The organism is Kitasatospora sp. NPDC101183 (assembly GCF_044767945.1).
Taxonomy (GTDB): Bacteria; Actinomycetota; Actinomycetes; order Streptomycetales; family Streptomycetaceae; genus Kitasatospora.
This window is the reverse complement of sequence record NZ_JBIWOW010000027.1, coordinates 1-55,051: the sequence shown is the minus strand read 5'-3', so window position 1 is coordinate 55,051 and position 55,051 is coordinate 1. Positions and strand designations below refer to the sequence as shown.

Genomic DNA, 55,051 nt, shown 5'->3' with positions numbered 1-55,051 from the left:
AGGCCGCCACCGCCGGGGACCGGGACGCGCTGGAGCGGCTGGTGGCGGACTCGGGCTACGCGGCCGAGGACTGGACGAGCTCGGTGCGGCTGCTGTGCCGGGCCTGCTCGGAGAGCCGGATGGCCGCCGACGACGGCCTGGCCGCCCACCACGACCCGCACGACGACGGGGACGCCTCCCACCCCGGGCACCTGAGCCACCTCAGCCAGGGCGGGGCGGCCGGGATGTCCTGGCTGGTCGAGCGCGAGTGCGGCCTCGCCGCGCCCGCCCACCTGGTGCGCTCCCTGCTGGAGCGCTGGGTCTCCGCGGCCCCCGACAGCCGGGCCTTCCGGGATCTCGAAGAGGTCTGCTGAACGCGCTGAGTACCCTGGTGAGGTACGCGTGAGACCGACGGAAGCGGAAGACATGGCGGAGCAGGCCGAGCAGCACGGGCACGACCACGAGCACGACGTGGAGGGGGCGGCGCCCGAGGCCCCCGCGAAGGTGATGGGGGAGCTGCCCGACCTCACCAAGGGCAGCGCCCGTCCGATCACCGTGGTCGGCAACCCGGTCCTGCACCGCGAGGTGAGGACCGTCACCGCCTTCGACGGCGAGCTGTCCGGGCTGATCGACGACATGTTCCAGTCGATGTACGCGGCCGAGGGCGTGGGCCTGGCCGCGAACCAGATCGGCGTGGACCTCAAGGTCTTCGTCTACGACTGCCCGGACGACGAGGGCGTGCGCCACATCGGCCACGTGATCAACCCGGTGCTGGAGGAGTACCCGGCCGACCGCCGCCGTGAGCTGGACGACAGCAACGAGGGCTGCCTGTCCGTGCCGACCGCGTACGCCGAGCTGCCGCGCCCCGACTACGCGTCGGTGACCGGCGTCGACAAGGACGGCAAGCCGATCCGCGTCGAGGGCACCGGCTTCTTCGCGCGCTGCCTCCAGCACGAGACGGACCACCTGTACGGGACGCTGTACATCGACAAGCTGTCCAAGCGGGACCGCAAGGACGCGCTGCGGCAGATGGCGGAGGGCACGGCGCGCTACGCGACCGTTCCCAACGAGTAGGCGGCGCCTGGTTGTCGGGCCGGTACGGGGTTCCCGTACCGGCCCTCACCGTTTTCGGCGGACGTTTTCCGCGGGCGTTCAGCGAACGTTCTCAGTGGGCGTTCTCAGTCGGCGTTCCCGGCGGGCAGGGTGAGCGTCGCGCGCAGGCCGCCGGAGGGCTCGGGGGCCAGCCGCAGCCGCCCGTGGTGGGCCTCGGTGACGGCGGCGACGATGGCCAGCCCCAGGCCGTGGCCCCGGCGGGAAGGGTCGGCCCCGGCGGTGCGGCCCCGGCCGCGCAGGAACGGCTCGGTGAAGGTGGCGACGGCCTCCGGGGCCAGCGGCGCACCGGAGTTGGCGACCGTCAGCCGTACGAGGGCCGGGTCGTCCGGATCGGGACCGGTGGTGACGGCGACGCGGCCGTCGGCGGGCAGGTTGTGGCGCAGCGCGTTGTGCAGCAGGTTGAGGGCCGCCTGGCGCAGCAGGACGGCGTTGCCGGTGGAGGGGGCGGGCCGCAGGTCGGCGGTGACGGTGACGCCGAGGGCGGCGGCCTCCTCCCGGACGGCGGCCAGGGCGTGGCCGGTGGTGTCGGCGAGGTCGACGGGGCCGGTCTCGGGCGGGGCGTGGCCGAGGTCGGCGAGCTGGAGGAGGGCCTCGCTGATCTCGATGCCGCGCTGGTTGGTGTCCTGGAGGCGGCCGACGAGCTTGGGCCAGTCCTGGCCGGCGGGGTCGGCGGCGGCGACCTGGAGCATGGTGCGGGTGATCGCCAGCGGGGTGCGCAGCTCGTGGGAGGCGTTGGCGGCGAAGCGCTGCTGGGCGTCGAAGGAGCGCTGGAGGCGTTCGAGCATCTCGTCGAAGGCGTCGGACAGGTCGGTGAACTCGTCCCGGGGGCCGGTGAGGGCGATGCGGTGCTCCAGGGCCCCGTCGGCGGCGGCGTGGGCGGCGCGGGTGATGTCCTGCAGCGGGCGCAGGACGCGGCCGGCGACGAACCAGCCGCCGAGCATGCCGACGGCGGTGATCAGGGCGAGGGCGTAGCCGCAGGCCTGGAGGAGGGAGGTGAGGATCTCCTGGCGGGAGGGGGCGTCGGAGCGGTAGCGGGGGCTGGAGGAGGTGAGCGGGTAGTTGGGGATGTACTTCATGCCGACGTAGACCACGGCGAGGCAGAGGGTGCCGACGGTGACGGCGAAGAGGGTGTAGCTGAGGGTCAGGCGCATCCGGGCGGTGAGGCGGCGCTTGCGGGGGCTCATGGGGTGGCCTCGTCGGATTCGGGGGCCAGGCGGTAGCCGACGCCGGGGACGGTGTGGATCAGCCAGGGGTCGCCGAGGCGTTTGCGCAGGCCGGAGATGGTGATGCGCACCGCATTGGTGAACGGGTCGGCGTTCTCGTCCCAGGCGCGCTCCAGCAGCTGCTCGGCGCTGATGACGCCTCCGCGCGCCGTCATCAGGACCTCCAGGACGGCGAACTGCTTGCGGGAGAGGGCGACGTAGCGGCCGTCGCGGTAGACCTCGCGGCGGAACGGGTCCAGCCGCAGGCCCGCGTACTCCAGGACGGGCGGGGCGGACTCGGCCGGGCGGCGGGCCAACGAGCGCAGCCGGACGACGAGTTCGGGCAGGTCGAAGGGTTTGGTGAGGTAGTCGTCGGCGCCGAGTTCGAAACCGGAGACCTTCTCGGTGAGGCGGGCGGCGGCGGTGAGCATCAGCACCCGGCAGCCGAGGCGCCGGCGGACGATCTCGCGGCAGACGTCGTCGCCGTGGACGCCGGGCAGGTCGCGGTCGAGGACGACGACGTCGTAGCCGTGGACGGCGAGGCGCTCCAGGGCCGCGTCGCCGTCGGTGACGATGTCGCAGGCGATCGCCTCCAGCCGCAGGCCGGCCTGGACCGCCTCGGCGAGGTAGATCTCGTCCTCCACCACCAGGACCCGCACGTGCCGTTCTCCCTGCTCGATCCGCGTCTGTCGGTGTCCATTGGACACGAGCCGGTGTATCGGGAACGTATCGTCCGGCGCAGACATCCTGGCAACATCCGCTCCCCTTGCATGGTCACCGCCGTCGCGGCAGCGCGTCGCGGCGCTGTGACCACGGGAGGCAGGAATGGGTGCCATGGGACGGCGGAGGGTGGCCGCGGGCCTCGGGGCGGTGGTGGTGCTGGGGCTGGCGGCGGCCTGCGCGGGCGATCCGGCGGCGGCGCGGCGGGTGGTGGGGGCGCTGTCGGCGTCGCCCTTTTCGGCGTCGCCCTCCTCGACGGAGGACGGGCAGATCCCGGAGGGCGTGACGCTCAGCCCGTTCGACACGAAGGCGGCGGCGGTGCGCAACCTGGACCCGGCCCTGCTCGCGGCCGTACGGAAGGCGGCCGGGGACGCGAAGGCGCAGGGGGTGGAGGTCACCGTCTCCTCGGGCTGGCGCAGCAAGGCGTACCAGCAGCGGCTGCTGGACAAGGCGGTGGCGAAGTACGGGAGCCTGGAGCAGGCGCGGCGGTTCGTGAACACCCCGGAGAAGTCGGTGCACGTGTCGGGCAAGGCGGTGGACCTGGGGCCGACGAACGCGGACTACTGGATGATCCAGCACGGGGCCGCGTACGGGCTGTGCCAGGTGTACGCGAACGAGGTGTGGCACTTCGAGCTGCTGACGACACCGGGCGGGGTGTGCCCGGCGCCGCTGCCGGACGCGGCCGGATGAGGGGCGTGCGGGCCGCGCCCTGGCGGCGGGGGCGGGTGGCGGGCGGGTGCGCGCTGGTGACGGCGGCGGCGCTGGCCGGACACCGGCGGGTGCCGGACCTGGGGGTGCGGCTGGGGAGCCTGTGGGAGAGCGCGCTGCCGTGGGGCGGGGTGGTGGCCCTGGTGGTGGGGGTGGTCGCGGCGGTGCGGCGGGCTCCGGCGGCGGCCTGCGCGGCGGGGGTGCTCGCGGTGGTGTGGGCGGTGCTGTTCGGGCCGGTGCTGCTGGCGGGCTCGGGCGGGGGCTCCGGTGGGGGCTCGGGCGGCGGGAACCTGGTGGTGGTGACGCACAACGTGAGCGCGGAGAACCGGGATCCGGCCGGGACGGCGCGGGCGCTGCTGGCGGCGCGCCCGGACCTCGTCGCGCTGGAGGAGGTGACGGCGGCCGCGCTTCCGGCCTACCAGGGCGTGCTGGACGGTGCGTTGGCGTACCACGTGGAGATCGGGACGGTCGCGCTGTGGAGCCGGTACCCGATCGCGGACTCCCGGCGGCTGACCATCGACCCCGGGTGGAGCCGCTCGCTGCGGGCCGAAGTCCGGGCGCCGGGCGGGCCGGTGGCCGTGTACGTGGCGCACCTGGCGTCGGTGCGGCTGACGTTCTCCGGCTTCGCGGCCGGGCACCGGGACCGCAACATCGCGGCACTGGCGGCCGCGCTGGACGAGGAGCCGCTCGGCCGGGTGCTGCTGCTCGGCGACCTCAACGCGGCGGCCGACGACCGGGCCCTGGGCCCGCTCACCGCGCGGCTGAGGCCGGTCGGGGCGGGGTTCGGGTTCAGCTGGCCGGCGGCGTTCCCGCTGGCGAGGATCGACCACATCCTCACCCGGGGGCTGCCGGCCGCCGCCTCCTGGACGCTGCCCGCCACCGGCAGTGACCACCGGCCGGTGGCGGCGCGGCTGAGGAGTTAGGAAGCGGTGGCCAGGTCGAGGAAGCGGCGACCGACCTCCGTCACGTCCTCGGCCGTCCAGTCCAGGGCCGGTCCGGTGAGGCTGACCTCCGCTGTCGACAGGCCGGGGGCGGCGTCCCGCCAGCCGGAGACGAACCAGACGCGCTCCTGCTCGGCGAGGGCCAGGTGGGCGCGGTTGAGGTCCTCGGCCGGGTGGGGGAGCCAGAGCTGGAACTCGTGGGTGGGCGGGACCTCCGGGAGGAGGCGGGCGCCGGGCAGGGCGGCCAGGGCCGGGGCGAGGTCGGCGGCGTGGCGGGCGAACTCGGGGATCCGGGGCAGGACGGTGTCCAGGCCGTCGAGCGCGGCCAGGGCGGCGGGCCACTGCTGGTAGAGGGTGCCGCCGTAGCGGTGGCGCCAGGTGCGGGCGTAGGCGGTGAGGGCCGCGTCACCGGCGAGGGCGGCGCCGCTCATGCCGCCGAGGTCCTTGTAGAAGGAGACGTAGACGCTGTCGGCGAGGGCCGCGATCTCGTGGAGGGGGCGGCCGAAGTGGGTGGTGGTGTTCCACAGGCGCGCGCCGTCGACGTGCACCCGGGCGCCGGCCGTCCGGGCGGTGGCGACGAGGTCGGTCAGCTCCTCCCAGGTGGGCAGGAGGTAGCCGGGGTCGCGCAGCGGGAGTTCGACGGTCATGGTGCCGTACGGCTGGCCGAGGGCGGCGAGGTCGGCGGCGGTGAAGTGGTGCGGCCCGTCGGTGGGCCACAGCGCGCGCAGGCCGGTGAGCTGGGTGTAGGCGTGGCGCTCGTGCCGTTCCAGGTGGCTGTGCGGGTGCAGGGCGACGGCGTCGCGGCCGGTGGTCTCGGCGCCGTAGCGCAGGGCGACCTGCTGGGCCATGGTGCCGGTGGGGAAGAACACCGCGTCCTCGGTGCCGAGGAGGGCGGCGGTGCGCTGCTCCAACTCCCGTACGGGGCCGTCGGTCCCGTAGAAGTCGGGCTCGGCGTCGAGGCCGTCCAGGGCGGCGAGGCGGGTGAGGCGGCCCCGGAGGGTGAGGGGGCGGGGGCCGGAGAGCATGCGCTCGCAGAGGTGGCGGGCGGCGCGGCGGCGTTGCAGGAGGTCGTCGGTCACCCGGTGATTGTCGGGTGGTCGGTTCGTGGGGCCAACTGCTTTTCCACGGAGCTCTTTTACGGGGCTTCTCCAGGGAGCCTTTCTGCGGAGCCTTTCCACGGAGCTCTTCTACGGGGCCCCGGTGGCGTCCAGGGCGGGGGCGAGGGCGGCGAAGGCGCGGGCGGTGAGCCCGGCCGGGTCCTGCCCGGTGGTGCTCCACTGCTGGAGGATCACGTCGAAGGCGGCCAGGGCGGTGCCGGCGGCGAGGCGCGGGTGGAGGCCGTCCGCGCTGCCCGTACGGGTGGCCAGTTCGGCGGCGAGCTCCTCGCGCCACTGGGCCTGGCGCTCCAGGAAGCGGGCGTACAGGGCCGGGGTGTCGAGGATCAGGCGCACCACCCGCCGCGCCTGGTCGGGGTGGTCGGTGCAGGAGGTGACGGAGACCGCGACGGCGTGCCGCAGCGCGACGGACGGGGGCTCCTCGGGCGGCCGTGAGGCGAGTTCGGCGCGCATGTCCGCGCCCAGCTCCGCCAGGACGTGGACGATCACGTCCTCCTTGGAGGCGAAGTAGCGGAAGAACGTCCGCTTGGAGACGCCGGCGTCGGCCGCGATCTCGTCGACGGTGACCGCGTCGAACCCCTTCCGGGTGAACAGTTCCAGCGCGGCCTGGGCGAGTTCGTCGGCGACGAGCCGGCGCTTGCGTTCGGCCAGGCTCACTGCGGGGGTGGTGGTCACCCGGCCATGCTACACACGGCGCCGTGCATGGCGCTTGGAGCCGTTCTTGACACTTGGTGACATGAGAGGCAGTGTATGACACATGACGAAGCATCAGTCGTGGGGCGCCGACCGCATACCGGACCAGCGGGGGCGGGTGTGCGTGGTCACCGGGGCCAACAGCGGCCTCGGGCTGGAGACCACCCGGGCGCTCGTCCGCGCGGGCGGGCACGTGGTCCTCGCCGTACGGGACGAGGCCAAGGGGTGCGAGGCCGCCGAACGGGTCGGCGGCTCCACGGAGGTGCGGCGCCTCGACCTCGCCGACCTCGACTCCGTCCGCGCCTTCGCCGGGCGGCTGCGGGAGGAGCACACCCGGGTGGACGTCCTGGTGAACAACGCCGGGGTGTTCGCGCCGCCGCGCACGCTGAGCGCCCAGGGGTACGAACTCCAGCTCGCCGCCAACCACCTCGGCCACTTCGCCCTCACCGGGCTGCTGCTCGACCTGCTGGCCGAGGGGCGGGACCCCCGGGTGGTCACCGTCAGCTCCCTGAACCACCGGCAGGGGCGGCTCGACTTCGAGGACCTGCACGGCGAGCGCCGGTACTCGCCGATGGGGCACTACAACCGGTCGAAGCTGGCCAACGCCGTCTTCGGATGGCAGCTGCACCGCCGCCTCGCCGCCGCGGGCAGCCCCGTGCGCAGCCTGCTCGCGCACCCGGGGTACGCGGCCACCAACATCCAGACCAGCGCGCCGACCGGCCTGCTGAAGTTCCTCTTCGGACGGCTGCTGATCCCGCTCGCGCAGGGCGCGGAGCGCGGAGCGCTGCCGCAGCTCTACGCGGCGACGGCGGAGGAGGCCAGGAGCGGGCAGTTCATCGGGCCGGGCGGGATCGGGGAGCTGCGGGGCGCCCCCGGGGCGGTGGAGTTCGCCCCGAGGGCGCTGGACGAGGAGGCGGGGCGGCGGCTGTGGACGGAGTCGGAGCGGCTGACGGGGGTGCGGTACGGGCTGCCGGCGGCGGCGGTCTGAGGCGGGCTTACGCGAGCAGGGCGCGGAGTTCGGGGGTGGTGACGACCTCGGCGCGGGTGGGGAGGACGCGGCTGAGGAGGAGGTCGTGGGCCTGCCGGTCCGGGTCGGCGACGGCGTCGGCGAGGACGAGGAGGCGGTAGTCGCGGTCGGCCGCGTCGAGGACGGTGGACAGGACGGCGCCGCCGGTGGTGAGGCCGCAGACGACCAGGGTGGTGATGCCGCGCTCGCGCAGCTGGTGGTCGAGGTCGGTGGTGGACAGGGCGCCGGTGCGGATCTTGCGGACGACCAGGTCGCCCGCCCGGGGCGCGACGCGCTCGTGGACGGCGGTGGACGGGTCCTCGTGGTGCAGGGCGCGGTGCTCGGCGATCGCGGCGAAGAGGCGGTTGGCGGCCGGGACCGCCGCCCAGCCGGCCTCGGTGAAGCCGACGCGCGCGTAGGCGATCAGCCCGCCCGCGTCGCGGACCTCGGTGACGGCCCGGGCGATCCGGTCGAGGAGGGCCACGGCCTCGGGCACGGCGGCCAGGACGGCCGGCTGGACGTCCAGGACGAGCAGGGCGGTGTGGGCGGGGACGAGCGTCATGCGGGGTTCTCCTTGGCTCAGGCGCGGATCAGGCGCGGATCAGGTGCGGACGGGCTGCGCCGCCGCCGGCGTCGCCGAGCGGCGCGGGAGCAGCAGCGGGGTGAGGAGGGCGAGCAGCCCGGCGGCGGCGAGCGCGGTGCGCGGGCTGGTGGCGCCGGCGAGCAGGCCGCCGAGCGCGGTGCAGAGGGCGATGGACCCCTGTTGGCCGATGGACCAGGCCGTGAGGGTACGGGCGACGAGGTGCTTGGGCGTCTGTTCGAGCCGGTAGGTGGCGAGCACCGGGACGAACAGGCTCATGTTGACGATGATCGCCAGCTCGACGGCGATCACGGTGACCAGCCCGAGGATGCCCGGGCGGACGAACACCAGCCCGATCAGCCAGACGGCCCGCAGGGTGCCGACCGTACGGAAGACGCGGTCGCGCCCGTAGCGGGCCACGGCCCGGCTCGCCAGCCGGGAGCCGATCAGGCCGCCGAAGCAGGGGGCGGCGAAGGCGAGGGCGTACTGCCAGGCGGGGAAGTGGAGTTGGCGCAGGAGGAGGACGGCGAGCAGCGGTTCGGTGGCCATGATCAGGCCGGAGACGAGCAGGTTGTTGAGGTAGAGCGCGCGCAGACCGGGGTGGGTCAGCAGGTGCCGCCAGCCGTCCAGGAGTCCGGCGCCGGTAGCGGCCTCGGGCCTGCGCGGGGCCTCCTCCCGGTGGCGGATCGCGGTGACGCCGAGGGCCGAGAGCAGGTAGCTGAGCGCGTCCGCGACGACCGTGACGACGGGCCCGAACAGGGCGATCGCCGCCCCGCCCAGCGGCGGGCCGATCGCGATGGAGCTCCAGTTCGTGGACTCGAAGCGGGAGTTGGCCGTGAGCAGGTCCTCCGGGGGGAGGAGGGTCTTGAGGAAGGCGCCGCTCGCCGCGTTGAAGGCGATCTTCGCGGCGGCGACCACGGCCGAGACCACCAGCAGCTGGACGAAGCCGAGCAGGCCGAGGGCGTACGCGAGCGGGATCGTCGCCATCGCCGCGAACCGTGCCAGGTCCATCGCGATCATGACGGGCCGCTTGCGCCGGAACTCCACCCAGGGCGCGAGCGGCACCGCGAGCAGCGCCCCCACGGCCGGCCCGACCGCCGAGAGCACCGACACCTCGGCGGGGCTCGCGTGCAGCACCAGGACGGCGATCAGGGGGAACGCCCCGAAGCCCAGCCCCGATCCGTACGCGCTCACCGCGTACGCCGCCCACAGCCAGCCGAACGGCCGGCCCAGCCGCCTTCTGCTCATCGCATCCCTCACCGTGATCGAACAAACGGAAGTTGACCTGGGAGAGCCAACAGGTCGGTGATATGGCCGGTCAAACAACCGTATCGGGCGCGTCGCACAACGCCTGGTTGTTCAGTAGGGTGGTCGATCGTGGATCTCGAAGCAGTGCGGACCTTCGCCCTCGTGGCCGGGGCGGGCCAGTTCCAGAAGGCCGCCGTCGACCTGTCGATCACCCAGCAGGCCGTCTCCAAGCGCATCGCCGCGCTGGAGCGCGACCTCGGCGCCCGGCTGTTCAGTCGCACGCCGCGCGGCGCCGAACTCACCATCGACGGGCAGGCGTTCCTGCCGCACGCCCGCGAGCTGCTGCGCGTCGCCGACCGGGCCCTCGCCTCCGTGCAGCCCGGCCGGCGGCCGCTGCGGGTGGACGTGCTGAGCTCGCGCGGCGCGACGGCGGGCCTGATGCGGGGCTTCCATGCCGCGCACCCCGAGGTCGACCTCGACGTGCTGATGCTGTTCGACATGGACCGGGCGGTCGAGGCGCTGCGCTCCGGCGCGATCGACGCGACCTTCCGCGCCGTCGGCATGCCGGGCCGGCCGCTGCCCGAGGACGTCGTCTCCGTCCGGGTGCTCGACGAGCCCCTCCAGCTGATGACCGGCCCGGCGCACGCCCTGGCGGGGGCGAGGTCGGTGACCCTCGCCGAGCTGGTCGGGCACCGGATCTGGATGCCCGGCATCGCCCCCGGCACCGAGTGGGCGGCCTACTACGACGAGCTCGTCGCCGAGTTCGGCCTCGGCATCGAGGCCACCGGCCCCAACTTCGGCGCCGACGCGCTGCTGGACACCGTCGCCGACACCCCGGCCCTGGCCACCTTCATGGGCGAGTACGCCCGGATCGTCTGGCCCGCCGGGCACGGGCTGCGGCTGATCCCCGTCGTCGACCCGGCGCCCGTCTACCCGCACTCGCTGCTGTGGCACCGCGACAACCCGCACCCGGCCCTGGCCGTCCTGCGCGAGCACCTCGCCACCGCCGCCCCGGCCCCCGGAGCCGCAGGGACCTGGACACCGCCCTGGACGCCGCCCCGGACGCCGAGGGTCGACTAGTCGACAGGGCCTAGTCGACGGGCGCGGCGCGCCGCAAGGGCGTTCCCGACAAAGCGCGCGGCGCATCCTCGGTGGCGCTCCGGCAGCGGTGCCGGGCGGTGCGCTGGTTACGATCCGAACCACAGGACACCTGGAGAAGAGGGCAAGCACCGCGTGAGCACGCAGCAGATCACCCCCAAGCAGCGGGGCTACCTGATCGTCAACTCCCACCCCGCCGGCAGCGCGGCCACCGTCGAGCGGCTCCGGGACGGTCTGGAGCCCGCCTCCGGCGACAGCCGTCCGGTCGTCCTGGTGCTCGGCTCCAGCGCGGGCTACGGCCAGTCCGTCCTGTTGGCCGGCCTGCGCCGCCACGGCGTGCGCGGCGTCGGCGTCGCGTACGAGACCCCGGCCAGTGAGCGGCGCACCGCCACCGCCGGCTGGTACCGCACGGCCGCCGCCGCGGAGCTGATCGAGCGCGACGGGGGCGACTTCACCTTCGTCAACGCCGACGCGTACGCGGACGCGACCCGTACGGAGGTCCTCGAACTGCTCGCCGACCGCTACGGCCGGGTGGATTACCTGATCTACTCCCTGGCCTCGCCCCGGCGCTCCGACCCGGCCACCGGCGAGATCCACCACTCCGTCATCAAGCCGATCGGCGCGGCCTACACCTCGCCGTCCCTGGTCTTCGAGGACGGCGAGCCGCGGATCGGCAGCGTCGACCTCAGCCCGGCCGACGAGGCCGAGCGGGCCGCGACCGTCAAGGTGATGGGCGGCGAGGACTGGCGGCTGTGGGTGGACGCCCTGGCCGGGGCGGACCTGCTCGCCCCCGGCTTCACCACCGTCGCGCTCTCCTACGTCGGCTCCGAGATCACCGCCCCGGTGTACCGCCAGGGCACCATCGGCGCGGCCAAGGAGCACCTGGAGGCGACCGCGCACGCGCTGGACGCCGAGGTGCTGGGCGAGCGGGGCCGGGCGTTCACCGTCGTGGCCGGCGCGGCCGTCACCCAGGCGTCGACGGCGATCCCGTCCATCGCGCTGTACACCTCACTGCTGCGCAACGTCCTCGGCGAGGACGGCTGGCGCACCACCGCCGACCAGGCCGTGGACCTGTGGGAGCAGCTGACGGGCGCCCGCCCGCTGAACCTGGACGGGCAGGGGCGCATCCGGCTCGACGGGTGGGAGCTGGACGAGTCCGTGCAGCAGCGCGTGCGCGAGCTGTGGGCGGACCCGGCGGCGGCGCTGGCGGCGGAGCCGGGCGGGGCGGCCTGGTTCTACCAGCAGTTCCGGGAGCTGTACGGCTGGGACGTGCCGGGTGTGGACTACTCGGTGGAGGTCGAGACGGTGGTGGCCTGGCCGTCGCGCTGACGCGTTGTCCGGGCGGCCCGCCGCCCGGTGGCCCCGGTTCGCCCGCCTTCGCGCGGGCGGGCCGGGGCCTTTTAGGTGTCGGCCCGCAGGGTGGCGAGGGCGGTGCGCAGGAGGAAGGCCTCGGCGCGGTCCCAGGTCCAGCCGTTCTCGACGACCAGGGTGCGCCAGCTGCCGGGGCCGAACCAGAACCAGAGGAGGTCCGCGACGTCCTCCTCCTGTCCGAGGGCGCGCAGGTGCTGGGCGGTGGCGTCGAGGGCGGTGCGGTAGGAGGCGGTGGCGCGCTCCCACAGGGCCTCGCCGTCCTCGTGGGCGGGCAGCGCCTTGTGGATCGCCTCGTGCACGGTGAACGTGCCCTCGTTCCCGGCCCGGGTGCCGCGGGCCAGCGCGGTGAGGGCGGACTCCCGGTCCGGCGCGGCGAGCACGGCACGCATCGCCCGCTCCTCGCCGGAGGCCCGTACGGCGGTGTCGACGATCTCGTTGAGGATGTCGCTCTTGCTGCCCGCGCTGGCGAAGACGGCCTTGGCGGAGACGCCCGCGTCGGCGGCGATGTCGGCGACGGTGACCCGGCCGTAGCCGCGTTCGGCGAACAGCCGGATCGCCGACCGGAGGATCTGGGCGCGGGTCTGGGCGGCGGCCTGCTCGCGCAAGGGGGAGACGTACCTGCGTTTGGTCGGCATGGGGTTCAGCCTAGCTTCGAAAGTACTGGACCTATTCAATAGGTTGTGACTAACCTGAATTCACGTCAGGGCGCAGCCCGCGCCCTCGTGTCGGAGGGGAACCGAACCATGGGAATCACAGCCGAGGACGCGGCCCGCGGCCTCTTCACCGTCCTGGCCACCGGCGACGCGGCCCTGGCCGCGCGGGTCGTGCACCCGGAGTTCGTCAACCGCGAGGCCGTCGTCTCGCCCGCCGCCTCCTCGATCCCCGGGCCCGCCGGGGTGCTCGCCTCGGGCGCGTGGCTGCGGGCGGCGTTCAGCGACCTGGCCTTCCCGGTGAGCGGGGTGGTGCACGAGGGCGACCAGGTGTGGATACGGCTGCGGATGGTCGGGCGGCACACCGGCCCGTTCGTCCGCTACCGGGACGGGCGGCTCGACCAGGCGATCCCGCCCACGGGGGTCGAGATCGACACCGATCAGGTCCACGTGCTGCGGCTGCGGGACGGGAAGGTCCTGCGGCACGAGGCCGTGCGTGACGACCTCACCCTGTTCGGCCAGCTCGGCCTCGTCCCGCCCGGCCCGGTCGCACGGCTCGTCGAGGAGTGGCGGGCGGACGGCCGCGCGGCCGAGGCGGCCGACCGGATCGCCGAATCCGCGGACCGGGCGGCGGCCACGGCGCTGTAGCGCCCCTGGTGTCACCATGCTGGGAGCGTCAACCGACGAGGAAGGGCGGTCACGGATGTTCGTCGAGGTGGACCTCTACAGCGGCCGGCCCAACCCCCGGTTCTCCCTGGAGGCCGGGGCCGCAGCGGAGTTGGCGCGCCGGCTCGGGGCGCTGGCGGCGGACGGCGGGGGCGGGCGCCCGTACGACGGGCTCGGCTACCGGGGGCTGAGGGTCCTCGGCGGCGCGGAGGAGGTCCTCCTGTCGGGTGGTGTGGTGACGGTGCGGGGCCCGGGCGGGTCGGCACGCCGACTGCGGGACCCGGGGCGGGAGTTGGAGCGCTGGCTGCTCGACCGTGGGGCGGGGGAGCTGGACCCCGAGGTCGTGGCGGAGGCCCGCCGGGAGCTCGCGCGGTAGGGCGGAATCGGCCACCGGGCGGCGGTTTCGGTCGGCTGCACGGAGGTGTGCTGCACGAGAAGTCGGCCCGGCCGACTTCTCGTGCAGTGACGGGCCCGCGGGGTTCCGGGCCGAAGGGCGAGGGGTAGGGAGGTCGTCGCCGACCACCGGCCCCCACCTCACTCCTCGATCAAGGAGACCGGGACCATGCTGAGGATCACCGCCGACATCTACTCCGGCCGACCCAACCCCACGGCGGACATCACCGACGAAACAGAGGCGCGCGCCGCCCTCAGGGAGCTGGCGCGGGACCGCGACCTGCTCGCCGGGCCCGCCGAGGCGCAGGCCGGCGGCCTGGGCCTGCGAGGGTTCTGGGTCGAGACCTTCGACGACGAGCTGTCGCACGACTTCGACGTGGAGTCCCGGCTGTTCCTCCCGGCCGGGGCGCAGGCGGGCGCCGGGCGCGCGGCGGAGGTCGCCGAGCGGCTGATCGCCACCGCGGACTGGGGCCACGCCCCCGACACCTTCGCCGGCTCGGTGCTGCCGGTCGAGGAGGACTTCCGGGAGTTCCTGCTCGGCCAACTGGCGGGCGGCGGCCGGGTCTCGGCGACGGACCGGGTCGAACCGGCGGGCGGCGAGCGGGGGGAGGACCTCGCGGTCACCTGCCAGATCGAGTTCGCGGCGTTCAACCCCGGGTTCTGGAACAACGACCCGAACGTCATGGCCCACAACAACTGTTACAACTACGCGAGCAACTGGCGCACCAACACCTTCGCCCAGCCCGGCCGGGGCTGCGGCCACATGTACACCCAGATCACCTGCGCCGAGGTGGGCCGCGGGGCGCTCTGCGACGGCATGCACCACCGGTTCGACTGCTTTCCCGACAGCGAGAAGCCGCGCTACCTCACGGCCCTGGTCGTCATCCCCGGCGGGCGCGACTACCACTGGTACCGGAAGCAGAAGGAAGGGTTCTGGGGCCACAAGCCGGGCCAGACGGCGGCCCGCAACTACGACAACAGCGGGCACGTGATCTACGACCCGGAGAAGGCGGACCGGGGCCCGTACACGATCTTCTGCGGCTACTTCTACGGCTGCAACACCCAGCGGCACCGGATCAACTGACGGACGACGTCGAGGTCGTCACGGCTGTCCGCCGGGAGCTCGCGCGGTAGCGCTGTGCCGCACGGGAAGTCGGCCCGGCCGACTTCCCGTGCTTGCTACCGCTTCGCGGCCTCGAACCTCGCGATCGGAAGCTTCAGCACGCCGACCCGTCGCGGAGTGACGACGGCCAGGGCCGGTTTGATGCCGAACGTCACCACCCGTGCGGCGAGGACGCGTTCGCCGAGCCCGGGCAGCTCGGCGACGACCTGGCGCTGGTCCACGCTCCAGATCCGGATGGCGCCGTCGAGGACGTGGACCACGAAGACCCGCCGGAGGAACTCGTCGACCAGGACCAGCTCTCCGGACCGATCGCCCCGGGAGGTGGAGATCGGCAGGCGGCCGACCTCCGTGCCGGTGGCCGCCTCGTGGACGGCCACGCCCTCCGGGCCGGACAGGCAGGCGAGCGTGCCGGAGGTGCTGAGGGTGAGGCCGGTCACCGTCCGACTGTCGCCGAAGACGTGCCGGATCTGCCCGCTCGACGCGGCCCAGGCGACCGCACCGGTGTGGCGCCACCCCGTCCCGTCCTGCCACCCGATCACGGTGTCGTCGGCAGCGGACAGCAGGTGGTGGGGGTTCGAGTCACCCGCGAAGTGCAGCCGACGCCCCGGTCCCATCATGAGGACGGGATTCACCTCCGGCCCGGCCAGAGCGATCGCGCGCTGGACCACGGCGCCGGTGGTGTACGGCTGCGGCCCCTCCGGCAGGTCCAGCGGCCGGCCGGGCGCGGGCGCCTGCCCGCGCAGATCGGCGTCGACGACCTGCTGAGCCGTCTGCGAGAAGGCGTCCGGTACCCGTTGCAGGACGGCCAGGGCGGTGGCGTCGGGCCCGTTCGCCAGCACCACGCCCTCTTCCGGTCCGAACAACCCGGGCACCGGGACGAGCGGCGTCTGCCTGACCGTGCTGTGGACCTCCACCGACGACCAGGGCCACCCCCGCTCCCGCCCGCGCAGGCACACCGCCAGCGCGGGGAATCCCTGGGCGGTGACCGGCCGCAACCACGCCTGCTCGATGGCCTGTTCGGGCGCGCAGACGAACAGCGGTCGCAGGGCTTCGAGCGAAGGCGGTCCCTGGACCGGCGGCCGCGGTGGCCGGCTCGGGCGGGGTGGAACCGGGAGGAACGGAATCGGGCGGGGTGGATTCGGACCGGGGACGTGGTCGACCTTTGTCGACACGACGACGGTCGGGCTGTACCCCGGGCCCGGGCCCGGGAGGCTGCGACGCAGGGAGTCGGCCGTCGTGCGTGCGTCCGGCCGCCGCGTCGGGTCCTTGCTCAGCAGCGACTTCAGCAACTCCGCCAGCGGCCCGGCGTTCGAGGGCGGTGCGGGAGGCTGGGTGAGGATCGCGACGTACAGCGCCGTGAGCGTCGTGGCGTCGAACGGCCGGCGGCCCTCGACGATCGCGTACAGCGTCGCGCCCAGCGACCACATGTCGCTGGCGGGCGTGGCGTCCCGGCCCTCCAACTGTTCCGGCGCCATGTAGTGCGGGGTGCCGATGGCGACGCCGGTGCGGGTGAGCTGGGTGGTGGCGTCCAGGACACGGGCGATCCCGAAGTCGGCGATGACGGCGCGGCTACCGTCGAGCAGGACGTTCTCGGGCTTGAGGTCACGGTGCACGACGCCCGCGGCGTGCGCGTGGGCCAGCGCGTCGGCCATGGCCGCGCCGAGTTCGGCCACCCGGCGCCAGTCCATGGCGCCCCGCTCGCGGATCTCCCCGGCGAGGGAGGAACCCTGGATCAGCTCCATGACGATCCAGGGGATACCGCCGTCGGTGACGACGTCGTGGACGGTGATCACCCCGTCGTGCCGCAGCCGGGCCGCCACGCGCGCCTCGCGCAGGGCCCGCTGCACCAACTCGTGGCGCTCCTCCGGGGGAAGGTCGTCGGGGAGCATCAACTCCTTGACCGCGACGACCCGGTCCAGGTTGGCATCGTGCCCACCCCACACCCGGCCCATCCCGCCCTGCCCGATCAGCCGGTCCAGCCGGTACCGGCTGTTGACCATGTACCCCACCCCAACAGACATGCGGGTCACTCTAGGCAATGGCGTTCCGAGGCGCTGCACAGGAAGTCGGCCCCGCCGACTTCCTGTGCAGCATGAGCGAGCGGAACCGCTCGCACGGGCGGCTCCGCTGCGTTGGTGATCCTCAGAGGATGCGGCCGAGATGGAGGACCGCGATGGTCACCACCTGCTCGGTGATCTCGTACAGGACGCGGTAAGGGCCGACGTGTATGCGACGAAGATCCGGTGAGCCGTAGGGCGCCGAGCCTATCGGCCGGGGGTCGTCGGCCAGAAGGTCGACCGCGTCCATGACCTGGCGCAGGCCATCCGCGTCATCCTTGAGGAATCGGGCGGCCGCGTTGATCGCGGGCTCGTCCCAGATGATCCGGTAGGTCATTCACGCTCCAGGCCCAGGAGGGATCGGACGTCCTCGTGGGGCACGCTCGCGACGGTGCCTGCGGCCTGGCGAGCGCGATAGCGGGCGACGGCCAGCTCGTCTTCCAGGTCGGCGAGTTCCTGTGGATTGATGAGTACGGCAGCGGGCTGACCGTGGTCGGTGATGGTGATGCGTTCGCGACTGTGGGAGGCGCGGCGTACCAGAGTGCCGAATCTCGCTCGCGCCTCGGTGATGGGCAAAGTCTCACTCATGACAGAAGTGTACACTTTGCGCTGCTTTCGAGGGTGATACTTCGGTGAGTCGCACCTATGAGCACTGAGTAGTCGCCTCGGACTCGCGTGCAGTGGGGTGCAGCTGTGGATCGCTGGGTGGCCATCGGTTCGTGCGAACGAGCAGACGCGCGGGTGCTTCTTCTGTCCCCGCCCGGCGAGCGCCGGGCGGGGACGGGGAGTTCAGGGGCGGTGGGTGGCGATGGTGATGCGGTGGGCGGTCCAGGTGGTCATGCCGCCGACGTAGAGGGTGGTGCTCCAACTGCCGTGGCGGGTGAGGCATTCGGCGATGCCCTCGCCGCCGGCGGGGCCGATGCAGAGGCGGATGAAGTCCCGGTGGGCCTCGCTGACGGGGAGGCCGCGGACCTGCTCCCAGAGGACGGGCAGGGCGCGGTCCAGGTCCGGGAAGTAGGCGGGCGGCATGATTCGGGCGATCTCGGCCCGGAGAGTGGTCACGGGGTGGCCGTGTAGATGGGCGCGGTGAGGTGGCACCACACGAACTTGCCGATGCCGCCCCGGCGCGGGGAGCACCCCCATTCGGCGGCCAACTCGTGGATGAGGAGCAGCCCTCGGCCGGCCTCGTCGGAGTCGGAGGCGTCGCGGAGCGTGGGCTTCTCGCTGTCGGCGTCGTGGACTTCGATGCGGAGGGTGCGGTCGGGGGAGAGGTGGAAGCGGATGAAGAGGAGCCGGTCACGCGGGGTGCGGGCGTGCTGGACGGCGTTGGTGACGAGCTCGCTGAGGAGCAACTCCGCGTTGGGGAGGAGGAGTTCGCCGGAGGGGAGGGGGAGGAGGAAGGAACGGAGTTCCTGGCGGGCGGCGCGGGGGGACTTGCGGTGCCGGGGGAGCCAGCAGGTGTGTTCAGGCATGGCGGGGCCACCTCTGTTGGTCTGGGGTGAGAGCGGCTGAAGGGGCATGGGGATGCCCGGTGAAAGCCCGCCATGATCACGATGGGTCGCATGGTGGACTACGTTGAGTAGCATGCACCTGTGGTGATGCAAGTCGCAAGCGAAACAACTGCAACGATGCAGATGTGGTTTGCTGGATTGACGCATCGTCACGAGGCAGACTTGGGGCTTGTCATGGAGAGGATCTGTGCATGGCTGATGAACTGAGGCCGACCGTGCGGGGCCGCCGTCTTGGCTCGGAGTTGCGACGTCTCCGAGATTCGGCCGGCAAGACCACGGAGGACGCCGCGAAGGCGCTGGAGTGCTCTCGCGCGAAGATCAGCAGGATAGAGACCGGCGCGTCAGGCATTCGGCGACTGGATCTGGGCATCCTGCTGAATCTCTACGGGGTCACGGCGCGGGAGGACCGCGAAGTGCTTGAGGTGTTGGCCAGGGATAGCAAGAAGCGCGGATGGTGGCATGACTACGGCGACACGGTTCCGCCGGCCTATGCCGACTTCCTCGGGCTCGAAGGGGATGCCCGGTACATCCGGACATGGCAATCCATGGTCGTGCCGGGCTTGTTGCAGACAGAGCAGTACGCTCGCTCAATACTGGGAGCGAACCCGGCTGCGGTGCGGCCGGAGCGGATTGAGCAGCTCGTTGAGATCCGCATGGAGCGGAAGGAAGTTCTCTCCAAGCCTGATCCGGCCAGATTCTCGGCGATCATCTGGGAGCCAGCACTCAGGTGCCCGGTCGGTGGCAGGGACGTTCAGCGGGCGCAGTTGCAGCACCTCGCTGAGGTTGCTCAGCTTCCGAACGTGACCTTGCAGGTTGTTCCTCTGGCGGTCGGCGCCACGGCAGGTGCATGTGGGGCGTTTGTGATGTTTGGGTTTACGGACTCCCCGAATCCTGGAGCTGTGTTCTTGGAGACGCTGACGAGCAGCCACTACATGGAGCAGCAGGCAGAACTGGACGGCTACGGGCTGGTCTTCGAGTACCTTCGGTCGTCTGCTCTGAGTCCGGAGAGCTCGGTGGATATGATCTCCGCGATCGCGGCGGAGAAGTGAGCACGAGACCAGACAGAGGTGTGAGCGCAATGACCGTACCGGAGTTCACTGTTCGGGAATGGCGCAAGAGCAGCTACAGCGCTCAGGCGAACGATTGCGTTGAGACCGGCCGTCTCGCGTCGGGCGGGATGGCTGTTCGAGACTCCAAGGATGAGGACGGCCCTGTGCTGGCTTTCGAAGCCGATGCTTGGGCTTCGTTCGTCTCCGGGGTCAAGGGCGGGGAGCTTCCGGGCCTCGACTGACATGACAAACAGAGGTGCCCCGCACGGGCCGTGGCCGTGCGGGGCACCTCTGTCTATCGGCTCTTCTTAGAAGTCGTCGTCGAAGGCGACCGAGCCCTCGACGGCGACCTGGTACGCGGACACCCGGCGCTCGAAGAAGTTGGTCAGCTCCTGGACGTTCTGCAGCTCCATGAAGCCGAACGGGTTCGTGGACCCGTACCGGATCGGCATCCCGAGGCGCGCGAGGCGCTGGTCGGCGACGGCCTGGAGGTACTCGCGCATGGACGCGGTGTTCATGCCGGGGAGACCCTCACCGCACAGGTCCTGGGCGAACTGGAGCTCGGCTTCCACAGCCTCCTCCAGCATCTCCGTGACCTGCTTGGCCATCTCCTCGTCGAAGAGGTCGGGCTCCTCCTCGCGAACGGTGTCCACCACCGACATGGCGAAGTCCATGTGCATGGACTCGTCGCGGAACACCCAGTTCGTCCCCGTGGCCAGACCGTGCAGCAGACCGCGCGAGCGGAACCAGTACACGTACGCGAAGGCGCCGTAGAAGAACAGACCCTCCACACACGCCGCGAAGCAGATCAGGTTGAGCAGGAACGCCCGCCGATCTTCCTTCGTCTGCAGCGAGTCGATGTGGTCGACCGCGTTCATGTACTTGAAGCAGAACTGCGCCTTCTGCGCGATCGACGGAATGTTCTCCACCGCGGCGAAGGCCGCGTTGCGGTCCTCCGGGTCAGGCAGGTAGGTGTCCAGCAGCGTCAGGTAGAACTGGACGTGCACGGCCTCTTCGAACAACTGCCGCGAGAGGTACAGCCGCGCCTCGGGCGAGTTGATGTGCTTGTAGAGGCTCAGCACCACGTTGTTCGAGACGATCGAGTCACCGGTGGCGAAGAACGCCACCAGCCGCCCGATCATGTGGCGCTCGCCCTCGCTCAGCTTGGCCAGGTCGGCCACGTCCGAGTGGAGGTCGACCTCCTCGACCGTCCAGGTGTTCTTGATCGCGTCCCGGTACCGGTCGTAGAACGACGGGTAGCGCATCGGGCGCAGGGTCAGCTCGAACCCGGGGTCGAGCAGCATCTTCTCGCGGTCGTCGCTCATTACTGGCAGGCCTCGCAGGACTCGGGGTTCTCCAGGGAGCAGGCGATGGCATCCTGCTCGGCCTGGGTCATGGTCGGGGTGGGCACCGGGACGGCCGTACGCGCGGCACCCGAGGCGGCCTGGGCGATGCGGGTCGCCGGGCGCGAGCGCAGGTAGTAGGTGGTCTTCAGACCGACCTTCCACGCGTAGGCGTACATCGAGCTGAGCTTGCCGATGGTCGGCGCCGCCATGAACAGGTTCAGCGACTGGCTCTGGTCGAGGTACGGCATGCGGGCCGCGGCCAGGTCGATCAGCGCGCGCTGCGGCAGCTCCCACGCGGTGCGGTACAGCGAGCGCACCTCGGCGGGCAGCCAGCTGAGCTCCTGCACCGAGCCGTTGGCGTCGCGCAGCGAGTCGCGGGTCTGCTGGTCCCAGACGCCGAGGTCCTTGAGCTCGCGCACCAGGTACGGGTTGACCTGGAGGAACTCGCCGGAGAGCGTCTCGCGCTTGAACAGGTTGGACACCTGCGGCTCGATGCACTCGTACACGCCGGCGATGGAGGCGATGGTCGCGGTCGGGGCGATCGCGAGCAGCAGCGAGTTGCGCAGGCCGGTGACGGCGATGCGGGCGCGCAGCGCCTCCCACTCCGAGGCCCACTGCGGAGCGGCCGACGGGAAGTGGTCGATGTGCAGCTCGCCGCGGGCGGCGCGGGTCTCGCCGTACGCCTCGTGGCGGCCCAGCTGCTCGGCCAGGTCGGCGGAGCGCTGGTACGCGGTGAGCATGATGCGCTCGGAGATGAGCGTGGACAGCTTCGCGGCCTCGGCCGAGTCGAAGTCGAGGCGCAGCTTGAAGAAGACGTCCTGGAGGCCCATGACGCCCAGGCCCACGGGCCGCCAGCGGGAGTTGGAGGTCCCCGCTTCGACCGTCGGGTAGAAGTTGATGTCCACCACGCGGTCGAGGAAGGTCACGGCCGTGCGGACGGTGGCGTCGAGGCGCTCCCAGTCCATGGCGTTGATCAGGTCATCGGCGCCGGCGCCAACGGCCACGTGCGCACCGAGGTTGACCGACCCCAGGTTGCAGACGGCGGTCTCGGAGTCGTCCGTGACCTCCAGGATCTCGGTGCACAGGTTCGAGGAGTGCACCGTGCGGCCCGGCAGGGCCGTCTGGTTGGCGGCGCGGTTGGAGGCGTCCTTGAAGGTCATCCAGCCGTTGCCGGTCTGCGCGAGGGTGCGCATCATGCGGGCGTACAGGGTCTGCGCCGGGATGGTGCGCACGGCCTTGCCGGCCAGCTCGGCCTTGAGGTAGGCCTCGTCGAACTCGGCGCCCCAGAGGTCGACCAGCTCGGGGACGTCGGCCGGGGAGAACAGCGACCAGTCGGCGTTGGCGTTCACGCGGCGCATGAACTCGTCCGGGATCCAGTGCGCCAGGTTGAGGTTGTGGGTGCGGCGCGCCTCTTCGCCGGTGTTGTCGCGGAGCTCCAGGAACTCCTCGATGTCGGCGTGCCAGGTCTCCAGGTAGACGCAGGCCGCGCCCTTGCGCCGGCCGCCCTGGTTGACGGCGGCGACGGAGGAGTCGAGGGTGCGCAGGAACGGCACGATGCCGTTGGACTTGCCGTTGGTGCCGCGGATCAGGCTGCCGCGCGAGCGGATGCGCGAGTAGGACAGGCCGATGCCGCCGGCGTGCTTGGACAGGCGGGCGATCTGCGCGTAGCGGTTGTAGATCGAGTCCAGGTTGTCCAGCGGGGAGTCCAGCAGGTAGCAGCTGGACATCTGCGGGTGCCGGGTGCCGGAGTTGAAGAGCGTCGGCGAGGAGGTCAGGTACTCCAGGCGGCTCATCAGGCGGTACAGCTCGGCGACCTCGCGCACGGACTGCTCGGTGTCGCCGACCGCCAGGCCGCAGGCGACGCGGAGCAGGAAGTGCTGCGGGGTCTCGACGACCTTGCGGGTGATCGGGTGGCGCAGCAGGTAGCGGGACTGCACGGTGCGCAGGCCGAAGTACTCGAAGCGGTCGTCGCCCTCGGTGTCGATCAGGGCGTCGAGCGCGGCGGAGTGCTTGGCGACGAACGCGGCGGTGACGTCGCCGATCAGGCCCTCGGCGTGGCCGACGGCGATGGAGGCGGAGAAGGAGGTCGCGCCCTGGCCGTTGGCCTCGTCGACGATCTCCAGGGCGAGCAGGCGGGCGGCCAGCTTCGAGTACTGGGGGTCCTCGGCGATCATCGACGCGGCGGCGTCCACGGCGAGGCCGCGCAGCTCGGCGAAGTCCGAGCCGGCGTGGCGGCCGCGCAGCGCGGCGGCGGCGACGTGGCCGGGGTCGACCTCGGGGAGATCGGCGCTGCGGTCGGTGAGCAGCCGCAGGAGAGCACCGCCGGGGTCGGAGACCGTCGGGTCGGTGAAGGCGGTGCCGGTGCCCTGGGCGGGCAGGGTGGCTGAGGCAGCGGTGGTCAAGGCGCTCTCTCCTGGCGGCGATCGGCGGCTGATCGGACGGGCGCCGGGCCGTTCGGGGCAGGGGAGCTCGGCGCGGACGCGGAAAGGCGTACGCGCGACGGTGACTCCCCGGCCCGCCCGCGAGGCCCGGAGGGTGGTGCTCGGTGCTGCGCGGCCTCTGCGGGAGGGCCGTGGGCACGCCGTCGGCAGGTACTCGGACTTGCGGGCGGGGCTCCTTCGAGCCGCCCGTTCACCGCTGCGGGGCAGTCCCGGACTCGCACCGGGTTCCCCTGCTTCGACAGCAGGAGTGAGCATACATCTAGTGCCAGGAATCCAATGCAGCCCCACATGTAGTGTCGCCGGAGTGTCGCGCGGCGAAGTTGTTCGACTACGTGTGCGATAAGCTGATCAAGCCGGGGGGTGCCATTCCTGGCCCGGACGGGCCGCGCACGGTCGCATACGCACCTGTGCGGAGGCCCCCGGCGAGGCCCCCGTGGAAGCCCCCGTCGAGGCCCCTGTCGAGGCCCCCGGATTCTCCAGACAGCGCCCCGTGTCCCGGTTCGCGAGCTGGCCCGTCCGGGTGACGTTCCAGCGCTGCCCGTAGCCCGAGGTGCAGCCGGTGAGGACGGGCGCACCGAGGTTCGAGTCCTCGACGCACCGCCCGCCCTGTTCGATCGAACCGGCGTCCCCCATCGTCCAGGTCTGCGCCGGCGAGCCGTCGCAGGTGCCCGCCCCGACGGCCGCCGGGTCCCCCGCCACGCGGCTGTCCAGGCAGAGCCCGGGCAGCGCCGAGGTGATCGCCCCGCTGGGCTGCCCGGCGGCCGCCTGGAACGAGAACGAGTCGCTGGAGAGCCCCGCGCCGCCGTCCCAGATCTCGAACCCGGCCTGCACGGCGCACAGGTACGAGCCCGCCGGGACGTAGCCGCGCTGGACGGCGTCGCGGGTGAAGGCCCGCAGGTCGAGGTCGGTCACCGAGGTGGTGCTGGCGGCCGACTCGTAGGTGATCAGGGTGTGGCTGCTCTTCTTCGGCGCCTGGAAGACCCGGTACGAGGCGCCCCCGGCCTTCAGTTCTCCGGCCGCGTCGCCGAACGGCGACTTGCCGTTCCCCCGCAGCCAGATCATCAGCTCGGCGCTCTCGGTGAACGAGCAGCTGGTGCGGCTGCTGCTGTACCAGAGGTCGTACGAGACGTTGTAGACCCCCGCGTCGACCTGGGTGGTGTGCCAGCTGCTGGTCGCGTACCGCAGGTTGCCCACGGGGATGGGCAGCGGGCCGCCGCCCTGGGGCTGGGTGCTGATGTGCGGGTAGGCGCCGGGGCCCCGGTCCGGGTCGGTCAGGCTGCCCGGGCCGACGCCGCTGCGGGTCACCCGGAAGCCGGTGGAGCCGTCGGTGTCGCTGATGCAGAGGCCGCCGGTGGAGTTCCACTCGTTCGGGTTGATCAGGTAGCGGCCGGAGTCGACGGCCTGGGACGGGTAGCGGTTCTCGCCGGTGGAGCAGAGCTCCCCGGCGGTGGCGGCCGGCAGCGGGGTCACCGGAGGGGCCGTGGGGGCCGCCGGGGCGGCCTGCGGGTGGTCTCTGGGCAGGAGCGCGGCGCACAGGATCAGCGCGACCACGGCGGCGGGCGCCAGCCACCACCACGAGCGCCGGTCCGTGCGCCCCGGGAAGGGCGCGGCGGGAGTGGTCATCTGGTCCTCGCCTCGCTGCTGAAGCTGCTGCTGCGGTGGGGCCGGCCGGGACGGGGGCCGGGTCGGGGGCGCGCTCACCCGGCGGGGGTGGAGCTCGACCGGGGCCGGGTCGCGGTGGGCGTCGGCTTCTTCGCGGGGGGCTTCGTCACGGCCGAGGGGGACGGCGCGGCCGGCGGGTCGCTCGCCGGGGCGGGCGCGGAGGCCGGCGGAGGGGCCGTCAGCAGCGGCTCGGAGTGGACCGTCCAGGAGGTGTCGTACCGGGGCGCGGCGACACCGGCGGCGAAGGCCTGGGAGGCGGCGTCGGAGGCCGTCACCCGCCAGTCGACCTCCTTGCGCGACTCGTACCAGATCACGCCGATGATGTCGGGGTGCTGGGGGAGCTGGGCGAACATCTCGGTGATCCACTGCGCCTTGAGGCCCGAGGTGTCGGTGGCCGCGGTCTCGGTGATCACCACGGGCTTCTGGGTGAACTCGCGCAGCTGCTTGATGGTCGGCGAGAAGATCTGGTCGAAGGACTTGTACTTCTCGACGCCCGTCGTGCCGTAGTAGCCGGACAGGCCGAGCCAGTCCACGTAGTCGTCACCGGGGTAGAGCGAGCCGAGGTTGGTGGCGTTCTCGTAGTCGACGTTGGGGCTCCACACCCAGGCGACCCGGGTGGCGCCGGCCTGTTTGAAGAGGTCGTGCACGTGCTTCCAGGCCTGGACGTACTGGCCCTTCTGGTTGCCGTTGGCCTGCTCGCACCACGGGTACCAGTAGCCGTTCATCTCGTGGGCGAAGCGCAGCGCGACGGGGTAGCCGAGGTCGCGGATGCCCGCGGCCCAGGTCTTGATGTAGTCGTCGAAGGTGCCGTCGATGATGTGGGCGAGGGAGTACTCGGGCTGGTTGCCGCGCAGCTTGTCCTCCTTCGCCTCCTTGCGGTAGTCCCAGGGCTCCCAGGCGACCATCGGCATGATGCCGCGTTCGGCGACGGTGTCGAAGGTCCGGCGGTCGAACTTCCGGTCCCACCAGCCGACGGAGAACTCCAGCACGTTCGGCTGGTGCTTGACGGCGGTGGCGAACTCGTCGAGCGGGCCCAGGTCGTACGGGCCGGGCTTGGTCATGATGCCGGTGAACGCGGTGCCGGCGGCCGGGAAGCGCGGCGCCGGGGGCGGCCCGGTGGGCGTGGGGGCGGGCGTCGCGCCGGGGGTCTCGGTGGGCGTGGGCGCGGGCGGCGGGACGGCCAGGGCGGCGGTCAGCCAACTCGGCTTCGCCGTCGGGGCGGAGCCGCCGAAGGCGTACGGGTCCTCGGCGTGGTTGCGGGAGAGCCGGGGCGCGAGGACGAAGGTGTAGCCGACCATCAGCGCCAGGGCGAGCAGGGCGGCGATCCGGGGGACGGTGATCCGCAGCATCAGCGGGCCCTCCGTCCGGCCCGTCCGCCGGCCCGGGCGGGCTCCAGCAGCTCCTCCAACCCGGGCTCCCGCGCGGGCTCCTGAGAGGGCTCCTCGGCGGCCTCCCGCACGGGCTCCACGGCCGCGGCGCGCTTGCGCTGAACCGGTACGGGAGCGGGCGCGGGTTCCTCCAGCGGGGACTCTTCGGCCTCGGACACCGCGTTGGCCTCGGCCTCGGACACCGCCTCGGACACCGCCTTGGCCGCCGCCGCCCGCTGGGCCCGCCTCTCCCGGCGCGCGCCGACCAGCGAGATCAGCAGCGGCGCCACCCCGGTGAACAGGCTGACCCCGGCCCAGAACCGCAGGATCCAGATGTCGTGGTGCAGCGTGAAGCTCGCCCCGAGCAGCCCGCCCGCCACGGCCGCCCACAGCAGGTGCAGCCGGAACGTGGACAGCGACTCGGCGCTGCGCAGGTCCCCCTTGGCGGTGACGGCGTACGCGAGCGGGCGCCGCAGCAGCGCGGCGATCGCCGCGGCCACGTAGACCGGCCCGGCGAACAGCGCCAGCCCCATGCCCGCCGTGCCGATCTCCCGCCGCTCGTGCGCGGCCAGGTTGAACCGCCGCAGCCAGAGCCAGAGCAGGAACCAGCTGCCCATGCTGGCGCCCCACAGCGCCATCCAGTGCGCGCTGTTGAGGTGGATGGAGGTGACGCCGAGGGCGAGGTAGACGGAGGTGGCGAGGCTGCCGAGGACGGTGCTGATCGCCACGCTCGGATAGTAGAACTGGACGAGGCCGTACAGCACGCGCTGGCGCAGCCGGAGCCTGGGGCCCGAGCGCAGCCGGGACTTGAGCAGGATCTCCCAGATGCCGTACGCCCAGCGCTTCTGCTGGTTGAAGTAGTCCGTCCAGGAGGTCGGCCCCTCACCGACGGCGAGGACGTCGGGGGTGTAGACGCCCTTCCAGCGGTTCCCGGTGGCCGGGTTGACGGTGGCCTGGACCCGCATGCTGGTGAGGTGGTCCTCGATGATCGAGTCCTGGTAGCCGCCGATCTGGCGCCAGGCGGCGGGCCGGTACAGGTGGTTGGTGCCGATCAGCAGCGGGGCGTCCATGCCGTTGCCGCCGCGCTCGACCAGGCCGGAGAAGAGGTACTGCTGCACGGAGGCGCCGTGGGCGACCCAGTTGTCGTACATGTTGCCGTAGACCTGGGGGGCGACGACGAACGCGATGTCGGGGTCGCGGAAGTAGCCGAGGGTGCGCTCCAGGAAGCAGGGCAGCGGGACGTGGTCCGGGTCCATCTGGGCGACCACGTCGTAGCCGTGCTCGTGCTCCGCGCGCCAGGAGTTGTGGTTGCCGGACTTGGTCCTCGCCCGGAACTCGCCCTCGGCCTGGTTGTACTCGGGGCGGCCCTTGCGGCTGAAGTGGTGCACGCCGAGCCGGGCGGCCATCTTCCTGACGCGGTCGTCGTCGCCCTCGTCGAGGATCCAGACGTCGACCCGGCCGTCGTACTCGATCCGCAGCATGGCCGCGAGGGTGCGCTCGACGATCTCGATCGGCTCCTTGGACGGCACGATCGTGGTGAGCACCGCGACCCGCAGGCCGGGCGGCGGGGTGACCGGCACCGGGTCCTTGGCGCGGAAGGCGAAGACCCAGACGGCGAGGTTCTGAACCAGACGGATGACCTCGACCGTTACTACAGCACAGAAGCAGATTCGCGCGAGGTTGATCCGCCAGTCCGGGGACCAGCCCACACCGGAACCGGGGATGTGTTCGGGGAGGAGCAACCAGCCGACGAAGGCGAGGCCGGCGAGGGCGTTGACCAGCACCAGGAGGGTCGTGGTGAACGTCGCGCCCCGCGAGGAGGCCGGGCGGTAGCGGACGGCGGCGCCGTCCTCGCCGGGGCTGAGCGGGCCGGCCGTCTCGGCGCAGGCGACGTAGGCGCGCTGCGCCGCCGAGTTGCGCACCTCGCGCCGCACGATGCGCCGTTCGTGACGGGCACGCGGAAGGACACGTCCGTGGCGTCCGCGCCCCCGCCTGCCCCGGTCGGTCGTCTGCTCGTTGGTGGAGTCCACCCGGTCAACCCCCGTACCGCCGCCCCGTGGTGCCGGAACGGCTGGTTTCCCCTGCTCTCAGCCTCCGCCGGTCGGCGCCGCCCGTCGGGTTCGTCGCATCGACGGGCGGGATGAGCCGGCGCTCTCATGCTTGACCGATCATCAGCCAAGCGGTGTGCACGCGTCAGCATACGGGTCGTGATCGAGCGATCACGGCGGGGCCCCGGCGCGGGAGGCGCCGGGGCCGCTGCGGGCGTGCGTCGATCCGCTGGTCAGGGCGTGATCTTGACGGTGTTGGCGATCTGGTCCATCAGTGCCAGCGGCGGGGCCTCGGCGGCCTGGTCCAGGCAGATCTGGAGCACCGGCACGGTGGTCGCCCCGGCGGCCGGGGTGACTTCGAGCACACCGCAGTAACTGTCCGGCGCGGAGGAGCCGCTGGACATCGGGACGTGCCAGAGCGCGAGGTAGCCGTCCATGCCCTGGATCTTCACGGGCGACTGCTTGACCGGCTCCGGCGGCGTGGGGGAGTCGGCCCCGTAGCGGGAGTTGTAGAGCAGCTGGCCCATGCCGAGCACCAGGGACTTCGGGTCGGACCAACCGCCGTTCAGCACCCGGAGGTTCTGCACGACGATGCCGCGGGTGCAGGCCCCGCCGCCGTGGCCCACGCAGGCGTACGGGTTCACCGCGTAGCGGATCTCGTTGGGGGCCTTGGCGTCGACCTGCACCTGCCACTCCTGCGGCAGCATGAAGTTCATCTTGGAGTCCTGGCCGGTGATCTGCCGGCCGCCCGCGAGCTGCTGACCGCCGGTCAGGGCCGTGCCCATGAAACCGTTCGGGCTCTTGGGGTCGGCGGCGGGGCCCGAGGGGGTGACCGGTCCGGCCTTCGGGGAGTCGTCGGACGTGGAGCCCTGGTGGCCCACCAGGTAGCCGCCGCCGGCCATCACGACCGCCAGCACCACGGCGCCGACGGCCAGCAGCACGCGCTTCTTGCCGCGGTCCGGCTCGACGGTCTCGAACACCACCGAGGTGGGGACGGGCTTGACGGGCGGCAGCCCGGGTGAGGGCTGCGTCGGCGCGGTGGCGGCCGGGATCGGCGCGGAGGGCTGCAGCGGCACGCCGGGCATCGTCGGGGTGGGCGGCGGCGCGGGCGAGGGCTGCCGGGGCGGCGCCGTCCGGGTGGTCGCGGTCGCCACGGCGTCGCTCGGGGCGGCGTGGCCGGGGAAGGGGCTCACGGGGGCAGCGCCGCCCGCCGGTTTGGCCTGAACCTTGTCGGTCCAGGTCGAACCGTCCCACCAACGCACCGTGTTGGGCTGACCCGATGGATCGTCGTACCAGCCGCTAGGAACACTCCCCGTCGTCATGCGGCGGATATTAGCAGTGCGTCGATGGGATGGTCATTTCAAGTCACCGCAGATGTGCGCGGGCTGACCAAGCCTCAGAACACCATGGTGTAGACCATGAGGTTCATGCCGGGGATCGGGGACCAGTCGCGCTCGGGGGTGCGCAGGAAGCCGACGCGCTCGTAGACGCGGTGGGCGGTGGTCATGGTGGGCTGGGTGGAGAAGGCCATGCCGGCCAGGCCGAGTTCGCGGCTGCGGGCGACGCTCGCGCGCACCAGCGCCTCGCCCACGCCGCGGCCCCGGGCGGCGGCCGCGGTGGCGAGCATCCGTATCTCGCCCTCCCGCTCGGTGGCGATGTCGGCCCACTCGGTGCCGCCGGCCGCGAAGGTCACGCAGCCGAGGACCTGCTGGTCGGAGGCGTCGACGGCGACCAGGAGCTCGGCCTCGCGGGCGCGCCGCCCGGCGTCGCGCAGCAGCTCGACGTAGGGGCTGTCGGGTCGGGTGAAGCCGTCGCCGACGAAGGAGTCGACGGTGATCCGGCCGGCGTCTGCGAGGTCCTGGGGGAGGGCCCGTCGGATGAGGATGTCCATCCGGCCAGTGTGCCGGAGCCGTGGTCGGTGGTGATCCGGGGGGTGCTCCGTACCGGGAGGGTCGCCGGGTCGGCCGAGGGGCGCAGGGAGGCGGCGGGCATGGTGCCGTACAGCCGGTCGAGGTGGTCCGGGTCGGCCCGGTGGCCGCCGGGGCGGAGGTAGGTGCCGGCCGCGGGGCCGCGGCCGAGTTCGCGTCCGATCATCGTGCCGAGGAGGCCGAAGCCGCCGACGGCGCCGGCGATGGCGAGCACGCCGGCGAGGGTGTCGCTGTCCATGGCTCCACTCTGGCCGGGCGCCGCGGGGCCCACGAGTGGCAGGAACACCCGATGCCGTCGAATTCCTGCCACCGCGGCCCTTCCGCCGCCACCGGGTGGCCGGGCATCCTGGCGGCATGCTGAAGAACGTCGTCGCCGTGGTGCTGGAGGAGGTCCACCCCTTCGAGCTGGGCGTGGCCTGCGAGGTGTTCGGGCTGGACCGCACGGCGGAGGGCCTGCCGGGGTACGACTTCGCGATCGCCGGCGCCCGCCGGGGCCCGCACGCCACCCACGCGGGCTTCACGATGGACGTCCCCCACGGGCCCGAGCGCCTGGCCGGCGCCGACCTCGCCGTGGTGACGGCCTCCGCCCTGCGCGAGTCCTACCCGGAGCCGCTGCTGGAGGCGCTGCGCCAGGTGGTGGCCGACGGCGGCCGGGTGCTGTCCATCTGCAGCGGCGCCTTCATCCTGGGCGCCGCCGGGCTGCTGGACGGCCGCCGCTCGGCCACCCACTGGCGGCACAGCGAGGAGCTGGCCCGGCGGTTCCCGGCCACCGCCGTCCAGGCCGACGTGCTGTACGTGGACGACGACCCCGTGCTCACCTCGGCCGGGACGGCCGCCGGCATCGACGCCTGCCTGCACCTGGTGCGCAGGCTCCAGGGAGCCGAGGTGGCCCGGGAGATCGCCCGCCGGATGGTGGTGGCGCCCCACCGGGAGGGCGGGCAGGCCCAGTTCGTGAACCGCCCGCTCCCCGAGCGCGACGGCGTCTCGCTGGCGCCGCTGCTCGACTGGATGCGCCACCACCTGGATGAGGAGGCGACCGTCGAGCAGCTGGCGGCCCGGGCACACCTGTCGCCGCGCACCTTCGCCCGGCGCTTCCAGCAGGAGACGGGCACCACCCCGCACCGCTGGCTGGTCGGGCAGCGGGTGCTGCTGGCCCAGCGGCTGCTGGAGTCCACCACCGAGCCGGTGGACGCGATCGCGGCCCGCTGCGGCTTCGGCAACGCGGCGGCGCTGCGGCACCACTTCGGGCGCCGGCTGGGCACGACGCCGCTGGCCTACCGGCGGTGCTTCGGCGGGAGCTAGCTCGCCGCCCCCAGGTGCCCGACGCCGTTCCACTGTTCCGGGCGCAGCCGCCCGTCCTGGGCGCGCCACAGGCTGGTCGAGCAGTTGAGCACCGGCCCGAGGGCGACGAGCTGCTCCTCGGTGAGCCGGTCGAGCGCGTAGCGCAGCATCAGCACGGTGCAGTCGTGCGCGACGAGCAGGACGGGCCGTCCGGCCTCCTCCTCGCCGACGTCCCGCAGCAGGCTGCGCACCCGCAGGGCGACGTCCGCCCAGGACTCGCCGCCGGGCGGGCGGTAGTACAGCTCGCCCATCTTGCGGCGGCGGGCGGCCTCCTCCGGGTGCTTGGCCTCGATGGCGGCCTTGGGCAGCATCTCCAGGATGCCGAGTTCGCGGTCGCGCAGCCGCTCGTCGTAGCGGACGGCGAGGGTGACGGGCACGGCGCCGAGGCCGGCGGCCTGGGCGAGCGCGATCCGGGCGGTCTCGGCGGTGCGGACGTACGGGGAGCACCAGACGCTGCGCGGGCGGTCGGCGGCGGGCAGGCCGGCCCACCACCGGCCGAGGCCCTGGGCCTGCTGCCGGCCGTGCAGGGAGAGGGGGATGTCGGCGTCGCGGCAGCTGATCGGGACGCTGAGGGCGCCGGTGGCGTCGGCGAGCTGGAACTCGACGTTGGCGGTGGACTCGCCGTGCCGGGTGGCGATCAGCAGGGACGGCAGCCGGGTGGCGGCGGGCCGGTGGGTCGCGAGGTGGTGGTGGCCGTTCGAGTGCTGGCCGTTCTGGTGCTGCGTGGGCTGGTGCTGGCCGTTGAGGGTGGTGCCGAGTTCTGCCATGACCGCGAGCTCCCCGTGGGTCGATCAGGTTCCGGCCGTTCGCCGGTCCGGTCTGGTGGTGCCCGGCGTGCACGTCAGTTCATACATATGATCGCGCCGCCTTTTCCAGTGTTCACGGAGAAGGCGGCGCGACCACAGGGCGCGTGCGGCGGGAATCAGTGCGCCGCTACGGGCTCCGGCGCGTTCTTCGGCTCCTCACCACCGCCCTCGGCGCTGTAGTCGCCGGGTGCCGTCTCGTCCCGTCCGACCGGCGCCTTCACGGCCCGCAGGACCAGGGTGAGCGCCACCGAGACGATCAGGTTGAGCGCGAAGGCCGTCAGGCCGATGTAGCCGAGCTGGCCGATCCCGGGGATCTCGGCCGCGTTGCCGCCGAAGTGCTTGACCTTCGGGGTGTGCTGCTCGTACGCCTGCCAGGTGCCGTAGACCATGCCGGCCGCCCAGCCGGCGAACAGCGCCCAGTGGTGGAACCAGCGGGTGAACAGGCCGCCGACGATCGCCACGAAGGTCTGCAGGATCCACAGGCCGCCGAGGAGCTGGAGGTTGATCGCGGCCTGCTTGTCCATGCCGAGGACGAAGACCAGCGCGCCGACCTTCACCAGCAGCGAGACGAGCTTGGCCACCCGGGTCTCGTCGGCGGGGGTGGCGGCGGGCTTGAGCCACTCCTTGTAGACGTTGCGGGTGAACAGGTTGGCCGCCGCGATGGACATGATGGCGGCCGGCACCAGCGCGCCGATCCCGATCGCGGCGAAGGCCACGCCGGTGAACCAGTCCGGGAACATGTTCGCGAACAGCTGCGGCACCGAGAGCTGGGTGTTGAAGTTCTTGTCCCCGCTGCCGATGCCGGCCGCGATGGCCATGAAGCCGAGCAGCGCCAGCAGGCCGAGCATCAGCGAGTACGCCGGCATGATCGCCATGTTGCGGCGCACGGTGTTGCGGGACTTGGACGCCAGCACGCCCGTCACCGAGTGCGGGTACATGAACAGCGCCATCGCCGAGCCGAGGCCGAGCGTGGCGTACACCCACTGCTTGTCCACCGGGACAGTCATCGAGCCGGTCTTGGCGGCCTTGAAGTGGGCGGCGGCCGAGTCGAAGATGTGGCCGTAGCCGCCGAGCCGGATCGGGATGTAGATCACCGCGACGATGATCACGATGTAGACCAGCGCGTCCTTGACGAAGGCGATCAGCGCCGGGGCGCGCAGCCCGGAGGAGTAGGTGTAGGCGGCCAGCACGCCGAAGGCGAGGAACAGCGGCAGGTCCTTGACGAACCAGTTGGCGTCCGCCCCGCCGCCGACGCCGAGCACGTCCAGCACCGCCTGGATGCCGACGAGCTGCAGCGCGATGTACGGCATGGTGGCGAGGATGCCGGTGAGCGCGACCACCAGGGAGAGCGGCCGCGAGCCGTAGCGCCCGCGCACGAAGTCGGCCGGGGTGACGTAGCCGTGCACCCGGGAGACCGACCAGAGCCGGGGGAGGAAGAGGAAGACCAGGGGGTAGGCGATGATCGTGTACGGCACCGCGAAGAAGCCGGCCGCGCCCGTCGCGTACACCGCCGCGGGGACGGCGATGAAGGTGTACGCGGTGTAGAGGTCGCCGCCGAGCAGGAACCAGGTCACCCAGGTGCCGAAGCTGCGCCCGCCCAGGCCCCACTCGTCCAGGTGCGCGGCGTCGCCGGCGCGGCGCCAGCGGGAGGCGAGGAAGCCCATCACGGTGACGAGGGCGAAGAAGAGGACGAAGACCACCAGGGCCGGCACGTTGACGTCCTTCATCGCACGCCTCCGCTGCGGGCCGCCTTGCGGGCCTTCTCGTCACGGTTGATCAGCAGGTAGGCGGCGACGGTGAAGACCGCCGACACAGGTACCCAGAGCAGCTGGTACCAGTAGAAGAAGGGGACGCCGGACACGGCCGGGTCGGTCTTGTCGTAGGAGGACACCCAGAGCATCGCGACGATCGGCACGAGCAGGGCGAGCCCGGCCAGGACCCGTTCGGGCGTCACCGCCGGTACGGGCTGTCCGGTCGTCTGGGGTGTGTCGGCTGCGAGTGGATCGGGTTCTGAGGGCATCTCGGCTGCGCTCCGGAGGGTAGCTCCCCGTCGATGCCGCAGCCCTGGGGAGCCGTGCGCCCCCCACGAGCCCGCCGAGCGGCACCAGCGGTGATCGACGGTCGGTACGGCTGCGAAATGTAGAGCATGACGTGACCCATGTCACCGGGAACGGCACAACTTCCCACCGGACGGACCGCCGCGCGCCCGCGTGCGCCGGGGCGGCGCGGGCGCGGCGTCCCCTACTCCGGGCGCTTGAGGCGGGTGATGAACTTGTAGCGGTCGCCCCGGTAGATGGAGCGGACCCACTCGACCGGTGCGCCGTCCGCGTCGAAGGAGTGGCGGGAGAGCTGGAGCATCGGCAGGCCGAGGTCGGAGCCGAGCAGGCCGGCCTCGCGCGGGTTGGCGAGGGTGGTCTCGATGGTCTCCTCCGCCTCGGCGACGGTGACCCCGTAGACCTCGCGCAGCGCGGTGTAGAGGGAGTTGTGCTTGGCCAGGTTCTTGCGCAGCGCGGGGAAGCGCTTGGCGGAGAGGTGGGCGACCTCGATGGCCATCGGGTCGCCGTTGGCCAGGCGCAGGCGCTCGATGCGCAGCACGCGCCCGCCGGGCTTGATGTCGAGCAGCGGCGCGAGCCGGTCGTCGGCGGTGATGTAGCCGATCTCGATCAGCCGGGAGGCGGGCTCCAGGCCCTGGGCGCGCATGTCCTCCGTGTAGGAGGTGAGCTGCAGCGCCTGGGCGACCTTGGGCTTGGCGACGAAGGTGCCCTTGCCCTGGATGCGCTCCAGCCGGCCCTCGACGACCAGCTCCTGGAGGGCCTGGCGCACGGTGGTGCGGGAGGTGTCGAACTGGGCGGCGAGCGCCCTCTCCGGTGGTACGGGCGTTCCGGCGGGCTGGGTCTCGGTGAGCTGGAGCAGGTGCCGCTTGAGGCCGTAGTACTTGGGGACGCGTGCGGTCGGGTCGGTGCCGGCCTGCGTGGGGAGGTTCTTCACCTCGGGGTCGTTGACCTGGGCGCTGGTTCCCCCGTCGCTGCTCATCCGGCCTGTTCTCCCGCTTCTCGCGGGGCCTTTTCAGGCCCCGCCACATCGTTAACGGACCACATCGTTGCATGTATGGCTACGGAACGAATACCTCATCACGCGATGAACGATGTGCGGTGTCGGCTTGATAACGGGTGGTCGAGATCGGTCCAACGGCCGTTGACAGGCCCATTGGTCTAGGCCAAGCTCCAGGCATCTGGTCTACACCACTAGGCCGGTTCCGATGAATCCCCCCACCCGTTCGAAGGGGTCCGCGGCACCTTTCCTCCCGCTTTGCGTGGGTATGCCGCTGCCACCCGACGTGGGGTACCCAGGCATCCCTCAGGAGGATGGCGTGAAGCGTCAGCTCATCGCGGCGGTCGGCGTCGCAGCAATGGTCGTCGGCCTCGCGGCTTGTGGCTCGGACAGCAAGAAGTCGGACGACAAGGGTGGTTCGTCGTCGACCAGCGCTGCCTCCTCGCCCGACAAGTACAAGGGCAAGACGCTCAAGGTGTGGACGATGAGCGGCACGGCTCCCAAGGGCTGGACCGACTCCGTGAAGACCGAGTTCGAGACCGCCTACCCGGGCTCGAAGGTCGAGTTCGCCACCCAGGAGTGGGGCGGCATCGGTGCCAAGGTCACCGCCGCGCTCTCCGAGGGCTCGGTCGACGTCCTCGAGGTCGGCAACACCCAGACCGCCGGCTACGCCGCCTCGGGCGGTCTGCTGGACATCACCAAGGACAAGTCCGCCCTCGGTGGCGACGACTGGGCCGCCAACCAGAACGAGTCGGCCATCCTGGACGGCAAGCAGTACGCCGCCCCGTGGTACGTCACCAACCGCGTGGTCGCCTACAACAAGGACCTCTGGGCCAAGGCCGGTCTGACCGACACCCCGAAGACCCTGGACGAGTTCTACACCGACCTCGACAAGCTCAAGGCCACCGCCGGCGTTGCCGACCCGATCTACATGCCGGGTCAGGAGTGGTACGTCTACTTCGGTCTGCTCACCTCCGAGGGTGGCAAGATCGCCAAGAAGGACGGCGACAAGTGGGCCGGCGGCCTGTCCTCGCCCGAGGCGCAGAAGGCCTTCGAGACCTACAAGAAGCTCCAGAGCTACTCGGTCACCGGTCCGAAGGACAAGGACGAGGCCACCCCGCAGCAGAAGGACGTCTTCGGCAAGGGTGACGTCGGCGCCATGATCGGCCTCGGCTGGGAGCTCCCGAAGGAGGAGGTCCTGCCGGCCAGCAAGGTCGGGTTCTTCCCGCTCCCCGGCAAGACCGCCGACAAGGCGTCCGGCGTGTTCCTCGGTGGCTCGAACCTGGCGATCGCCGCGCAGAGCAAGAACACCGACATGGCCAAGGACTTCCTGAAGATCGCTCTCAACGACAAGAACGAGAGCATGTTCGCCGCGTCCGGCAGCATCCCGAACAAGGCCAAGCTGAACAGCCAGATCAAGGGTGACTTCGCCGTCGCCGCCCAGAAGGCCGCCGCCGTCGGCGCCATCACCCCGAACACCCCCAACTGGGCGAGCGTCGAGGACAACCCGAACCCGATCAAGGAGTTCCTGACCGCGGCCCTGACGGGTGACCCCGTCGCCGCGGCCAAGAAGGCGGACGACGAGATCGCGAAGCGTCTCAACCAGAAGCAGTAAGTGCTGAGCGGCGTCGCTCACCGGCCCCCGGCGGGGGGCCGGTGGGCGACGCCTGTCCGTCGTGGCCGGTTGTGAGGAAGTGAGAACGATGGCTGTGCATTCGGAGCGGGTGCAGACACCGTCCCCGGAGTCGGGGGACGAGGTCGTGGCCAAGGAAGTGAGCGGTGCCGGCAACGGCGGCGGCGGGCACGCCGCGTCGAAGCGCACCAGATCCGCGGGCGGCCCGGGCCTGGGCGCCCGCTTCGCGCCGTACGCCCTGCTGCTACCCGCCACGGTGGCCACCATCGCGCTGCTGGGCTGGCCGCTGGTGAAGATCTTCCTGTTGTCGTTCCAGAACCTCAACAGGCGCCAGCTGGTCATGCACCTCACGGAGTGGACCGGCTTCGACAACTACAAGGAGCAGCTGAGCGACCCGGAGTTCTGGGCGGTCACCGGTCGCACCATCGCCTTCACGGCGGTCAACGTGGTGCTGATCATGGTCGCCGGCACCCTGGTCGGCCTGCTGCTCAACACCCTCGGCAAGAAGATGCGCTTCGCGCTGTCCATCGCGCTGGTGCTGGCCTGGGCCATGCCGATCGTCGCCGCCACCACGGTCTACACCTGGCTGTTCGACTCCCAGTACGGCGTCGTCAACTGGATGCTGGACAAGGCCGGCTGGCACTCGATGGCCGGCTACAACTGGACGAGCGACGAGTACACGACGTTCTTCGTCATCATCCTGCTGATCGTCTGGATGTCGATCCCGTTCGTGGCGTTCAACATGTACGCCGCGCTGACGACCATCCCCAAGGAGCTGTACGAGGCCGCCCGCATGGACGGCGCCGGCTCGAGCAAGATCTTCAGCCTGGTGATCTTCCCCAACCTGAAGCCCTTCTTCCTGGCCACGACGTTCCTGGAGATCATCTGGGTCTTCAAGTGCTTCACCCAGGTCTACGCCATCAACGCCGGTGGCCCCGACAAGCTCACCCGGACCCTCCCCGTGCACGCCTTCCTGGAGGGCTCCTCCGGCCAGCACTACGGCGTCGGCTCCGCGATCGCCGTGCTCACGATCCTGATGCTGGTCGTGCTGATGGCGTACTACTTCCGCATCCTGATCAAGCAGGAGGACGAGCTGTGAGGCGCTCTCTCTTCGGACGTACCTGGCCGAACGTGATCGCGGTCGTCCTCATCGTCTTCTTCATCTTCCCCGTCTACTGGATGATCGCCACGTCCTTCAAGAAGGACCAGGACATCACCAGCAAGACGCCGGTGTTCATCCCGTTCAGCGCGACGCTGGAGCACTACACCACCGCCACCGGGGCCGAGAACTTCTGGACGTACGTCACCAACAGCGTGGTCGTCACGGTCAGCGCGGTGCTGCTGTCGCTGTTCATCGCGACCATGGCGTCCTTCGCCCTCGCGCGCATGAAGTTCCGCGGCCGCAAGGGGTTCGTGCTGGTCGTCATGATGGCGCAGATGGCCCCGTGGGAGGTGATGACCATCGCGGTCTACATCATCTCGCGCGACAACGACATGCTGAACAGCCTGGTCCCGCTGACCCTCTTCTACATGATGATGGTCCTGCCCTTCACCATCTGGACGCTGCGCGGCTTCATCGCCGCCGTGCCCAAGGAGCTGGAGGAGTCGGCCATGGTGGACGGCTGCACCCGCCCCCAGGCCTTCGTGAAGGTGATCTTCCCGCTGCTCGCCCCCGGACTGATGTCGACCTCGCTGTTCGGCTTCATCACGGCGTGGAACGAGTTCCCGCTCGTCCTGATCCTCAACAAGGACGAGGGCAAGACCCTCCCGCTGTGGCTGTCCTCCTTCAAGACCGCCTTCGGCAACGACTGGGGCGCCACCATGGCCGCCTCGACGATGTTCGCCCTGCCGGTCCTGATCCTGTTCATCTTCCTGCAGCGCAAGGCGGTCGGCGGTCTGACCGACGGCGCCGTGAAGGGCTGAGTCGACGTGAGCATCCTCGTCCCCACCTCCCTGGACAGCGACCAGCTGCACCGGGACGCGCTGACCGTCCTGCAGCCCGGCTTCGTCGGCACCGAGCCGCCGGAGTGGCTGCGCCGCCACCTCGCCGCCGGCCTCGGCTCCGTCGCGCTGTTCGACCGCAACGTGGTCGACCTCGACCAGCTGTCCGCGCTCACCGCCGCGCTGCGCGCCGAGAACCCCGACCTGCTCGTCGCCATCGACGAGGAGAGCGGCGACGTCACCCGCCTGGAGGCCGGCTCCGGCTCCTCCTGGCCGGGCAACCACGCGCTCGGCGCCATCGACGACCCGGGGCTGACCCGGGACGTCGCCCGCGAGCTGGGCCGGGCGCTGGCCGCCGCCGGCGTCAACTACAACTGGGCGCCCACCGCCGACGTCAACTCCAACCCGCGCAACCCGGTCATCGGCGTCCGCTCCTTCGGCGCCGACCCGAAGCTGTGCGCCCGGCACACCGCCGCCTGGGTCGAGGGCCTGCAGTCGGCCGGCGTGGCCGCCTGCTCCAAGCACTTCCCCGGCCACGGCGACACCGCGGTGGACTCCCACCACGGCCTGCCGGTCATCGACGTCGACCTGGACGTGCTGCGCGCCCGCGACCTGGTGCCCTTCGAGGCGGCCATCGCCGCCGGCACCAAGGCCGTGATGACGGCCCACATCATGATCCCGGCGCTGGACCCGAAGCTGCCGGCCACCCTGAGCCCGGCCGTGCTGCGGGACCTGCTGCGCGCCGCGCCCGAGGACGGCGGCCTGGGCTACCAGGGCCTGATCGTCAGCGACGCGATCGAGATGGGCGCCATCGCCGACACCTTCGGCATGGGCGAGGGCACCGTGCTGGCCCTGGCGGCCGGCGCGGACGCGATCTGCGTGGGCGGCGGGCTGGCCGACGAGGAGACCGTGCTGATGCTGCGCGACGCCATCGTGGCGGGCGTGCGCTCGGGCCGGATCTCCGAGGAGCGCCTGGCCGACGCCGCCCAGCGGGTCCGCTCGCTGGGCAGCTGGGCCCGGATCGCGGCCCAGGGCGAGCAGCCCGAGCCGGACCTCGCGGTCGGCCTGCGCGCCGCCCGACGGGCCCTCAAGGTGGTCCGGGCGCCGGGCCGCGAGGTGCTGCCGGTGACCGAGCGGCCGTACGTGGCCTCGTTCTCGGACGAGCCGAACATCGCCGTCGGCGACGTCACCCCGTGGGGCGTGGCCGGGATGCTGGCCGACCGCTTCCCCGGCACCCGCACCCGCGAGGTGTCGCCCTCCCAGGCCTCGCCGGAGCTGCTGGACGCGCTGGTCGCCGAGGTGGTGGCCGGGGCCGAGGGCCGTCGCCTGGTGCTGGTGGTCCGGGACGCGCACCGGCACGCCTGGATGGCCGCCGCGCTGAGCCGCCTGGTGGCGGCCCGGCCGGACGCCGCCGTGGTCGAGATGGGGCTGCCCCAGTCCGAGCCCACCGGCGCGCTCCACATCGCCACCCACGGCGCCGCCCGGGTCTGCGGGCTGGCGGCCGTGGAGGTCCTCACCGGGCAGTCGGGAGCGATCGGCTGAAGCTCCGACAGACGTCACCCTCAGTGATGAGGGAGCGTCGGGTGAACGGGCCCGTCATGCGCATGTCGCATGGCGGGCCCGTTCCGTTTCCACCCCGTTGACCTGCGAGGGAGTCATATGACCGTGCTCCCTCAAGTGGGCCTTAAATCGGTCTTAAGTTCCACTTAGGGTGACGATGAGGCAACTGATCGCCACGGGGTACAACGGCTCTGCAACGGCCGTGGCAACAAAGGCTTTTGGCCGTTGACACCACCCTTGGTCTAGGCCAGAGTCCACTGCATCCGGTTCGAACTTCAACCTCACCGGATGTGGTATCGGCCCTCCCCGAACGCTCTTCGCCGCCCCGGCCCGGACTCTCCGTGGCGGGCGCCAGCACGCCGCCGGTGGGCAACACGGCTCTCAACCCTTCGGAGGATGGCGTGAAGACGCGTCAACTCAAGACGACGTTCGGCATCATGGCGCTCGCGATCGGCCTCACGGCCTGCTCATCCTCGGGCTCGACCTCGGCCGACAAGAGCCCCGCCTCCGACCCCAAGGCCGCGAGCGGCACCGTCACCGTCTGGCTGATGGACGACGCCCAGAAGAACTGGCCCGACCTCGTCCAGCGCGTCAACGACGAGTTCGCGGCGAAGTACCCCAAGGTCACCCTGCGGCTGGTGTACCAGGGTTGGGCCGACAAGGTCAGCAAGCTGGACAAGGCCATCGCCGACGGCAGCGCCCCCGACGTGGTCGAACTCGGCAACACCGAGACCATGAAGTACGTGCTCTCCGGCGCGCTCGCCCCGGTGGACCGCAGCAGCTTCGACAACTCCGACGCCTGGATCAAGGCGCTCGCCAACACCTGTACGTACCAGGACAAGCTCTGGTGCGTGCCGTACTACGCCGGCGCCCGCGTCGCCATCTACAACTCGGCCGCCTTCCAGCAGGCCACCGGCAGTGCCGAGTTCCCGAAGACGGAGACGGACCTGACGGCGGCGCTCGACAAGATCGCCGAGAAGAACAAGTCCGACAAGTCCTTCTCCCCGCTCTACCTGCCGGGCCCGTACTGGTACGCGGCGGCGAGCTACGTGGCCGCGTACGGCGGCAGCATCGCCAAGTTCGACTCCTCGGGCAACTGGCACGGCACCCTGCACGACCCCAAGTCCGTGCAGGGCATCACCCACTTCGTCGAGCTGGTGCGCAAGTACAACAAGGGCGACCAGACGGCCAACGAGCAGAACCAGTACGAGTCGATGGCGCGCGGCCACGCCGCCGCGTTCTACGGCAACGGCTACGAGGCCGCCAGCGTCAGCGCCCCGGTCACCGGTGACCCGAGCCTCAAGGACGCCGTCAAGCTCGCCACCATGCCCGGCCCGGACGGCAAGCCGCTGCCCACCTTCATCGGCGGCTCCGACCTCGCCGTCACCGCCAAGTCCCAGCAGACGGCGCTGGCCACCGACTGGGTGCGGATGTTCACCAGCGGCAAGTCCCAGCAGGCCCTGGCCGACAAGGACATCCTGCCCAACAACCTCACCCAGCTGGCCCCGCTCAAGAACAAGCCGACCACCGCCGCCGCGGCCAACGCCGTGCCGGACGCCTGGTTCACCCCGCTGGCCCCCGGCTGGGGCGCGGTCGAGAAGCAGAAGATCCTGCCCGACATGCTGACCGCCATCCTCAAGGGCAAGTCCGTGGACCAGGCCACCAAGGAGGCCGACGCCGCGATCGACCAGCTCATCAACACCCAGTCCTGACCCGCCGCCTGCGCACGCCCCGCCGTGGGGGCGGGGCGTGCACAGGCCCCGCGGGCTCGCTGCCCGTACGATGACCGCCAGGGCGTGTCCGAGGACATGCCCGAAGTGCGTCACCCGCAGCGAGTGTGCGGACTCGCCGCCGTAGAGGTCCCCGCCGGGCGCCCGCCCGCGCGGGGTCGACCCATCTCATCGGAGGCACATCCAGATGTCCGACCCTCAGACCGTTCCCGGCCGGATCATGGCGGCGGAGATGGCCGAGCAGCCGGCCGTCCTGCGGCGCATCCTCGACGAGGGCGCCCCGAAGATCCGCCGGGTCGCGGCCGAGATCGCCGGCCGCAAGCCCCGCTTCGTCCTGCTGACCGCGCGCGGCACCTCGGACAACGCCGCGCTGTACGCCAAGTACCTGATCGAGATCCTGCTCGGCAAGCCCGCCGGTCTGACCTCGATGTCCACCACCACCGCGTACGGGGCCAAGCCGGACCTCACCGACGTCCTGGTGATCACCGTCAGCCAGTCCGGTGGCTCGCCCGACCTCGTGGCCTCCACCAAGGCCGCCCGCGAGGCCGGGGCGATCACCCTCGCCGTCACCAACAACCCCGACTCCCCGCTCGCCGAGGTCTCGGAGTTCCACGTCGACGTGCTGGCCGGGCCGGAGAAGGCCCTGCCCGCCACCAAGACGTACACCGCCGAACTGCTCGCCCTCTACCTGCTGGTCGAGGGCCTGCGCGGCGGCGACGGCGAGGCCGCCCGCGACCTCCCGGCCCTGGCCGCCGGCGTGCTGGAGCGCCACGCCGAGGTGAAGGCGCTGGCCGAGCGGTACCGCTTCGCCCAGCGGCTGGTGATCACCTCGCGCGGCTACGGCTACCCGACCGCCCGCGAGGCGGCGCTCAAGCTGATGGAGACCACCTACATCCCCGCCACCCCGTTCTCCGGCGCCGACCTGCTGCACGGCCCGCTGGCGATGGTGGACAACGTCTCGCCGGTCATCGCGATCGTCCCGGACGGCAAGGGCGGCGAGGCCCTGCAGCCCGTCCTGGACCGGCTGCGCGGCCGGGGTGCGGACCTGGTGGTCGTCGGTCAGCAGGCCCAGGTGGACGCGGCCTCGGCCGGCTTCGCGCTGCCGCCGGGCGTGCCGGAGGAGGTCCAGCCGATCCTGGAGATCCTGCCGCTGCAGCTGCTCGCGTACGAGGTCACCATCGCCCGCGGCCAGGACCCGGACGCCCCGCGCGCCCTCGCCAAGGTGACCGAGACGCGCTGAAACACGTGAACCGGGCCCCGTCCACAGCCTGTGGACGGGGCCCGGTCCTGTGAGCGGCGGGCATCCGGTGCGGGGAGGCGACCGGCCCGGGGCCGGAAAGCACTACGGGCCACGGCGCCGACGCGGGACCCTCAACCCACGCGGCACCGCAGCCCGGAGCTGTCGTCGGCCACCGGGGACGATCGAGAACTGTGCGGGGTCCTCGTTCGGCGGTGTCCGACCGAGGAGCGGCCTCGCGCGGTCAGGGCAGTTGCGCGGTGGGCCATCTCCTTGGTGCCCTTTCATTGTGGACTAGACCAATCAGGCTTGTCCAGGCCCCGTGGCAAATTGGTCTAAACAACTCCGACGGCCCGCCGGACGGTACGCCCGCCCCGCCCGCCGTACGGTCCGCCGCGCCCGCGCCGGACCTGCGGCGCTACCCTCGCCCTGTGCCCTCGCTGAACGAACTCGTCCGCCGCCACACCACCCTCACCGGGGCGGACGTGGAATGGCTCCACCTGCTGGTCTCGGAGTGGCAGCTGCTCTCCGACCTCTCCTTCGCCGACCTGGTGCTCTGGATCCCCACCTGGGACGGCATCCGCTACGTCTCCGTGGCCCAGATGCGGCCCAACACCGGCCCCACCTCGTACCAGGACGACATGGTCGGCCACCTCGTCCCGCGCGGGCGCCGCCCGCTGCTGGACGCCGCCTTCGACGAGGGCCGCATCGTGCGCGAGGGGGACCCGGAGTGGCGCGAGGAGGTGCCCGTACGGGTCGAGTCGATCCCCGTGCGCCGCGAGGGCAAGGTCCTCGGGGTGATCGCCCGCAACACCAACCTGCTGACCGTGCGCACCCCGAGCCGGCTGGAGCTCACCTACCTCCAGAGCGCCTCCGACCTGGCCCAGATGATCGCCGCCGGCAGCTTCCCCTTCCTCGGCGTCGAGCAGGCCGACATGGACGCCGCCCCCCGCGTCGGCGACGGCCTGATCCGCCTGGACGCGGACGGCATCGTCACCTACGCCAGCCCGAACGCCCTCTCCGCCTACCACCGCCTGGGCCTCACCACCGACCTGGTCGGCAGCCACCTGGGCCGCGCCACCGCCGACCTCGCCCCGCCGTCCCGCACGGCCGTCCACGAGGCGCTGGTGAAGATCGCCAGCGGCTGGGCGCCCCGGCAGACCGAGGTCGAGGCCCAGGGGGGAGTGGTGACGCTGCGGGCGATCCCGCTCAAGCCCAAGGGCACGCTGACCGGTTCGCTGGTGCTCTGCCGGGACGTGACGGAACTGCGCCGCCGCGACCGCGAGCTGATGACCAAGGACGCCACCATCCGGGAGATCCACCACCGGGTGAAGAACAACCTCCAGACCGTCGCCGCCCTGCTGCGGCTGCAGTCGCGCCGGATGGAGTCCGAGCCCGCCCGGGCGGCGCTCGACGAGGCAGTGCGCCGGGTCGGCTCGATCGCGATCGTGCACGAGACGCTCTCCCAGGGGCTGGACGAGCACGTGGCCTTCGACGAGATCGCCGACCGGGTGCTGGCGATGGCGATGGAGCTCTCCCAGGACGGCCGGGTGCACACCCGGCGCACCGGCAGCTTCGGCATCCTCTCCGCCGAGGTGGCCACCCCGCTGTCGATGGTGCTGACGGAGCTGCTGCAGAACGCCCTGGAGCACGCCTTCGGCCCGACGGCCTCCGGCAACCTGGAGGTGAGCGCCCTGCGCGGGCGCGCGCCGGCCACCGGCAAGGGCTGGTCGGACAGTTGGAACGGCGGGGCCAGACCGGAGGAGTACCTGCTGATCACCGTGCAGGACGACGGGCGGGGGATGCCGGAGGGGTTCGACCCGAAGTCGGCGGGCAACCTCGGCCTCCAGATCGTCCGTACGCTCGCCTGCGGGGAACTCGGCGGAACGTTCGACATGGTGGCCGGACCGGAGGGCGGGACCAAGGTGATCCTGGAGATTCCGGTGCGTTGAGGTGTGCGGCAGGGGCGTGCACACGGCGGACGCGCCGGGTGAACGCCCCACGCGCCCCGCGCGCGAGAAACGGCGGGCACCGGAAGCGGGATGCGGGAGCGGAAAACAGAAACGAGGCCCTGTCGACCGGGGGGGTGGGTCGACAGGGCCTCTCAACCCGTTCCGGCCGTCGGGGGGAGTCGGCCGGAGCAGGGGCTCTGGGTGGTGCGACACCTCACCGGTGCGTTGCACACGGTGAGCGCCTGGGGTCCACGATATTGCTCTGTGTGAACAGTATCAAGTGGCAGGGCGGTCCGGTGTCGCGGGGCCTGGTCCAGCAAGGCCCTTTGTGCGGAAGGCTTCACCAGGAGGTGCAGGGAAGCCTGTGATCATGAGTCGATCGGTACTGCGGTCACTGCTGGTGTGCGGCCCGTGTCACGTGGCGTGATCGGGCAGCCGTGTTCAGGCGTGAATCAGGCGGTGCGGGCGCGGTTGCGGGCGGCGCGGCGCTTCATCGCACGACGCTCGTCCTCGCTCATACCGCCCCAGACGCCGGCATCCTGACCGGTCTCGAGCGCCCACTGCAGGCACTGCTCCATGACCGGACAGCGGCGGCACACGGCCTTGGCTTCCTCGATCTGCAGCAGAGCAGGACCGGTGTTCCCGATCGGGAAGAACAGCTCCGGGTCCTCTTCGCGGCAGACAGCGCGGTGGCGCCAGTCCATGGTCGTCCAACTCCTCCTGCCGCGGGGGTCACCCGGTCGGCATAATCGATGGCCTTGTGAATGTGAACGCTTTCACGAATCCCACAACAGCAAAAGAGACCAAAGGCCCATCGGGCCCGGGAGGTCTGTGCTGGGAGGGGATTCGGCGATTCGAGGGGCGTCTCGCGGTCAGCTCCCCTGTGTAGCCGGGGTGGCCGTCGCTGCGAGGTGTCCCGATCGCCATGTAGAGGTTCGCAAACCTCGGGCTCGGATACAACCCCCTTCGGGGAGGAATTTTTGATTCTTCGGTGTCGCCTAGCTCACAGCCAGTACTTCTATGGAGTGAAGGGGGCTTGTGCGTTCGAGAAGAAGGGCGAACCCCCCTTCCGGTCACACAATCACACGCAGTGCCCGCCGAACGCCTGTGAAACTGACGCGACTCCGGTCTCCAAGATGGTCCCCGTCGACTTGGAACGGGGCCGGTTCCTCCGAAACCAAGGTGAAGTGTCTGACGTCGTGATAGGAGACGACGTGCTTCCCGCTCGGCCCGGCCGGCGGGGCGCCGTCGCTCGAAGGCGCGTACGACCGCAGGATCTGACGGATCGTTCGAGCCGTACCGAACGCCGTCATCCGGGTGATCCCGAAGACGTCGAGGTCCGTGTCGAAGGAGGCCTGGGGTGAGGGGTAGACCGGACGGTTGCCGAGGAACGTCCACGGCGAGGTGTTGCTGACTATCGCCATCACCAGGCCCGGAACCCGCTCGTGGCCCGGGATTTCCAGGCTCACGGGGCCCCGGCGGCGCTGCTCACGCTGGGTGAAGTAGTGCCGGACGGCCTGCCCCACGTACAGGGCGTGGGTGGACTTGCGCCCGGCCCTGCGCTGCTCCTCGACGCGGCCCACCACCCCGGCGTCGAAGCCGTAGCCGGCGGTGAAGGTGAACCAGCGGTCCGCCAGCCCCTCCGTCATCGCCTTGCCCAGCCCGATCGGGCGCTCCCGCCCGCGCTCCAGCGCGTCCAGCAGGGCCCCGGTGGCCTCCACCGGGTCGTTGGGCAGGCCCAGGGCGCGGGCGAACACATTGGTCGAACCGCCCGGCACCACGGCCAGTCGCGGGACCTTCTCGCCCGGGCCGTGCGCGAGCAGCCCGTTCACCACCTCGTTGACGGTGCCGTCGCCGCCGAGGGCCACCACCAGGTCCACCGTGCCGTCCGTGGCGGCCTCCTGCGCGAGGTCGCGCGCGTGGCCCCGGTACTGCGTCTCCGCGACGTCGAGCTTGAGGTCGCTGCGCAGGGCGTGGATCAGCACGTCCCTGGTCCGGCCACTGGTGGTGGTGGCCTTGTGGTTCACGACCAGGAGAGCGCGCATGGGGAAAGCCTACGGGTCGGTACGGACCAACCGGCGGCTACCCTGCTGGAGTGACCGCAGAAACCACCGCACCCGCCACCACCCGCCCGGTCCCGCTCACCCTGGGTGCCGCCATCACCGCCCTGGAGGGCGCCGCGCTGGCCGTCGTCGGCGTCTGGGACATGGTGTCCGCGCTGTCGGGCCAGTCCAAGCAGCTGGCCCTCAACGAGTTCGGCGGCGTGGTCATCGTGCTGCTCGGGGTGCTGCCGGTGCTGGCCGCCCGCGCGCTGCTCAAGGAGCGCCGCTGGGGCCGCAGTCCGGCCGTGCTGACCAACTCGATCTGCCTGCCGGTCGCCTACTACATGTTCGAGAGCGGCGGCGCGATGGTCGTCGTCGGTGCGCTGGTCGGCCTGCTCGGGCTGGTCGGCATCGGGTCGCTGCTGAACCCGCGCACGACGGCGGCCCTGTACGCCCAGCACGAGGGCTGAGCACACAGGGCCGCCGGAACCGCTGACCGGCCGTCAGGCCTACTCCTCCACGAGGAGCTTCTCCCGCAGCTGGGCCAACGTGCGGGCCAGCAGCCGGGACACGTGCATCTGGGAGATCCCCACCTCGGCGGCGATCTGCGACTGGGTCATGTTGCGGAAGAACCGCAGCACCAGGATCTTCTGCTCCCGGGGCGGCAGTTGGGCCAGCAGGGGCTTGAGCGACTCGCGGTACTCGACGCCCTCCAGCGCCTCGTCGGTGGCGCCCAGGGTGTCCGCCACGGCCGGCGACTCGTCGTCGCTGTCCGGGACGTCCAGGGACAGCGTGGAGTACGCGTTGGCGGACTCCAGGCCCTCCAGGACGTCCTCCTCGGAGATCCCCAGGTGCTCGGCCAGCTCGTGCACCGTGGGGGAGCGGCCGTGCCGCTGGGAGAGCTCGCTGGTCGCCGTGGTGAGCGACAGCCGCAGCTCCTGGAGCCGACGCGGTACCCGGACCGCCCAGCCCTTGTCGCGGAAGTGCCGCTTGATCTCGCCGACGATCGTCGGCGTCGCGTAGGTGGAGAACTCGACCCCGCGCTCGTGGTCGAAGCGGTCCACCGACTTGATCAGGCCGATGGTGGCGACCTGGGTGAGGTCGTCCAGCGGCTCCCCGCGGTTGCGGAACCGCCGGGCCAGGTGCTCGACCAGCGGGATGTGCATCCGCACCAGCTGGTTGCGCAGCTCGACGCGCTCCGTGGAGCCCTCGGGCAGCGCGGACAGCCGGACGAACAGCGCCCGGGCCGCCTCCCGGTCCGGCGCGCCGGTGCGGTGCGTGACCTGGGCGGGCACCGTGCCGTGCGGCTCCCCGGCCTCGTCCGCCGGCTCGGGCGGGGTCGGCGAGGAGTGCGACGGATCAGACGTCGGCTCGGTCGGCTGGCTCATCCGGTGGGCGTCCTTCGGGTGCGCTTCGTCGTTGGCGGCGAGGCCGGGAACGCTCGCCTGGGTCGGTACGGCAGGGCCCGCCGTCGCGAGGCCGGTACGGTCCAGATCACTCACGGCCATTCCCCCGTTCCGTTCCGGGAGCACCGGGGCCGTCGGCCCCGGTTTCGTCTCGTTGGTCGTACCGCCCTCGGGGCGGTACCGGGAGCCGCCCGCGACCGCCCCTGGCGGGGGAGTGGCGGACGGCCCTTGCACGGGTGCTGCTGAGGGGCCGGCTAGTGGGCGGCGGAGCCGCCGCGCTTCTTGTGCAGGCTGATGGACACGGTCTTGTCCTCGCCGACGGAGGAGTCCACCTCGCCGGCGAGCGCCGAGAGCACCGTCCAGGCGAAGGTGTCCCGTTCGGGGGCCTTGCCGTCGGTGGTCGGCGCGGAGACGGTGATCTTCAACGAGTCTCCGACCAGCCTGAACTCGCAGGCCAGGACCGAGCCCGGCACGGCCTGCTGGAGCAGGATGGCGCAGGCCTCGTCGACCGCGATCCGCAGGTCCTCGATCTCGTCGAGGGTGAAGTCCAACCGGGCCGCGAGCCCGGCGGTTGCTGTTCGCAGCACCGAGAGATAGGCCCCCGCCGCGGGCAGCCGGACCTCCACGAAGTCCTGAACTCCGAGATCGTCGTCGATCTGGGACACCCTTGCCTCCTGGGTGGCGTGCTGTGCTTCCTTGGTACCCCGTGAAGGGGTTCGATGCCAGGTGTTCCCGCCATCGAGGTCGATGCCTTGCCTTCCGCACACGGTGCGGGAGTTACTCATGGTAAGGCATTGCGACGCAGGGTGGCAGTGGCTTTGCGCGACTGCCGCAGGCGGATCAGCGCGGGGTGCCGGCGGCGGTGAGCGCCTCGCCGGTGAGCCGGTAGACCGTCCAGCCCGTCATCGGTACGGCGCCGAGGGACTCGTAGAACTCGATCGAGGGCTGGTTCCAGTCCAGCACCGACCACTCCACCCGCGAGTATCCGCGCTCGACGGCGATCCGCGCCAGCTCCAGCAGCAGCGCCTTGCCGTGGCCGCCGCCGCGCGCCTCGGGGCGGACGTAGAGGTCCTCCAGGTAGATCCCGTGGGTGCCGCGCCAGGTCGAGAAGTTGAGGAACCAGACCGCGAAACCGACCGGCTCGCCGGTCGTGTCGTCCTCGGCGATGAGGCCGAACAGCGCCGGCTGCGGGCCGAACAGCGCGGCGTGCAGCTGCTCGTCGGTGGCCACGGCCGCCTGCGGTTCCTTCTCGTACTCCGCGAGTTCGCGGATCATGGCGCGGATGACGGGGACGTCGCTGGCGACGGCGGTGCGGATCATGCCTCCGAGAGTACCGACCGGGCCCGGTTCCTCCCAGGCCCGGCCGATGAAAATCCTGAGGTCAGCGGGCCAGGGCGGGCAGGCTCAGGTACTGGGCGAGCGAGGAGATCGCGGCCGGGTTGCGGGGGCTCTCCACGAGGTCGACGTAGTCCATGACGAAGATCCGGTCGTTCCTGATCGCGGAGACGCCGGCCAGCGCGGGCAGCGACTTGAGGAACTTCCGCTTCTCCTCGGCGCTCACCGAGCCGTAGTTGTTGATCACGATCACCTCGGGGTCGCGCTGCACCACGCTCTCCCAGCCGGTGGTCACCCAGGAGTCGGCCAGGTCGTGCATGACGTTCACGCCGCCGGCCTTGGCGATGATCTCGTCCGCGGCGGCGAACCTCCCGGCGGTGAACGGCTTGTCCTGGCCGCTGTCGTAGAGGAAGACGGACGGGTGGTTCACGGGGCGCACGGTCGCATCGATCTGCGCCTTGAAGTGGGCGATCAGCTTGTCGGCGCGCTCGCGGACGTCGAAGATCTCGCCGAGGTTGGCGAGGTCGGTGTAGAGCGCCTCCAGCGGGTCCATCACGCCGCGCTCGCCGCCCTTGCCGCTGCGGCAGGACTCGGTGAGCACGTACGACTCCACGCCGAGGGCCTTGAACGCCGCCGGGGTGATCCCGCTGCCCTCGTCGAAGCCGTAGTGCCAGCCGGCGAAGACCAGGTCGGCCTTGGCGTCCAGGGCGATCTCCTTGGTGATCACCTTCTTGGAGAGCCAGGTGGTCCTCTCGTACTCGCCCTTCCAGGCCACCTTGTCGATCTGGCCCTTGTCGTCGGGCATCACGTAGCCGGCCATCCGGTCGGAGAGGCCGAGGGCGAACATCAGCTCGGTGATGCCGACGTCGTTGGTGACCGTCCGGGCGGGCTTCTGCGCGAAGGTCAGCTTCGTGCCGCAGTTGTCGACGGTCACCGGGTAGTGCGCGGAGGCGGCGGCCGGCTTCTCGGCGGGGGCGATCTCCGCGCCGCAGGCGGTGAGGCCGAGGGCGAGCAGGGCCGTGGCGGCAACGGGCTTGGTACGCATGGTGGTTCTCCTAGAGACGGTCGAACAGCAGCTGGAGGGCGCCGGTTCCGGGGTGCCGGACGGGCGTGGCCCGGACGCCGAACACCTCGGCCAGCAGCGCGGGGCGCAGCACCTCCTCGGGCGGCCCGGAGGCGACGATCCGGCCGGCCCGCAGCACGTACAGCAGGTCGCAGTGGCCCGCCGCGAGGTTGAGGTCGTGCAGCGCGGTGAGCACCGTCGGCCCGGCCTCGCGGGCGAGTGCGAGCACCTCCAACTGGTGGGCGATGTCGAGGTGGTTGGTGGGCTCGTCCAGCACCAGCAGCCGGGGCTCCTGGACGAGCGCCCGGGCGATCAGGGCCCGCTGCTTCTCGCCGCCGGACAGGTTCAGGAAGCCCCGCTCGGCGAGGTGGTCCACGCCGACCCGGCGCATGGCCTCGGCGCAGCGCTCCCCGTCCGCCGGGTCGGGGCCGGAGAGGCCGCGCCGGTGCGGCAGCCGTCCCATGGCGACGACCTCGGCCACGGTGAAGTCGAACTCGGCGGAGTGCTCCTGCGTCAGCGCGGCGACCCGGCGGGCGGTCTCGCGCGGGGTGAGGGCGTGCAGGTCGTCGCCGTCCAGCCGTACGGCCCCGCCCGCCGGGCGCAGCACCCGGTAGACGCAGCGCAGCAGCGTGGACTTGCCGCTGCCGTTGGGCCCGATCAACCCGACCACCTGCCCGGGCTCGGCCCTGAGGCTCACCTCATGGACGAGCTTCGCCCCGGCCAGCTCCACGGAGACGCCCTCCACACTGAGCTCTTCGGGCTTCGCCATCAGCGGCCTCCCAGGGCGTGGCCGCGGCGGCGCATCATCAGCAGGAAGGCGGGCACCCCGAGCACGGCGGTGAAGACGCCGACGGGCAGTTCGGCGGGGGCCAGCAGGGTGCGGGAGGCGATGTCCACCCAGACCAGCAGCAGGGCCCCGGCGAGCGGGGCGATCAGCAGCACCCGGCGGTGCCCGGCGCCGACCAGCATCCGGGCCAGGTGGGGCATCAGCAGCCCGACGAAGCCGATCGCCCCGCTGACGGCGACGACGGTTCCGGTGACGGCGGCCGTGACGACGAACAGTTCGCGGCGCAGCCGGTCCGGGTCCACGCCGAGGGAGGCGGAGGTCTCGTCGCCCATGGCGAGGGCGTCCAACCGCCCCGCGGCGCAGGCCAGGTAGGCGAGGCCGGCGAGGACGGTCCCGGCGGCGATCGGCACCGAGCCCCAGGTGGCGCCGCCGAGACTGCCGAGCAGCCACATCATGACGTCCCGGGCGGCCTCGCCCCGGTCGGCGGAGAAGACCATCAGGGAGGTGACGGCGGAGAACCCGTAGGACAGCGCGGTGCCGGTGAGCACCAGCCGCAGGGGAGTGAGCCCGTACGCGGTGCGGGCGGCGAGGTAGACCAGGGCCATGGCGGCCAGCGCCGAGCCGAAGGCGGAGACGGAGATCGCCCAGATCCCGAGCGCGGAGAAGGCACCGAGCAGGATCACGGCGTTGGCGCCGACGGCGGCGCCGGAGGAGATGCCGAGGACGAACGGGTCGGCGAGCGCGTTGCGCACCAGCGCCTGTACGGCGACGCCGGTGGCGGCCAGTCCGGCGCCGACCACGGCGGCCAGGACGGTGCGCGGCAGCCGGATCTGCCAGACGATCGCGTAGGCGGAGGCCTCGTCCGCCTCCAGCCGTCCGCCCGTCAGTCCGGCGCCGAGCAGCCGCAGGACGTGCGGGAGGTCGAGCCCGGCGGCGCCGAGGGCGACCCCGCAGACGAGGGAGACGAGCAGGGCGAGGGCCAGGCCGAGGGCCAGGGGCAGGGCGGGTATTCGGCGCGGGGGCGGCGGGCTGGTGCTCACGGTCACGGGCGGCTGCGCTTTGCCTCGGGCCGTGGGTGCGCCGGGCCGGGCCGCCTGCCGGGCTGGGCCGGGGTGCCGTCCCCTCGCAGTCCGCGGCGAGTCGTCGGGAGTCCGCGGCCGGGGGCGATCGGGCTGGCGGGGCCGTACGGGCTCCGCACACCGTTGCGGGTCAGCGCCGGACTCTCACCGGACTTCTCCCTCGGACGCCCCGGCAGCATAACAGCCGCTCAGGGCAGGCAACCCTTACCGAGGCTTCCCGTGCCGTCGGACGCACGACCGCCCCCGTCCGACGGTGCGGACGGGGGCGGCCGGGTGGCGACGCGTCAGGCTCAGGCCTGCTTGGTCTCCCAGAAGATCTTGTCGACCTCGGCGATCAGGTCCAGCAGGGCCTGGCCGGTGGCCGGGTCCGTCGACGCCTTCGCGGCCGAGGCGGCCTTGAGGGTGTCGTTGATCAGCTGGTGCAGCTGCGGGTACTTCTCGAAGTGCGGGGCCTTGAAGTAGTCGCTCCACAGCACCGAGATGTGGTGCTTGACGGCCTCGGCGCGCTGCTCCTTGATGATGACGGCGCGGGCGCGGAAGTGCGGGTCCTCGTTGGCCTGGTACTTCTCCTGGGTGGCCTTGACCGACTCGGCCTCCAGCTTGGCCTGCGCGGGGTCGTACACACCGCAGGGCAGGTCGCAGTGGGCGTGCGCGGTGACGCGCGGTGCAAACAGACGAGAGAACATGGGAGTCCTTCCTTAGATCGTCTTCCCGCGGCCGAGACTACCGCTCCCCCCTCGTGGTTTCGCGGTCGGGAGGCAGGAGTAGGGCCAAAGACCGAGTCGAACCGGACATCGGACGGGTGACGGTCCGTACGGCACACTGGGGGCGGGCAGCGCGGAGGAGGAGTCGTGGCGCGGAGCACGGAGACGGAGCGCGGCGCGCTGCCGTTCGGGCTGGTCGACGTGGCGGGCCCGTCCATGGTGCCGACCCTGCGCGAGGGGGACCAGCTGCTGGTCCGCTACGGGGCGCCGATCAGGGCGGGGGCCGTGGTGCTGTTCCGCCACCCCTTCCAGCAGGACCTGCTGGTGGTGAAGCGGGCCGCCGAGCGCCGCTCGAAGGGTTGGTGGCTGCTGTCCGACAACCGCCCGGTGGACAGCGACAGCCGCTCCTACGGCCCCGTGCCGGACGACCTCGTCCTCGGCCGGGTGCTGCTGCGGCTGCGCCCCTCCCCGGCCTGGCTGGCGCCGGGCAGGGGGCTGGAGCGGCTGCTGCTGGCCCCCCGGCTGGCCCGGGTGCCGGGCCTGGCCCGGAAGCTGGGCGTCTGGGCCGAGGAACGCTAGGACTGCTGGAGCGCGGCCGCGGCCTCCTGGCGCTTGCGGGCCCGGTAGGCGGCCACGTTGGCGCGGGTGGCGCAGCGGTCGGAGCAGTAGCGCCGGGAGCGGTTGGTCGAGGTGTCCAGGTAGGCGTTGCGGCAGGGCGCGGCCTGGCAGATGCCGAGCCGGTCGGCGCCCATCTCGGTGAGGTGGACGGCCAGGCCCATGCAGGCCACCGCGCTGAAGTGGGCCGTGGCGGTGGGGGAGTTGTCGGCCAGGTGCAGGTGCCAGCGGGGCCGGCCCGCGTCGTCGAGGTGGTCGTGGCCGGAGACCAGCGGGCTGACGGGGTACTCCATCAGCAGGCTGTTCAGCAGGTCGACGGAGCGGACCTCCTCGCCGTCGGCGGCGGCCTCGAAGACGCCGCGCAGCCTGGTCCGTACGGCCCGCAGCCGGGGTACGTCGGACTCGTCGGCCAGGGCGGCGGCCCGGGAGGAGTCGGAGAAGAGGCCGCGCACGGCCTCCACCGAGGTCAGGGCGTCGGTGCCGCGCTCGGGCTCCTCGGTGTTCACCAGCCGGACGGCGAGGTCGGCGTACGAGGCCAGCTCCACGGCGGCGGTCCTTCCAGAATCGGTAACGGGCTGACAGCTTCCAGCCTATTACCTCCGGAGTCAAAACGTCGGGGGCCCGCCCGGTTTTTACGCCCGGGGCCCCCCCGCCCGACCCGGCGCCCGGCTCACCCCCACACGTGCGCGCCAACCCCCGCGCCCCCCCACAGGGGGGTGTGGCCCCCCGTGGCCAAATGCGTAGGGGGGCTGTT

The 55,051-nt window shown here is 71.9% G+C and carries 55 protein-coding genes, 1 pseudogene and 2 riboswitches (1 of these 58 cut by a window edge); of the genes and pseudogenes, 22 read left to right on the top strand and 34 right to left on the bottom strand.

The annotated features are described in order from the left end of the window. Positions 1-353 carry the 3' end of a tetratricopeptide repeat protein gene (locus ACIRRS_RS30730; RefSeq protein WP_402977567.1) on the top strand. The gene continues 634 nt to the left of window position 1, outside the view, so 353 of the gene's 987 nt are visible here — the last part of the coding sequence; its start codon lies beyond the left edge, outside the window; its stop codon occupies positions 351-353. Positions 354-486: 133 nt separating this feature from the next. Continuing rightward, complete coding sequence (gene def / locus ACIRRS_RS30725) at positions 487-1,053, top strand: peptide deformylase (protein ID WP_402977689.1); 567 nt, start codon at positions 487-489, stop codon at positions 1,051-1,053. Between the two features lie 104 nt (positions 1,054-1,157). Here the strand turns inward: def and ACIRRS_RS30720 are convergent, their stop codons facing one another. Continuing rightward, complete coding sequence (locus tag ACIRRS_RS30720) at positions 1,158-2,276, bottom strand: sensor histidine kinase (protein WP_402977564.1); 1,119 nt, start codon at positions 2,274-2,276, stop codon at positions 1,158-1,160. Next, entirely contained in the window at positions 2,273-2,953 is a 681-nt protein-coding gene (locus ACIRRS_RS30715; RefSeq protein ID WP_402977686.1) for a response regulator transcription factor, read from the bottom strand. Before ACIRRS_RS30715 ends, ACIRRS_RS30720 begins: the two co-directional genes overlap by 4 nt. A 175-nt stretch (positions 2,954-3,128) precedes the next feature. Between ACIRRS_RS30715 and ACIRRS_RS30710 the strand changes: the two genes are divergently transcribed. After that, complete coding sequence (locus ACIRRS_RS30710; RefSeq protein WP_402977561.1) at positions 3,129-3,704, top strand: M15 family metallopeptidase; 576 nt, start codon at positions 3,129-3,131, stop codon at positions 3,702-3,704. Then, positions 3,701-4,645, top strand: a complete 945-nt coding sequence (locus ACIRRS_RS30705; RefSeq protein WP_402977558.1) for an endonuclease/exonuclease/phosphatase family protein — start codon at positions 3,701-3,703, stop codon at positions 4,643-4,645. The genes ACIRRS_RS30710 and ACIRRS_RS30705 overlap by 4 nt, the downstream gene beginning before the upstream one ends. Here ACIRRS_RS30705 and ACIRRS_RS30700 read toward each other — a convergent pair. Then, positions 4,642-5,742: a threonine aldolase family protein gene (locus tag ACIRRS_RS30700; RefSeq protein ID WP_402977555.1), complete on the bottom strand. Its 1,101-nt coding sequence runs from the start codon at positions 5,740-5,742 to the stop codon at positions 4,642-4,644. The genes ACIRRS_RS30705 and ACIRRS_RS30700 overlap by 4 nt on opposite strands. A gap of 108 nt (positions 5,743-5,850) precedes the next feature. Then, the gene (locus ACIRRS_RS30695; protein WP_402977552.1) at positions 5,851-6,453 is read right to left on the bottom strand and encodes a TetR family transcriptional regulator; all 603 of its coding nucleotides are present in this window, start codon (positions 6,451-6,453) and stop codon (positions 5,851-5,853) included. 82 nt (positions 6,454-6,535) lie between these two features. On the opposite strand from ACIRRS_RS30695, the gene ACIRRS_RS30690 reads away from it, so the two are divergent. Further along, a complete protein-coding gene (locus ACIRRS_RS30690; protein ID WP_402977549.1) occupies positions 6,536-7,459 on the top strand; it encodes an oxidoreductase in 924 nt (307 codons plus the stop codon). A gap of 7 nt (positions 7,460-7,466) precedes the next feature. Here ACIRRS_RS30690 and ACIRRS_RS30685 read toward each other — a convergent pair whose 3' ends face one another. Next, a complete protein-coding gene (locus tag ACIRRS_RS30685) occupies positions 7,467-8,039 on the bottom strand; it encodes a cysteine hydrolase family protein (RefSeq protein WP_402977546.1) in 573 nt (190 codons plus the stop codon). Positions 8,040-8,078: 39 nt separating this feature from the next. After that, complete coding sequence (locus tag ACIRRS_RS30680) at positions 8,079-9,305, bottom strand: MFS transporter (protein ID WP_402977543.1); 1,227 nt, start codon at positions 9,303-9,305, stop codon at positions 8,079-8,081. A gap of 129 nt (positions 9,306-9,434) precedes the next feature. Between ACIRRS_RS30680 and ACIRRS_RS30675 the strand changes: the two genes are divergently transcribed. After that, on the top strand, positions 9,435-10,385 hold the full coding sequence (locus tag ACIRRS_RS30675) for a LysR family transcriptional regulator (RefSeq protein ID WP_402977540.1): 951 nt from the start codon (positions 9,435-9,437) through the stop codon (positions 10,383-10,385). Between the two features lie 153 nt (positions 10,386-10,538). Next, complete coding sequence (locus ACIRRS_RS30670; RefSeq protein ID WP_402977537.1) at positions 10,539-11,732, top strand: enoyl-[acyl-carrier-protein] reductase FabV; 1,194 nt, start codon at positions 10,539-10,541, stop codon at positions 11,730-11,732. A 71-nt stretch (positions 11,733-11,803) separates the two neighbouring features. Here the strand turns inward: ACIRRS_RS30670 and ACIRRS_RS30665 are convergent, their stop codons facing one another. After that, positions 11,804-12,409 (bottom strand): TetR/AcrR family transcriptional regulator, encoded by a 606-nt coding sequence (locus ACIRRS_RS30665; protein WP_402977534.1) that lies wholly within the window; start codon positions 12,407-12,409, stop codon positions 11,804-11,806. A gap of 108 nt (positions 12,410-12,517) precedes the next feature. On the opposite strand from ACIRRS_RS30665, the gene ACIRRS_RS30660 reads away from it, so the two are divergent. From ACIRRS_RS30660 to ACIRRS_RS30650, 3 genes are all read left to right on the top strand, one after another. Beyond that, positions 12,518-13,072 carry an ester cyclase gene (locus tag ACIRRS_RS30660; protein ID WP_402977531.1) on the top strand — a complete coding sequence of 185 codons (555 nt, stop codon included), beginning with the start codon at positions 12,518-12,520 and terminating at the stop codon, positions 13,070-13,072. A 16-nt stretch (positions 13,073-13,088) separates the two neighbouring features. Further along, the gene (locus ACIRRS_RS30655) at positions 13,089-13,466 is read left to right on the top strand and encodes a hypothetical protein (RefSeq protein ID WP_402977528.1); all 378 of its coding nucleotides are present in this window, start codon (positions 13,089-13,091) and stop codon (positions 13,464-13,466) included. 186 nt (positions 13,467-13,652) lie between these two features. Beyond that, on the top strand, positions 13,653-14,567 hold the full coding sequence (locus tag ACIRRS_RS30650; RefSeq protein ID WP_402977526.1) for a hypothetical protein: 915 nt from the start codon (positions 13,653-13,655) through the stop codon (positions 14,565-14,567). A 95-nt stretch (positions 14,568-14,662) separates the two neighbouring features. On the opposite strand, the gene ACIRRS_RS30645 is transcribed toward ACIRRS_RS30650, so the two are convergent. From ACIRRS_RS30645 to ACIRRS_RS30625, 5 genes are all read right to left on the bottom strand, one after another. Next, positions 14,663-16,627, bottom strand: a complete 1,965-nt coding sequence (locus tag ACIRRS_RS30645) for a protein kinase (RefSeq protein ID WP_402977524.1) — start codon at positions 16,625-16,627, stop codon at positions 14,663-14,665. Between the two features lie 121 nt (positions 16,628-16,748). Continuing rightward, positions 16,749-17,000 (bottom strand): type II toxin-antitoxin system RelE/ParE family toxin, encoded by a 252-nt coding sequence (locus ACIRRS_RS30640; protein ID WP_402977521.1) that lies wholly within the window; start codon positions 16,998-17,000, stop codon positions 16,749-16,751. Further along, a complete protein-coding gene (locus ACIRRS_RS30635; RefSeq protein ID WP_402977518.1) occupies positions 16,997-17,251 on the bottom strand; it encodes a type II toxin-antitoxin system Phd/YefM family antitoxin in 255 nt (84 codons plus the stop codon). The genes ACIRRS_RS30640 and ACIRRS_RS30635 overlap by 4 nt, the downstream gene beginning before the upstream one ends. Before the next feature lie 201 nt (positions 17,252-17,452). Further along, positions 17,453-17,725 (bottom strand): hypothetical protein, encoded by a 273-nt coding sequence (locus ACIRRS_RS30630; RefSeq protein WP_402977515.1) that lies wholly within the window; start codon positions 17,723-17,725, stop codon positions 17,453-17,455. Then, entirely contained in the window at positions 17,722-18,135 is a 414-nt protein-coding gene (locus tag ACIRRS_RS30625; protein WP_402977512.1) for an ATP-binding protein, read from the bottom strand. The genes ACIRRS_RS30630 and ACIRRS_RS30625 overlap by 4 nt, the downstream gene beginning before the upstream one ends. Before the next feature lie 230 nt (positions 18,136-18,365). On the opposite strand from ACIRRS_RS30625, the gene ACIRRS_RS30620 reads away from it, so the two are divergent. Together ACIRRS_RS30620 and ACIRRS_RS30615 are read left to right on the top strand one after the other, a co-directional pair. After that, positions 18,366-19,223, top strand: a complete 858-nt coding sequence (locus tag ACIRRS_RS30620; protein ID WP_402977509.1) for a helix-turn-helix domain-containing protein — start codon at positions 18,366-18,368, stop codon at positions 19,221-19,223. A 29-nt stretch (positions 19,224-19,252) separates the two neighbouring features. Beyond that, positions 19,253-19,465 carry a DUF397 domain-containing protein gene (locus ACIRRS_RS30615; protein ID WP_402977506.1) on the top strand — a complete coding sequence of 71 codons (213 nt, stop codon included), beginning with the start codon at positions 19,253-19,255 and terminating at the stop codon, positions 19,463-19,465. A 66-nt stretch (positions 19,466-19,531) separates the two neighbouring features. Here ACIRRS_RS30615 and ACIRRS_RS30610 read toward each other — a convergent pair whose 3' ends face one another. From ACIRRS_RS30610 to ACIRRS_RS30575, 8 genes and pseudogenes are all read right to left on the bottom strand, one after another. Continuing rightward, positions 19,532-20,548 (bottom strand): ribonucleotide-diphosphate reductase subunit beta, encoded by a 1,017-nt coding sequence (locus ACIRRS_RS30610; protein ID WP_402977503.1) that lies wholly within the window; start codon positions 20,546-20,548, stop codon positions 19,532-19,534. Beyond that, positions 20,548-22,947, bottom strand: a complete 2,400-nt coding sequence (locus tag ACIRRS_RS30605) for a ribonucleoside-diphosphate reductase subunit alpha (RefSeq protein ID WP_402977683.1) — start codon at positions 22,945-22,947, stop codon at positions 20,548-20,550. Before ACIRRS_RS30605 ends, ACIRRS_RS30610 begins: the two co-directional genes overlap by 1 nt. Positions 22,948-23,137: 190 nt before the next feature. After that, a riboswitch (cobalamin riboswitch) is annotated at positions 23,138-23,282 on the bottom strand. Positions 23,283-23,358: 76 nt separating this feature from the next. Further along, positions 23,359-24,633, bottom strand: coding sequence for a ricin-type beta-trefoil lectin domain protein (locus ACIRRS_RS30600; protein ID WP_402977500.1), 1,275 nt, complete (start codon positions 24,631-24,633; stop codon positions 23,359-23,361). A 74-nt stretch (positions 24,634-24,707) separates the two neighbouring features. After that, complete coding sequence (locus ACIRRS_RS30595) at positions 24,708-26,021, bottom strand: glycoside hydrolase family 26 protein (protein ID WP_402977497.1); 1,314 nt, start codon at positions 26,019-26,021, stop codon at positions 24,708-24,710. Continuing rightward, complete coding sequence (locus ACIRRS_RS30590; RefSeq protein WP_402977494.1) at positions 26,021-27,973, bottom strand: glycosyltransferase family 2 protein; 1,953 nt, start codon at positions 27,971-27,973, stop codon at positions 26,021-26,023. The genes ACIRRS_RS30595 and ACIRRS_RS30590 overlap by 1 nt, the downstream gene beginning before the upstream one ends. 347 nt (positions 27,974-28,320) lie before the next feature. After that, positions 28,321-29,280 (bottom strand): hypothetical protein, encoded by a 960-nt coding sequence (locus tag ACIRRS_RS30585; protein WP_402977694.1) that lies wholly within the window; start codon positions 29,278-29,280, stop codon positions 28,321-28,323. Between the two features lie 18 nt (positions 29,281-29,298). Beyond that, positions 29,299-29,409 (bottom strand): annotated as a pseudogene (locus ACIRRS_RS30580) (DUF2510 domain-containing protein); the annotation flags it as partial. 74 nt (positions 29,410-29,483) lie between these two features. Then, on the bottom strand, positions 29,484-29,978 hold the full coding sequence (locus ACIRRS_RS30575) for a GNAT family N-acetyltransferase (protein WP_402977491.1): 495 nt from the start codon (positions 29,976-29,978) through the stop codon (positions 29,484-29,486). Positions 29,979-30,369: 391 nt separating this feature from the next. Between ACIRRS_RS30575 and ACIRRS_RS30570 the strand changes: the two genes are divergently transcribed. Further along, positions 30,370-31,317: a helix-turn-helix domain-containing protein gene (locus ACIRRS_RS30570; RefSeq protein WP_402977488.1), complete on the top strand. Its 948-nt coding sequence runs from the start codon at positions 30,370-30,372 to the stop codon at positions 31,315-31,317. Here ACIRRS_RS30570 and ACIRRS_RS30565 read toward each other — a convergent pair. From ACIRRS_RS30565 to ACIRRS_RS30550, 4 genes are all read right to left on the bottom strand, one after another. Continuing rightward, entirely contained in the window at positions 31,314-32,123 is an 810-nt protein-coding gene (locus tag ACIRRS_RS30565; RefSeq protein ID WP_402977485.1) for a histidine phosphatase family protein, read from the bottom strand. The two genes, ACIRRS_RS30570 and ACIRRS_RS30565, sit on opposite strands and share 4 nt — an antisense overlap. 155 nt (positions 32,124-32,278) lie before the next feature. Then, on the bottom strand, positions 32,279-33,889 hold the full coding sequence (mctP, locus tag ACIRRS_RS30560; protein WP_402977482.1) for a monocarboxylate uptake permease MctP: 1,611 nt from the start codon (positions 33,887-33,889) through the stop codon (positions 32,279-32,281). Beyond that, on the bottom strand, positions 33,886-34,116 hold the full coding sequence (locus tag ACIRRS_RS30555) for a DUF3311 domain-containing protein (protein WP_402977479.1): 231 nt from the start codon (positions 34,114-34,116) through the stop codon (positions 33,886-33,888). The genes mctP and ACIRRS_RS30555 overlap by 4 nt, the downstream gene beginning before the upstream one ends. Positions 34,117-34,403: 287 nt before the next feature. Next, complete coding sequence (locus ACIRRS_RS30550) at positions 34,404-35,195, bottom strand: GntR family transcriptional regulator (protein WP_402977476.1); 792 nt, start codon at positions 35,193-35,195, stop codon at positions 34,404-34,406. A 337-nt stretch (positions 35,196-35,532) separates the two neighbouring features. Between ACIRRS_RS30550 and ACIRRS_RS30545 the strand changes: the two genes are divergently transcribed. The 7 genes from ACIRRS_RS30545 (at position 35,533) to ACIRRS_RS30515 (ending at position 45,266) form a co-directional block, all read left to right on the top strand. Further along, positions 35,533-36,828 (top strand): extracellular solute-binding protein, encoded by a 1,296-nt coding sequence (locus tag ACIRRS_RS30545; RefSeq protein ID WP_402977474.1) that lies wholly within the window; start codon positions 35,533-35,535, stop codon positions 36,826-36,828. A gap of 88 nt (positions 36,829-36,916) precedes the next feature. After that, positions 36,917-37,945: a carbohydrate ABC transporter permease gene (locus ACIRRS_RS30540; protein WP_402977472.1), complete on the top strand. Its 1,029-nt coding sequence runs from the start codon at positions 36,917-36,919 to the stop codon at positions 37,943-37,945. Continuing rightward, positions 37,942-38,769, top strand: coding sequence for a carbohydrate ABC transporter permease (locus ACIRRS_RS30535; protein WP_402977469.1), 828 nt, complete (start codon positions 37,942-37,944; stop codon positions 38,767-38,769). Before ACIRRS_RS30540 ends, ACIRRS_RS30535 begins: the two co-directional genes overlap by 4 nt. Before the next feature lie 6 nt (positions 38,770-38,775). Next, the gene (locus tag ACIRRS_RS30530; protein ID WP_402977466.1) at positions 38,776-40,329 is read left to right on the top strand and encodes a glycoside hydrolase family 3 protein; all 1,554 of its coding nucleotides are present in this window, start codon (positions 38,776-38,778) and stop codon (positions 40,327-40,329) included. 455 nt (positions 40,330-40,784) lie between these two features. Next, positions 40,785-42,059, top strand: coding sequence for an extracellular solute-binding protein (locus ACIRRS_RS30525; protein ID WP_402977681.1), 1,275 nt, complete (start codon positions 40,785-40,787; stop codon positions 42,057-42,059). Between the two features lie 205 nt (positions 42,060-42,264). Further along, complete coding sequence (locus ACIRRS_RS30520) at positions 42,265-43,317, top strand: SIS domain-containing protein (RefSeq protein WP_402977463.1); 1,053 nt, start codon at positions 42,265-42,267, stop codon at positions 43,315-43,317. A 428-nt stretch (positions 43,318-43,745) separates the two neighbouring features. Beyond that, positions 43,746-45,266 carry a sensor histidine kinase gene (locus ACIRRS_RS30515; RefSeq protein ID WP_402977460.1) on the top strand — a complete coding sequence of 507 codons (1,521 nt, stop codon included), beginning with the start codon at positions 43,746-43,748 and terminating at the stop codon, positions 45,264-45,266. A 452-nt stretch (positions 45,267-45,718) separates the two neighbouring features. On the opposite strand, the gene ACIRRS_RS30510 is transcribed toward ACIRRS_RS30515, so the two are convergent. After that, a complete protein-coding gene (locus tag ACIRRS_RS30510; RefSeq protein WP_014138019.1) occupies positions 45,719-45,970 on the bottom strand; it encodes a WhiB family transcriptional regulator in 252 nt (83 codons plus the stop codon). A gap of 369 nt (positions 45,971-46,339) precedes the next feature. Then, positions 46,340-47,311 (bottom strand): diacylglycerol/lipid kinase family protein, encoded by a 972-nt coding sequence (locus ACIRRS_RS30505; protein ID WP_402977458.1) that lies wholly within the window; start codon positions 47,309-47,311, stop codon positions 46,340-46,342. A gap of 50 nt (positions 47,312-47,361) precedes the next feature. Between ACIRRS_RS30505 and ACIRRS_RS30500 the strand changes: the two genes are divergently transcribed. Continuing rightward, positions 47,362-47,778 (top strand): hypothetical protein, encoded by a 417-nt coding sequence (locus ACIRRS_RS30500; protein WP_402977455.1) that lies wholly within the window; start codon positions 47,362-47,364, stop codon positions 47,776-47,778. Positions 47,779-47,817: 39 nt separating this feature from the next. Here ACIRRS_RS30500 and ACIRRS_RS30495 read toward each other — a convergent pair whose 3' ends face one another. The 7 genes from ACIRRS_RS30495 to sodN form a co-directional block, all read right to left on the bottom strand. After that, a complete protein-coding gene (locus ACIRRS_RS30495; RefSeq protein WP_402977452.1) occupies positions 47,818-48,810 on the bottom strand; it encodes a SigB/SigF/SigG family RNA polymerase sigma factor in 993 nt (330 codons plus the stop codon). A gap of 158 nt (positions 48,811-48,968) precedes the next feature. Then, entirely contained in the window at positions 48,969-49,379 is a 411-nt protein-coding gene (locus tag ACIRRS_RS30490) for an anti-sigma regulatory factor (protein WP_402977449.1), read from the bottom strand. Positions 49,380-49,554: 175 nt separating this feature from the next. After that, positions 49,555-50,034: a GNAT family N-acetyltransferase gene (locus tag ACIRRS_RS30485; RefSeq protein ID WP_402977446.1), complete on the bottom strand. Its 480-nt coding sequence runs from the start codon at positions 50,032-50,034 to the stop codon at positions 49,555-49,557. 61 nt (positions 50,035-50,095) lie between these two features. After that, positions 50,096-51,094 (bottom strand): ABC transporter substrate-binding protein, encoded by a 999-nt coding sequence (locus tag ACIRRS_RS30480; protein ID WP_402977443.1) that lies wholly within the window; start codon positions 51,092-51,094, stop codon positions 50,096-50,098. A 10-nt stretch (positions 51,095-51,104) separates the two neighbouring features. Next, a complete protein-coding gene (locus ACIRRS_RS30475) occupies positions 51,105-51,881 on the bottom strand; it encodes an ABC transporter ATP-binding protein (protein ID WP_402977440.1) in 777 nt (258 codons plus the stop codon). Further along, complete coding sequence (locus tag ACIRRS_RS30470) at positions 51,881-52,945, bottom strand: FecCD family ABC transporter permease (RefSeq protein ID WP_402977437.1); 1,065 nt, start codon at positions 52,943-52,945, stop codon at positions 51,881-51,883. The genes ACIRRS_RS30475 and ACIRRS_RS30470 overlap by 1 nt, the downstream gene beginning before the upstream one ends. A 119-nt stretch (positions 52,946-53,064) precedes the next feature. Continuing rightward, positions 53,065-53,136, bottom strand: a riboswitch (cobalamin riboswitch). A 132-nt stretch (positions 53,137-53,268) separates the two neighbouring features. Then, complete coding sequence (sodN, locus tag ACIRRS_RS30465) at positions 53,269-53,664, bottom strand: superoxide dismutase, Ni (RefSeq protein WP_402977434.1); 396 nt, start codon at positions 53,662-53,664, stop codon at positions 53,269-53,271. Between the two features lie 234 nt (positions 53,665-53,898). Between sodN and sodX the strand changes: the two genes are divergently transcribed. Beyond that, entirely contained in the window at positions 53,899-54,261 is a 363-nt protein-coding gene (sodX, locus tag ACIRRS_RS30460) for a nickel-type superoxide dismutase maturation protease (protein ID WP_402977678.1), read from the top strand. Here the strand turns inward: sodX and ACIRRS_RS30455 are convergent. Further along, entirely contained in the window at positions 54,258-54,842 is a 585-nt protein-coding gene (locus tag ACIRRS_RS30455) for a CGNR zinc finger domain-containing protein (protein WP_402977431.1), read from the bottom strand. The two genes, sodX and ACIRRS_RS30455, sit on opposite strands and share 4 nt — an antisense overlap. Positions 54,843-55,051: the final 209 nt, after the last annotated feature.

Excerpts from the sequence above, each read along its gene's own strand:
- def (WP_402977689.1), top strand. The coding sequence starts at position 487 with ATGGGGGAGCTGCCCGACCTCACCAAGGGCAGCGCCCGTCCGATCACC.
- ACIRRS_RS30720 (WP_402977564.1), bottom strand. The coding sequence starts at position 2,276 with ATGAGCCCCCGCAAGCGCCGCCTCACCGCCCGGATGCGCCTGACCCTC.
- ACIRRS_RS30710 (WP_402977561.1), top strand. The coding sequence starts at position 3,129 with ATGGGACGGCGGAGGGTGGCCGCGGGCCTCGGGGCGGTGGTGGTGCTG.
- ACIRRS_RS30705 (WP_402977558.1), top strand. The coding sequence starts at position 3,701 with ATGAGGGGCGTGCGGGCCGCGCCCTGGCGGCGGGGGCGGGTGGCGGGC.
- ACIRRS_RS30690 (WP_402977549.1), top strand. The coding sequence starts at position 6,536 with ATGACGAAGCATCAGTCGTGGGGCGCCGACCGCATACCGGACCAGCGG.
- ACIRRS_RS30685 (WP_402977546.1), bottom strand. The coding sequence starts at position 8,039 with ATGACGCTCGTCCCCGCCCACACCGCCCTGCTCGTCCTGGACGTCCAG.
- ACIRRS_RS30680 (WP_402977543.1), bottom strand. The coding sequence starts at position 9,305 with ATGAGCAGAAGGCGGCTGGGCCGGCCGTTCGGCTGGCTGTGGGCGGCG.
- ACIRRS_RS30665 (WP_402977534.1), bottom strand. The coding sequence starts at position 12,409 with ATGCCGACCAAACGCAGGTACGTCTCCCCCTTGCGCGAGCAGGCCGCC.
- ACIRRS_RS30660 (WP_402977531.1), top strand. The coding sequence starts at position 12,518 with ATGGGAATCACAGCCGAGGACGCGGCCCGCGGCCTCTTCACCGTCCTG.
- ACIRRS_RS30655 (WP_402977528.1), top strand. The coding sequence starts at position 13,089 with ATGCTGGGAGCGTCAACCGACGAGGAAGGGCGGTCACGGATGTTCGTC.
- ACIRRS_RS30650 (WP_402977526.1), top strand. The coding sequence starts at position 13,653 with ATGCTGAGGATCACCGCCGACATCTACTCCGGCCGACCCAACCCCACG.
- ACIRRS_RS30645 (WP_402977524.1), bottom strand. The coding sequence starts at position 16,627 with ATGTCTGTTGGGGTGGGGTACATGGTCAACAGCCGGTACCGGCTGGAC.
- ACIRRS_RS30640 (WP_402977521.1), bottom strand. The coding sequence starts at position 17,000 with ATGACCTACCGGATCATCTGGGACGAGCCCGCGATCAACGCGGCCGCC.
- ACIRRS_RS30635 (WP_402977518.1), bottom strand. The coding sequence starts at position 17,251 with ATGAGTGAGACTTTGCCCATCACCGAGGCGCGAGCGAGATTCGGCACT.
- ACIRRS_RS30625 (WP_402977512.1), bottom strand. The coding sequence starts at position 18,135 with ATGCCTGAACACACCTGCTGGCTCCCCCGGCACCGCAAGTCCCCCCGC.
- ACIRRS_RS30620 (WP_402977509.1), top strand. The coding sequence starts at position 18,366 with ATGGCTGATGAACTGAGGCCGACCGTGCGGGGCCGCCGTCTTGGCTCG.
- ACIRRS_RS30615 (WP_402977506.1), top strand. The coding sequence starts at position 19,253 with ATGACCGTACCGGAGTTCACTGTTCGGGAATGGCGCAAGAGCAGCTAC.
- ACIRRS_RS30610 (WP_402977503.1), bottom strand. The coding sequence starts at position 20,548 with ATGAGCGACGACCGCGAGAAGATGCTGCTCGACCCCGGGTTCGAGCTG.
- ACIRRS_RS30600 (WP_402977500.1), bottom strand. The coding sequence starts at position 24,633 with ATGACCACTCCCGCCGCGCCCTTCCCGGGGCGCACGGACCGGCGCTCG.
- ACIRRS_RS30595 (WP_402977497.1), bottom strand. The coding sequence starts at position 26,021 with ATGCTGCGGATCACCGTCCCCCGGATCGCCGCCCTGCTCGCCCTGGCG.
- ACIRRS_RS30575 (WP_402977491.1), bottom strand. The coding sequence starts at position 29,978 with ATGGACATCCTCATCCGACGGGCCCTCCCCCAGGACCTCGCAGACGCC.
- ACIRRS_RS30570 (WP_402977488.1), top strand. The coding sequence starts at position 30,370 with ATGCTGAAGAACGTCGTCGCCGTGGTGCTGGAGGAGGTCCACCCCTTC.
- ACIRRS_RS30565 (WP_402977485.1), bottom strand. The coding sequence starts at position 32,123 with ATGGCAGAACTCGGCACCACCCTCAACGGCCAGCACCAGCCCACGCAG.
- mctP (WP_402977482.1), bottom strand. The coding sequence starts at position 33,889 with ATGAAGGACGTCAACGTGCCGGCCCTGGTGGTCTTCGTCCTCTTCTTC.
- ACIRRS_RS30550 (WP_402977476.1), bottom strand. The coding sequence starts at position 35,195 with ATGAGCAGCGACGGGGGAACCAGCGCCCAGGTCAACGACCCCGAGGTG.
- ACIRRS_RS30540 (WP_402977472.1), top strand. The coding sequence starts at position 36,917 with ATGGCTGTGCATTCGGAGCGGGTGCAGACACCGTCCCCGGAGTCGGGG.
- ACIRRS_RS30525 (WP_402977681.1), top strand. The coding sequence starts at position 40,785 with ATGGCGCTCGCGATCGGCCTCACGGCCTGCTCATCCTCGGGCTCGACC.
- ACIRRS_RS30520 (WP_402977463.1), top strand. The coding sequence starts at position 42,265 with ATGTCCGACCCTCAGACCGTTCCCGGCCGGATCATGGCGGCGGAGATG.
- ACIRRS_RS30510 (WP_014138019.1), bottom strand. The coding sequence starts at position 45,970 with ATGGACTGGCGCCACCGCGCTGTCTGCCGCGAAGAGGACCCGGAGCTG.
- ACIRRS_RS30505 (WP_402977458.1), bottom strand. The coding sequence starts at position 47,311 with ATGCGCGCTCTCCTGGTCGTGAACCACAAGGCCACCACCACCAGTGGC.
- ACIRRS_RS30485 (WP_402977446.1), bottom strand. The coding sequence starts at position 50,034 with ATGATCCGCACCGCCGTCGCCAGCGACGTCCCCGTCATCCGCGCCATG.
- ACIRRS_RS30480 (WP_402977443.1), bottom strand. The coding sequence starts at position 51,094 with ATGCGTACCAAGCCCGTTGCCGCCACGGCCCTGCTCGCCCTCGGCCTC.
- ACIRRS_RS30475 (WP_402977440.1), bottom strand. The coding sequence starts at position 51,881 with ATGGCGAAGCCCGAAGAGCTCAGTGTGGAGGGCGTCTCCGTGGAGCTG.
- sodN (WP_402977434.1), bottom strand. The coding sequence starts at position 53,664 with ATGTTCTCTCGTCTGTTTGCACCGCGCGTCACCGCGCACGCCCACTGC.
- sodX (WP_402977678.1), top strand. The coding sequence starts at position 53,899 with ATGGTGCCGACCCTGCGCGAGGGGGACCAGCTGCTGGTCCGCTACGGG.